We start from the raw sequence: 56,943 nt of genomic DNA, 5'->3' as shown, positions 1-56,943 counted from the left end.
ATGGGCATCGAGCCCTTCCTGATCGCCTCGTGCCTTCGCGGCGTCCTGGCCCAGCGCCTGGTGCGGCGTTTGTGCAGCTGTGCCATGGCGCACCCGCTACAGGCTGCCGAGCGCGAGCTGTGGCCCGAGCTGGCGGCGCTGGACAGCACTTATCACGCCGTGGGTTGCGAGCAGTGCCAGGGCAGCGGTTATATCGGGCGACTGGGGCTGTACGAATTCATCGAGCTGGACGCTGGGCTCATCGGCCTGTTGTACGACGGCGCCAGTGAGCTGGCCATGCAGGACTATCTGGCTGACCGGCGCCAAAGCCTGGTGGCGATGGCCAGCGATTGCCTGGCCCGCGGTGAGACCAGCCTGGCCGAAGTGCTGCGCGTGGTGCAGGGCTAAGGCATGCCGACCTATCGCTACCAGGCCGTTGACCTCGCCGGCAAATCGCACAAGGCCAGCCTGCAGGCTGACAGTGAACGCCACGCCCGCCAGCTGTTGCGCGAGCAGGGCCTGTTCGCCCGACAGTTGCAACGTCATGACGCCGGCAGCCGACAACCCCGACGCCAGCGCCTGAGCCGCGCCCAGCTGTGTGAGCTGACCCGTCAGTTGGCCACCTTGACCGGGGCCGGCATTCCCTTGGTCGATGCCCTTGCCACCCTTGAACGGCAACTGCGTCAGCCTGCCCTGCACAGTGTGCTGGTGGCCTTGCGCGGCTCACTCGCCGAAGGCCTGGGCCTGGCCCGCAGCCTGGCCCGGCAGGGGGCACCGTTCACTGGCTTGTACTGCGCGCTGGTCGAGGCCGGCGAACGTTCCGGGCACCTGGCCCAGGTGCTGACCCGCTTGGCCGACCACCTGGAGCAGGTGCAACGCCAGCAACACAAGGCCCGCACAGCGCTGATCTACCCCGCTGTGCTGATGGGTGTATCGCTGGCCGTGGTGATTGGCCTGATGACGTTCGTCGTGCCCAAACTCACCGAGCAATTCGCCCATGCCGGGCAAAGCCTGCCGCTGATCACCTCGTTGCTGATCGGCCTGAGCCAGGGGCTGGTGCACGCCGGGCCGTGGTTGTTAGGGGTGGCGCTGTTGCTCGGGGGGCTGGCTGGCTGGTTGTTGCGCAAACCGCACTGGTGCCTGCGTCGCGACCAGCTGCTGCTGCGCCTGCCGCGTATTGGCAACCTGCTGCAGGTGCTGGAAAGCGCGCGCCTGGCGCGCAGCCTGGCGATTCTCTGTGGCAGTGGCGTGGCCCTGCTCGAAGCCTTGCAAGTGGCCACCGAAACCATCGGCAACCGGCGTATCCGCCTGGCCATGGAGCAGGTGCGCCAACACGTGCAGGGCGGCACCAGCCTGCACCGTGCGCTGGATGCCAGCCAGCAATTCCCGCCGCTGCTGGTGAACATGGTCGGCAGCGGCGAGGCCAGCGGCACCCTGGCGGACATGCTCGAGCGCGTGGCCGACGACCAGGAGCGCGGCTTTGCCCGCCAGGTCGATACCGCCATGGCGCTGTTCGAACCCCTGATGATCCTGGTGATGGGCGCCGTGGTGCTGTTCATCGTGCTGGCGGTGCTGCTGCCGATCATGCAACTCAACCAGGGCCTGCAATTGTGACGACAAGGAGTATTGCCATGCAGCATCGACGTAACCGCCAACGCGGCTTCACCCTCATGGAGATCATGGTGGTGATCTTCATCATCGGCCTGCTGATTGCCGTGGTGGCGCCCAGCGTGCTGGGCAACCAGGACAAGGCCATGAAGCAGAAGGTGATGGCCGACCTGGCCACTCTGGAGCAGGCGCTGGACATGTACCGGCTGGACAACCTGCGCTTCCCCAGCAGCGAACAGGGCCTGGCCGCGCTGGTGAAAAAGCCGGCTCAGGAGCCAGTGCCTCGGGCCTGGCGCAGTGATGGCTACGTGCGTCGCCTGCCGGAGGACCCGTGGGGCACCCCGTACCAGTACCGCATGCCCGGCGAACATGGCCGGGTCGATGTGTACTCGTTGGGCGCCGATGGCCTGCCGGGCGGCGAAGGCCAGGATGCCGACCTGGGTAACTGGGCGCTGTAACGGTGCGTCATCAGCGCGGCTTCAGCCTGATCGAACTGTTGGTGGTACTGGCCATTGCCGGGCTGATGACCGGGCTGGCGGTGGCCGGCCTTGGCAACGGCCAGGCCAGTGTCGAGCAGGCCTTGCAACGGCTGGCGGTCGAGGTCCGCAGCCAGGCCGCGCTGGCCCGGCATGCTGGGCAACTGCGCGGGCTGCGCTGGAATGGCCAGCGACCGGAGTTCGTCCGCCGCGAGGGCAATGCCTGGGTGGTCGAAGCGGTCCCGCTCGGCGACTGGCCCATGGGCCTGCACCCGGACTGGCCGGCCAGCCCGCAACCGCGCGTACTGTTCACGCCGCATGGCTGGGCGCAGGCGGGTAGCGTGCGCTGGCGCTGGGCCGATGGCAGTCAGCAATGGGCCTGGAGCCGCACCGATGGCATGTGGGTCGTGCCATGAATCAAGCACAGCGTGGTTTCACTCTGCTGGAGGTGACCGTAGCCCTGGCAATCGCTGCTGTGCTGGCGGTGATCACCAGCCAGGTACTGCGCCAGCGGCTGGCAGTGCAGGACAACCTGCAACAGCACCGCCTTGGCCTGTTGTGCGCGCGTGAGCTGCAAGCCCGCTTTGCCGTCGAGCAGTACTGGCCCGCCGAAAACCAGGTAGCCGGCAAGCTCGGCCAAGGTGGCCAACTGTGTCACTGGCAATTGCAACTGCGCCGCACCGGCGTGCGAGACCTGCGCCGTGGCGAACTGCAATTGTTCGCCGACCGCGATCAGCGCCTGCCACTGGGCCAGTACACCGTGTTTCTGGAGCGCCCATGAAACACCGCCAAACCGGCCTGACCCTGATCGAACTGATGGTCGCTCTGGCCCTGACAGCCGTGCTTGGCATCATGCTGGCCGCCCTGGTCAACGGCTGGCTGAAGGTGCGCGAACGCCTGCAGGACACCACTCGGCAAACCTCGGTGCTGGACTTTTGCCTGGCCCTGGAGCGGCGCTTCGACAGCCCGGTGCTGCGCCGTGTCTACGACCAGCGTCTGCCGCTGGCCAGCCGTTGGCTGGACTGGCAGCCCGCCAGCAACCAGTTGCTGTGGGTCGCCAGCACCGGCCTGCCGGCAGCCGAAGGTGGCTCGCGCCTGCAACGCCAGCGTCTGCGGTTCGAGGCCCGCGAGCAACGTCTGTTGCTGGAAAGCTCGGCGGACTTGTACGCCGCCGCCGCCCCGCGCTGGGTACAGCGCGAACGACTCGACCAGGTCAGTGCCATGAACGTTCTGTACTACCAGGGCGGCCGCTGGCTGGCCTGGCCTTCTGACCAACCGGTGCACCCAGGCCGTGGTGTGCGTCTGGAACTGCTGCGTGATGGAGCCCCTTATGTCTGCACCTTCGCCCTCCCATGGGGGCGCTCATGAAACTTGAATGGCGGCGGCGTACGCCGGCCCAGGCGTGGCTGCTGCTGCGCCCGGGTGCTGTCTGGCATTGGGCGCTGGTTCAGGACGGTATTTTGCAAAGCCAGGGGCAGGGCGAGCCACCGGCCAACCCGCAGGCCCATGTTGCGCTGGTCCTGCCTGCCGAGGCGTGCAGCCATTTTCGCGTGCCGGCCCCGCCCGGGCTCAAGCGCGAAGAGTGGCCTTTGCTGCTTGAGGATCGCTTGCTGCAGGCCCCGCATGAGGTGGCCTGTGCTTGCCTGGCCCGTGAACCCGGGTACCTTCGTCTGCTGGTAGTGGCGCGTCAGCAGCTGGATGACTGGCGTGGCCAATGCGCCGAATGGGGCTTGCAGACGGTACGTTGCTGGGCGGAGCTGCAGCTGCTGCCATCACCCGAGCCAGGATGCGCCTGGCAATGGCAACGCACCCCCGGCATGTCGCTCTACAAAGGCTTGGCCGAAGACGGACAGGAGCACTGGCTGGCGTGGCCTGATGCCTTGGGTGGCGTGCCGCAGCCACCGTGGGCAGGGCTGCACAAGACGTCGCTGAGCGGCAATTGGCCAACCGTATTTGCGCCGCTCGACACAATGCCCGGCCTGTTCGACCGCGCCCGCAAGGTGCGCTCGTTGCCGGCGGCGTCCCGCCAGCAGCAGCGGCTGCTGGCAGCTTGCCTGGTGTTGGCCATCGTTTGGGGTGGCCTGTGGTTGAGTCAGCAATGGCGTCAGGCGCAACTCTGGCGTAGCCAGGTCGTTGCCGTGACCGGCGAGCAGGCCAGCCCTCGGCACGCGGCACAGGCCCTCAAGCGCCTGCGCGAGAGCGTACTGCAGCAGCAACTGCGTACACGTCAGCTCGACGACCTGCAGGCTCGCTTGCAGACCTGGCTGCGTGACAACCCCGGCTTGCGCCTGCAAGCGGTGCGCTTCGATGGTCAGCGTTGGCACCTGCGCCTGGAGGGCGAGGGCAGTGCGCCGCCATGGCCTGATATGGCGGCTGCCGCTGGCGCCACAGTGCAGGTTCAAGATGGCCAAGTGATCTTCGACCTGGGAGCAGCCTCATGAACCGGGACTGGCTACAGCGTCATCGCTTCACGTTCGCCTGGGGACTGATCGCCCTGCTGCTGGCCTTCCTGGCCCTGCGCGAAGTCGTTGCGCAATGGCGCGTGCTTGGCCAGTGGCGTGTGCTGGCCGAACAGGCGGCCAGCCTGCAAGCCGGGCCCGGTTTGAACCTGGAGCGGCTACGTCAGTCGGCCCAGGCCCGTGGGGTCGAACTGATCGAAGTCGATACGCAAGGCAAGGCCTGGCAACTGCGTGGGCAGGTGGCCGATGAGCGCATGCTGCAAGGCTGGGTGCAGAGCCTGCGTGCAGAAGGCGCATTGCCGTTGCAATGGGGGCTGGAGCAGCAGGGCAAGGCTTTGCGATTCGACCTGGTGGTGCAGCCATGAGCCGCAGTGCAGCAATGGCCTGGGTGCTACTGGTATTCGTGCTCACGCTGTTTATCGAGCTTCCGGCCAATTGGGTGGTGCGTGCGTTCGGCCTGCCGGTACGCGATGTCGGTGGAAGCCTCTGGCAAGGGCAGGCACAACAATGGGGGCCGGTCGGGCCTTTGCGCTGGACGCTGCAGCCCTGGCGCTTGCAGGCGAATGCGCAAGTGGGGTTCCAGGGCCAGGCCTGGCAGTTGCGCGCAGAAGGCTGGCCTTGGCAGTGGCGGCTGGAGGCATCAGCCAAGGGGGCTTTGGCGACGGTCTCGACGGATTATCGCCTGGCCGGCCAGTGGCAGGGGGGGGTGAGGATGCAGGGGGCAGGGCGCCAATGCCAGGCCAGTGAAGGCCGCGTGATCGTAACCGACCTAGCCCTCAGCGACCCTTGGTCCCTGGGCCTTGGGCACGGCTGGCTGGAAATGGATTGCCGCAGTGGCTGGCACCTGCGCGGGCAGTTGGCGCAGCAAGGGCAACATCAACTGACCGTGGATGCCGACCTGCCAGGACGCCGGGCGCAGGTGGTGTTCCAGCTGCAGCCTGAAGCGCAGTTGACGCCATTGTTGCGTGGGGCTCAATGGCTCGGGCCGCAGGCCCTGGCGGGGCAGCGAGACCTTCGTTGGTAAGTAACAACGTGGCGTGGCGTCCTGTAGATAGGCTGTTGGCGGTCGAGCTTTTCTGAGGTGCTTGGGGCTGAACCGCTTGGTCGTATCAAAAGGGGGCATACCCGCGAAGCAGGCGGCGCGTTGCGTTTCACCGGCTGCGCCGGTGTTCGCGGGTGAACCCGCTCCTACAACGGCCTGTGCCCAACCACCGATTTGTGTCCAACCGCCGATTTGTGCCCAACCACCGATTTGTGTCCGTCCCCGATCAGTGTAGGAGCGGGCTTGCCCGCGAAGACGGCAGATCAGGCAATCACGATCACTCGTCGTCCGCAGTCCCGTTGGCCCGCCAGTAGGCTGCAGCCTTTAGCGCATCTTCCGGCACCCCTTTCTCCAGCAACAACGCCTTGGCCTGGCGAGTCAGGGCTTTTTCCAGCGCCACCCAGGCATACAGCCGGCCTTGCGGCAAGCTCAGGTTACGCACCAGTTCCAACAAGTCTTCCTCTTGGCGACGTACCCAGATCACTTCCACCTGCGCCTTGCTTGGCAGCGGCTGGCGCTCGTGCTCGTCTTCGATCTGGATCACTGCCAGCACCTGGCGGCCCGCCGGCAACTCCTCCAGCCGACGGCCAATGGCCGGGATGGCAGTTTCATCACCGATCAGCAGGTAGCTGTCGAAAATATCCGGCACCACCAGAGAGGCCCGTGGCCCTGCGATGTCCAGGGTGTGCCCGGGCGCGGCTTGCGCGGCCCAGGTAGAGGCAGGGCCGTCGCCGTGCAGCACGAAGTCGATGTCCAGCTCATGTGCCACCAGGTCGATGCGCCGTGGTGTGTACTCGCGCATGGTGGGCCGCGCGCCACCGTCCTTGCCCAGGTTACGGGCCTCGATGGCCTGTCGTTGCTCCGGCGTTTCGGCGAACAGCAGCTTGATATGGTCGTCGCTGCCCATGCTGGTAAAGCCTTGCAGCTCGGCACCCCCCAGGGTGATGCGGCGCATGCGCGGGGTCAGCTCGGTGACCCGCAGCACCTGCAGACGGCGCTGGCGGATCTCGTGGTTTACGCGGTGAATGGTGTCACTCATGGGGCGTCTCCCTGAAAGGTTCAGTGGGCCCGGAGGCGATGGCCTTGGCGGTATGGTTGAGCAGGTCACGGACCCGTTCGATTTCTTCCACTGTCCAGCGGCCGCTGTGCATGTGCAGTGCATGGCGCAGGTTGCCGACTGCTTCATGTATCTCTGGCGGGCGGTCGTGGCCGCGCAGGGCGCGTTTGCTGACTTCGATGCGCATGCGCACGCCATCCAGGGCCACTGCCTGATCCGCCAAGGCGCTGCGGCCGGCATCGGTGATGGCGTAGAGGCGTTTGCTGCCTTGTACCTGGCCGCTGATCAGTTCGGCCTCTTCAAGGAAGTTCAGCGTCGGGTAGATCACCCCTGGGCTTGGGCTGTAGCTGCCGTCGAACAGATTTTCGATCTGGCGGATCAGGTCGTAACCGTGGCCGGGTTGCTCGGCCAGCAAGTCCAGCATCAGCAGCTTGAGGTCACCCGGGGCGAAGACACGCGGGCCGCGCTCGCCACGGGCGGGGCGTCGCTCGAAGGGATCATGAGGGGGATGTTCGCGCATAGGAATAGGGCTCCGTCGTTTGCGATATATCGTAAGATATTACTCAAGATATATCTAAAGACAAGCCCTTCAATGCTGATGATTATCATCTACTGCGTCGATGTGTTCCCGCCCGGTTGCGGTGTGTGCAGGGCAACCTGTGGCGGCTTGCACTCATTCGGGTTGCCCGGCTGCAGGTAAGGCATGAGGATCGGTGCCATGCCCTTGAGCACCTGCACCGGCAGCGCCGAGGTAAATTTGAACGCTTCTGCCGTGCGACCCGGCACGAAGGCGGTCAGCGTGCCGAAATGGTTGTCGCCGAGGAAGAACACGAAGGTGGCGGTGCGGTTCAGCGAGCGCGAGCCGATCAGCCGGCCGCCGGCGCCGAAACTCTCGATTCGGTTGTCGCCGGTACCGGTCTTGCCGCCCATCACCAGTGGCGTGCCGTCCTGCAGCTTGAAGCTGCCGGAAATACGCCGCGCGGTACCTGCATCGACCACTTGCGACATGGCGCCTTTGAGTGCACGCGCCACTTCGACTGGCAGAATTCGCACGCCCCGGTCCGGGTCTGTGATCAACTTGGTCTCGTAGGGTGTGTTGGCTGCGAAATGCAGGGTGTCGATGCGCAGGGTAGGCAGGCGAACACCGTCGTTCTGGATGATCCCGACCAGTTCGGAGAGGGCAGCGGGGCGGTCGCCGGAGCTGCCGATGGCGGTGGCCAATGAGGGCACCAGGTGGTCGAATGGATAGCCCACGCGTTTCCAGCGTTGGTGGATATCAAGGAAGGCTTCGATTTCGACCATGGTGCGGATGCGGCTGTCACGGGCGCCCTGGTGGCGGCTCTTGAACAGCCAGCCGTATACCTCCTGGCGTTCGAAACGACTGGCGTTGATCATCTCGGTCAGTGTCGAGCTTGGGTTCTTCAGCAGGTAGCCAAGCAGCCACAGGTCCAGCGGGTGGACCTTGGCGATGTAACCCTGGTCGGGCAGGTCGTACTTGCCGGGGCCGTAAGCTGCGTACATCTCTGACAGACGGCCATCGGTCAGTTTGCCCAACACGGCCTTGTCGCCCTTGAGGTGGGCACGCACGAACGCGTTGAAGGTTTCCTGGCTTGCCTCGGGGAACAGGTAGCGGTGTACCGCCGCCAACCGCTGTGGGGTCACGCGCATGCTGTCGAGGAAGGTGTCCAGGCGTTGTTGCGAGGTTTTACGCTGGTACTTCTTCCAGAAGCGCATCAGGTAGTTGGTGCCTTCCTTGTCGGCAAAGCGCGCAAGGTACTCCTGGCGGCGCGGGTCGGCATCGTCCTTGAGCAGCGGCACGCGGTTGTACGGCTGCTGGTAAGTCACGTAGCGCACCAGGTCGCGCATCAGGCGGATGAACGGCAGGTTGATCGACTCGCGCAGTGCATCCTTGAGTGTCGGGTTGCGGTTGTTGTCTTCCTTGCGGAAGTTGTTGAACACATGCATCCCGCCACCGGTGAAAAACGCTTCACCGGTGTTGGCCGAGTACTTGCGCTCGAGCGCGGCGTCGAGCATGGCGTCAAGGCTCTGGTTCTTGCTGTTCTGCGCCAGCCATTCCAGCGACCATTGCGTGATGCGGTCGAGTTCGGCCACTTCGACCTTCTTCAGCTCGGCGGCAGGTTTGCCAGCGTACTTGTCGTGCAGCTCGGCGATAATTTCAAGGTAGGTGGTCAGTACCCGCAGCTTGGCGGTTGAGCCCAGCTCCAGCTTGCTGCCTTCGTTGATGTCGAAGGGCTGGTTGGTGCTGTCGGTCTGCACCCGTACCCGCGAGCCATCGGCGGTGCGTTCGAACAAGGTGAAGCTGTAGCTCACCTGGTCGGTGGTCTTGGCAGTGAGCAGCCGCTCGCCGATCAGGCCTATCTGTGCGGCAAACTCCGGGTCGGCAAGGTTTTTCAGGTACTGGCTGACCTGCAGCTGCAGGTCGGCCTGCAAGGTACTGGTGGCTGACAGGTCGAGGCGGTCGAGGTCGTACAGCGGGCGATTGAGCATGGCCGACAGGCGGTTGCGCGCCAGGCTGATGCCCTTGTTGGTGATGATCGGCACGATGGTCGGCTGCGCGACCCAGTCGCGGTACACCGCCTTGCTGGCCAGCGCGGCATCGGCCAGCGGCTGATCGATGACCTTGTTGGCGGCAAGCAGCCGAATGTGCGAATCGGTGAGCTCGGCCAGCTCGACCCGGCCCTTGGACAAGTAATGCGAGGGGCGGCGCTGGGCAATCATCAGCGACAGCACCTGGCGCAGGGCCAGGCCACGTGCGGCCATGCTCTGGGGGTCGGTGGCGGTGGCGTTCAGGGCCTGGTTGACCTGGTCGAAGTCGGCGCCGTACCACACCCGCAGGCCCTCGGCCATGCCATGTACCTCACCATGCCCAGGCACGGCCGACAGCGGTACGCTGTTGAGGTAGTCGCGCACGATGCGCTGGCGTGCCTCGGTGGTGTCGGGGCCGCCCTGGTAGGCACGCACGCTGGCAGAAATCATCTGCCGGATTTTCTCCGCGCCCGACACCGTCAGGCCATCGGGTGAGTGGCGATATTTCTCCAGCTGTGTGGCCAGGGTGCTGCCGCCGGCAGACTGGCCGGGCAGGGCCAGGTACTTGGCGACCTGGCTGTAGGCGGCCTTGGCAAAGCGTGGCCAGTCCACTGCCGGGTTGTTACGTGGGTCCTGGGTATCCAGCAGGTCGCGGTTTTCGATGAACAGCAAGCTGTTGACCATCACGGGAGGGATCGCTGCAAAGTCCGGGTACAGGTGCTGGGGGTAGTTGTACTGGTACAGCGTGTCGCCACGGCAGTCGGTGATCGACAGGCCGGCCTGGATTTTCTCGATATAGGGCGCGAACAGCCCATGATCGACGTAATTCATCAATGCGGGTGAGAACTTCACCTGTTCGCTGATGAGGTAGTCGCGCTTGAGCAGGCGTGGCAGGAATTCACCCAGGGTGCTATAGCCCAGGCGTTTGTCGAACGGCCCGTCACCGGGGTAGATGATGGCATCGCTGGGACCGGGTTGCAGCGAATAGGTCAGTGTACTGGCCAGTTTGCTGAACTCGCGCGATTGCAGTTCAGAGGTACGGAATTCGTCATACGCGGCAACACCGATGGCTACCAGCGCCACCAGCAGGATGAGGATGATCAGCCGCCACCATAGCCGACGCTGACGGGGGGACTTGGGTTGTGGCGTCTCGGCCGGAGGTATCTCGGGTGCTTCCGTTCTGCTTGGTTCCGATTGCCACAGTGCGCCCATAATCTTCTATCCGGCCAAGTATTTTCGTCTTGCTTGTCTGAAGCTTAGACGTTGAGTGGATAGGGTGAAAAATTTGTAAGAAGTAGGAAAAAGTCATGTGGGGCTATGCGGCTTTGGTGTGGGTTCCTTCAACGGACGATGTTGTTATGGTGCCCTGGCGATTTTTGGGGCGTGTAGCGGCCCCAGAGTTCTAGCCAAATTTCTGCATATATACAGTGAAAACACCTACAACGGTCTTCCTATACTGCTCGCCCCCTTCGCCCTGCCGGGCGCTCTAGTCCGGCACATGGGCCGGCCCACAAGGCCAGCCTGGCAAGCCAACGCCACGCCTATCGGCATGGTCGCGGCTGCACGAAGGTCAAATCCAATAACAAAATGAGGTTGTATTGCTATGCCAGTCGGCAACCACTCTGCCCACGGCCAGGCCACTGAAGGCGGCCCGCTCAAGCGTGAACTGGGCGAACGGCACATCCGCCTGATGGCGCTGGGCGCCTGTATCGGTGTCGGTCTTTTCCTCGGTTCGGCCAAGGCGATCGAAATGGCCGGCCCGGCCATCATGTTGTCCTACATCATCGGCGGCCTGGCCATCCTGGTGATCATGCGCGCCCTTGGTGAAATGGCCGTGCACAACCCTGTCGCCGGCTCGTTCAGCCGTTATGCCCAGGATTACCTCGGCCCATTGGCGGGCTTCCTGACCGGCTGGAACTACTGGTTCCTGTGGCTGGTGACCTGTGTCGCCGAAATCACGGCAGTGGCCATCTACATGGGCATCTGGTTCCCCGACGTTCCGCGCTGGATCTGGGCCCTGGCGGCGCTGGGCAGCATGGGCGCGGTCAACCTGGTGGCGGTGAAGGCTTTCGGTGAGTTCGAGTTCTGGTTCGCGCTGATCAAGATCGTCACCATCATCGCCATGGTTCTTGGCGGCATCGGCATCATTGCCTTCGGCTTTGGCAATGACGGTGTGGCAGTGGGGATCTCCAACCTGTGGAGCAACGGCGGTTTCATGCCCAATGGTGTGACCGGCGTGCTGATGTCGCTGCAGATGGTGATGTTCGCCTATCTGGGTGTGGAAATGATCGGCCTCACCGCCGGTGAAGCACGCAACCCGCAAAAGACCATTCCGCAGGCCATCGGCTCGGTGTTCTGGCGCATCCTGCTGTTCTACGTCGGTGCGTTGTTCGTGATCCTGTCGATTTACCCGTGGAACGAAATCGGTAGCCAGGGCAGCCCGTTCGTCATGACCTTCGAGCGCCTCGGCATCAAGACCGCTGCCGGCATCATCAACTTCGTGGTCATCACGGCGGCGCTTTCGTCGTGCAACGGCGGCATCTTCAGCACCGGGCGCATGCTCTATAGCCTGGCACAGAACGGCCAGGCCCCGGCGGCCTTCGCCCGCACCTCGAAGAACGGCGTGCCACGCAATGCGCTGCTGCTGTCGATCGGCGCGTTGCTGCTGGGCGTGCTGGCCAACTACCTGGTGCCAGAAAAAGTCTTCGTCTGGGTGACCTCGATCGCCACCTTCGGTGCGATCTGGACCTGGGTGATGATCTTGCTGGCGCAGTTGAAGTTCCGTGCCGGCCTTACCACTGCCGAGCGCAAGGCACTGAAGTACCGCATGTGGCTGTGGCCGCTGAGCTCGTATCTGGCACTGGCCTTCCTGGTGCTGGTGGTGGGGCTGATGGCGTACTTCGAGGATACGCGTGTGGCCCTGTACATCGGCCCGGCGTTCCTGGTGTTGCTGACAGTGCTGTATTACACGTTCCGCCTGGCGCCGAAAGACGCGCAAGGTGTGACGAGTACAGCCTCCTGACCTGACGTGGGGCCGCTTCGCGGCCCCAGCGTTCTCTCAGGCCGCCACGTCGCTGTGCGGCTCGAAACTGTCCGCCCGGGCCAGTTGCCACATCCGCGAATAGAACTGCCCGTTCACCTCGCCGGTCAGCAGCTCACCTGGCTTCAAGAACACATGCATCTGCGAGAACAGCTTGATTTCGGTGGCCGAAATGCGCCGCACCAGGTGCTTGGCCTCCAGTTGTGCCGGATGCTCCAGGCCTGCCGCCGCCAGCATTTCTGCCAAGGCACGCAACGTGTTGTGATGGAAGTTCAGCACCCGCTGGGCTTTGTCGGGCACCACCAGCGCGCGCTGGCGCAGCGGATCTTGCGTGGCCACGCCGGTCGGGCATTTGTTGGTGTGGCAGCTTTGCGACTGGATGCAGCCGATGGCGAACATGAAGCCGCGTGCCGAGTTGGCCCAGTCGGCGCCAATGGCCAGCACGCTGGCGATGTCGAAGGCGCTGACAATCTTGCCGCTGGCGCCCAGCTTGATCTTGTCGCGCAGGTTCAGGCCGACCAGGGTGTTGTGCACGAACAGCAGGCCTTCACGCAGTGGCACGCCGATATGGTCGGTGAACTCCACGGGCGCTGCGCCGGTGCCCCCTTCCTTGCCATCGACGACGATGAAGTCGGGCAGGATGCCGGTTTCCAGCATGGCCTTGGCGATGCCCATGAATTCCCACGGGTGGCCCAGGCAGAACTTGAACCCCACTGGCTTGCCGCCGGACAGCTCACGCAACTGGGCGATGAACTGCATCATTTCGATCGGTGTCGAGAAGGCGCTGTGGCGCGACGGTGAGATGCAATCCTCGCCCATCAGCACGCCACGGGTTTCGGCAATTTCCTGGGTGACCTTGTGTTTGGGCAATATGCCGCCATGGCCGGGTTTGGCGCCCTGGCTCATCTTGATCTCGATCATGCGCACCTGAGGGCTGCGCGCCTGGGCGGCGAAGCGTTCGGGATCGAAGCGCCCATCTGGCGTGCGGCACCCGAAGTAGCCGCTGCCCAGTTCCCACACCAGGTCACCACCGTGCTCGCGATGGTAGGGGCTGATGCTGCCCTCGCCGGTGTCATGGTGGAAATTGCCCAGCTTGGCGCCCTGGTTGAGCGCACGGATGGCATTGGCGCTGAGCGAGCCGAAACTCATGGCCGAAATGTTGAAGATCGACGCGGAATACGGCTGGCTGCACTGCGGCCCACCGACGATGACACGGAAGCTGGTCGGGTCAGCCAGCGGTGCCGGGCGCATGGAGTGGCCGATGAACTCGAAACCGGATTCATATACGTCGATCAGGGTGCCGAAAGGTTTGTCCGAGGCTTCGTTCTTCGCCCGGGCATACACCAGCGAGCGCTGGGCGCGGGAGAAGGGCAGGGCATCGCTGTCGGACTCCAGCAGGTACTGGCGGATTTCCGGGCGAATGGCCTCGACCAGATAGCGGATGTTGCCGAGAATCGGGTAGTTGCGGCGTACGGCGTGGCGGTGCTGCAGCAGGTCGAACAGGCCGATCAGGCTGAGAATGCCTGTGGTCAGGGTGAACGGCCACAGCCATTCGTGGTGGCTGAAGGGGAGGCTCGCCAGGGTGAACAGCACACAGGCGGCGAAGAAGGCATAGCGACTGAGAAGTGACAGGCTCATACAGGGTCCTTGCGATGGCGCGGTCAGGCTCAGGGCCTGGGGGCAAACCCCGACCATAGCCAAGTTGCCGGGCGCTGCAAAATAAAATCGGGGTAGCGAAAATCATTCTCGAGCGTAGGAGCGGGTTCACCCGCGAAAGGGCCGGTCCTGCTGGCCAATTTCACCCGCCGTTCACCGTTGCCGCCGCTACCGTATTCGCGGGTAAACCCGCTCCTACAGGGGGGCGCGCAGCAGTTTCTGCCGCCAGCTTTCCTGCTCCTGTGCGGACGCCTCGACCAGATACGCGTAACGCCCGGCCATCCGCACCGCCACCGGTATCCCGTCGCGATACAGAAGCCGGTTGCCAATCACTGCCGGCACTTTCGCCCCAGGCAGCAACGAGCCGATCAGGTTCAGCGGGTCACCGGCGCTCACCACCTGCAGCGTTCCGTCCGGTTCACGTCGTCTCACTTGCCGCAGCAATACTACCGCCTCAGGCAAGGCGAACTGTTCACCGGCCAGCCCGGCAATGAAGCGCCCGCCCCGGACCTCGCCACGCGCTTCCAATCGGTGATAGCAGCGCAGCAGCTCACGCCAGGGCGGCAGTACATCACTCTCGCGCGCCAACAGCCGCCAGCAGATCACGCCATAGCGGCGCAGCAGCGTGCGGGCAATGTGCTCCAGGCGCTGGTCGTGATCCGGGGGCGCATCGCTGCGGCGCAGCAGGGCCCAACGTCCGGCATGCGCCATGCTGCTGGAAAGCGGCGGGTGACCTCGGCGGCTGTTACGTGAGCTGCGCTTGGTTGCGGGCGTGATCAGGCTGCGCAAGCCAGTGAAACTGTCCGCCCCGGCCAGGCCCGAGCCCACCAGCTCCTGCAGTGCAGTTTCCAGTTCACTGGGCAGCAGGTGTGCCTCATGTGCCAGTTCATCGAAGAACAGCGCACCCTGGGTTTTCAGCGCTTCGTGCACACGTTGCGCACGTAGGCCAAGGGCGTCGACAGCAGGTGCGGGCGCCAGGCTGCGCCACGTGTTCAACTGGTCCCGCGGCAGCAACACCAGTGGGGTACTGGTCAACGTGCTGCTCGCCACTGTTGCCGCCAGCCGGCTCCAGGCAAACTGGCCGCTTCGGCAGGCTTCGTCGAGCCAGTGCGGACTGTAGTCTTTGATACGCGCCGGCAGCAGTTCCGCCTCCCAGGCCGCTGCGGCGCTGGGGAACCCTTGTAACTGGCCCAGCACTTCGGCCACCGCCTGCGGACCACGCAGGCGCTCGTCTGGCGCCAGGTGCTGCCAATCGAACAGAAAGCGCATGAAGTCTTGCAGGCTGACCGGTTCGATCTCGCGGCGCAGGCGTTTGACCGTGTAGCGGTGGATGCGCGCCAGCAAGTGGCGTTCGCACCATTGCAGGTCAGTTGCACCTGGGCTGAAATGCCCGCGCAGCACATAGCCTTCGGCTTCCAGGCGGGCCAGAGCCTGCTCGATATCGGTTACCGGTTTGCCCAATGGCGCAGCGATCTGCGCCAGGGTCTGTGGGCCATGGCCGCTCAGGCGGGCGCGCAGCAGTTCGCTCAGAGCGTTGTCGGGCTCGATGGGCTGGTCGAAGCCAGCGAGCCGTTCGAGCGGTGGCTCCCTGTGCGCTGCGGGGTACAGTGCCAGCAGCAGGTTCAGGCGTTCGCGGGCCAACCAGAGCTTGTCATCGGGCAGGCGCAAGGCACGCCCGGCCTTGGCCAGCTGCCTTAGCAGCAAATCCCAGCAGGGGTTGGCATCTACCTCGACCTGACCGATGGCACCCAGGCTCATCAATGCTTCGTGCATTTCGTCGGGATTGGCCGGCTGTGGCCAGGCCTCGGCCGCGACGGCAGCAATGGCATCAGCGTCCAGCGCGCCCAGGTCGTCGCTACTGTGCACGTCGTTCCAGCGCCGGTTGAGTACCGCCTGGGTACGTCGTTCTTCCAGTGGCGCATCGTCCAGAAAGGCATAAGGCCGGGCGTTGAGAATCGCTGATGCCAGCGGCGAGGGGGCGGGCAAATCCCGGCACAGCAAGCGCACTGCACCGCTTTCCATGCGCCGCAGCAGGGCCAGCCAGCCTTCGCTGTCCATCGCCTCGTGCAGGCAGTCGTCGAGGGTTTGCTCGACCAGCGGATGGTCGGGAATCTGCCGCTCGCCGACGATGTTCTCCAGGCAGGCGATCTGGTCGGGGAACACGGCGGCAACCAGGTCCTCACTCTTCATGCGCTGGATTTGTGGCGCCACCTTGCGTCCGCCCACAAAGCGCGGCAGTGCCATGGCCACGCCTGCATTCCAGCGCCAGCGCACGCCAAACAGCGGTGCATCGAGCAGGGCCTGGATGAGAATCGGCTCGGCGCTGCGGCTGTTCAGGTAACGCCACACTTCGTCCAGCTCGAAACTGTGACTGGTCGACAGTGACAGCACGATGGCGTCCTCGCTGGCGGCAGCCTGCAATTCGAAGTTGAAGGTGCGGCAGAACCGCTTGCGCAGGGCCAGGCCCCAGGCGCGGTTGATGCGGCTACCGTAGGGTGAATGAATGATCAGTTGTGTCCCGCCGGACTCATCGAAAAAACGTTCCATCACCAGCGTATCCTGCGAGGGCAGGGCGCCAAGCACTTCACGGGTGCGGGCCAGGTAGTCGAGCAACTGGCCCGCACAAGCTTCCTCCAGTTCGAAGGTCGCCTGCAACCAGGCCAGTACCTCCACCGTGTCGCCGCCTGCCTGCGCCAGTTGCTGGTCGATTCGCGCCTGCAGCCGGGCCACGGCGGCAGACAGCTCGTCACTGCGCCCCGGCGCTTCACCCAGCCAGAACGGAATGGTCGGTGGCAGGCCATGAGCATCCTCTACCCGCACCCGGCCCGGCTCGACGCGCAGAATGCGATAGGAGGCGTTGCCCAGCTGGAAAATATCGCCAGCAATGCTTTCCACGGCAAAGTCTTCATTGACGCTGCCGATGTTCAGCGCCTGCGGTTCCAGCAACACGGCGTAGTCGGCGTTGTCGGGGATGGTGCCGCCGCTGGTCAGCGCGGTCAGCTGGCTGCCACGTCGGCCACGCAGCGTGCCGCTCACTGCGTCACGGTGCAAGTAGGCACTGCGCACACCCTGGCGGCCGTTGTAGCCCTCGGCGAGCATGCGCAGCAGGGCCTGGTAATGGTGCTGGTCAAGCTCGGCGTAAGGTGTGGCCTGGCGCAGGCAATCCAGCAGATCCTGTTCGTGCCAGGCCTGGTTGCTGGCTTCTGCGACGATCTGCTGGGCCAGCACATCCAGCGGTGCCCGGGGGATGTGCAGTGCGTCCAGTTCGCCCTGTCGAACGCAGTCAAGCAAGGCAACGCATTCGATCAGGTCATCGCGTGAGGTGGGGAACAGGCGCCCCTTCGGCACACCATCGACCTGGTGTCCAGCGCGGCCAACCCGTTGCAGGAAGCCGGCAATCGAGCCCGGCGAGGCGATCTGGCAGACCAGGTCGATATCGCCGATATCAATGCCAAGCTCCAGCGATGCGGTCGCGACCAGCACCTGGAGCTGGCCGCTCTTGAGCCGCTGCTCCGCATCCAGGCGCAGCGCTTTGGACAGGCTGCCATGGTGTGCGGCAACCGCCTCCTTGCCCAGCCGGTCGCTGAGGTGGCGGGTGATACGTTCGGCCAGGCGCCGGGTGTTGACGAATACCAGCGTGGTGCGGTGTTCACGGGCAAGGGTGGCCAAGCGGTCATACACCAGGCCCCAGACATCAGTGGCCATCACCGCCCCCAGCGGTACCGGCGGCACTTCGATGGCCAGGTCACGCTTGCGGGCATGGCCGATATCGACAATGGCGCAGGGGCGCCCGCTACCCACCAGAAACTGTGCCACCCGTTCGACCGGACGTTGTGTAGCGGACAGGCCGATCCGCCGCAGCGGCTTTTTGCACAAGGCTTGCAGGCGTTCCAAGGTCAGGGCCAGATGGGCGCCACGCTTGTTACCGGCCAAGGCATGGATTTCGTCGACGATTACCGTGTGCACATGGGCCAGGCCTTCACGGCCAGAAGCCGAGCCCATCAGCACGTAAAGCGATTCGGGGGTTGTCACCAGAATGTGCGGGGCCAGCTTGCGCATGGCGGCGCGTTCCTTCTGCGGTGTATCGCCGGTGCGTACCGCCGTGGTGATGCGCGGGGCGCTCAGGCCTTGCTCTGCAATGGCTTGGCTGATGCCTTCGAGCGGGGCCTGCAGGTTCAGACGAATGTCATTGGACAGGGCCTTCAGAGGTGAAACGTAGATCACCAGGGTCTGTGCGGGCAGTTCGCCCTCGTGCTTCATGCCTTCACGCAGCAGCTCATCAAGCACGGCCAGAAAAGCGCTCAGGGTCTTGCCTGAGCCCGTTGGCGCGGCCAGCAGCATGGATTGCCCGGCGTGGATCAACGGCCAGGCCTGAGCCTGGGCATCGGTGACCGTGGCGAAGTGGCGGCGGAACCAGGTGCTGACGGCAGGGTGGAACAGCTCGAGCACCGGGTGGTGTTTGGCGGGCAGGTTCATGTGTTGTTTATGGAGGGTGTGCAACAGGTTGGCAAGGGGCCGCTCGTCTGCCAGGCCGGTACAGGAATAACCGGCCTTGTCAGGCCAATGACCTCATGGGATCCTCGCGGGTCATTTTATTCAGCGAGCCCACCCCATGCCCAACATCATCCGCATCGCCGCCGCCCTGCTGATCGACCCTCAGGGCCGCACGCTGCTGGTGCGCAAGCGTGGCACCGAGGCTTTCATGCAGCCGGGCGGCAAGATCGATGCCGGTGAAACGCCGGTGCAGGCGCTGGTGCGCGAGTTGCAGGAGGAACTGGGCCTGCGCATCGACCCGGCTCAAGCCATGCACCTGGGCCAGTTCAGTGCCCCCGCCGCCAACGAGCCAGGCTTCGAAGTGCAAGCCGAGCTGTTCCGTGTCGACAGCGCCGCTGCCGTGGTGCCGGCCGCAGAGATCGAGGAGGTGGTCTGGCTGGCTGCAGATCAGGCGCCCGTCATGCAACTGGCCCCCCTGACCCGCGACTTGATCCTGCCGCTGTATCGCCAGGCGCTCAACGCACCGCGCTGACACCGTCGAGGGTGGCGAACGAGGTGTCCTTGGCCGTCAGCAAAAAGTCGCGCATATATGGGGCATCGAGCATGTCGGTGCGTACGGCGGCATAAAGCGTGGCAAACAGGCCTTTTTCGCCCAGGCGTTTGCCCTTCACATAGCCGCGCGAGCTGTACTCGTGCAGCGCCCAATGCGGCATGCCGCATACGCCACGACCGCTGGCCACCAGCTGCATCATCATCACCGTCAGCTCCGAGGTGCGCACGGCAGCTGGCTCTATATCGGCCGGCTCCAGGAAGCGCGTGAAGATATCCAGGCGATCGCGCTCCACCGGGTAGGTGATAAGCGTCTGGTCGAGCAAGTCCTGCGGCACGATGTAAGGCTTGCTGGCCAGCGGGTGCTGGTTGGCCACTGCCAGCATCGCCTCGTAGGTGAACAGCGGCACATAAGTGATGCCTGCCAGGTCCACCGGGTCGGAGGTCACCACCAGGTCAAGGTCGCCGCGGGCCAGGGCCGGCAGCGGGGCGAAGGCAAAGCCGGAGGCCAGGTCCAGTTCCACTTCCGGCCAGGCATCGCGGAACTGGTCGATGGTCGGCATCAGCCACTGGAAGCAGCTGTGGCATTCGATAGCCATGTGCAGGCGCCCGGCAGTGCCGCCGGCCAGGCGTGCGATGTCACGTTCGGCACCGCGTAGCAACGGCAGGGTGGCATCGGCCAGTTGCAGCAGACGCAGCCCGGCGCTGGTGAAGCGGATCGGCTTGGTCTTGCGCACGAAAATCGGGAGGCCCAGGCGCTCCTCCAGCTCCTTGAACTGGTGCGACAATGCCGACTGGGTCAGGTGCAGGCGTTCGGCGGCCTCCACCAGGCTGTCGGCTTCGCGCAGGGCATGAAGGGTTTTCAGGTGACGGATCTCCAGCACAGATGACTCCGGGGTGTGGAATTGAAAAAACAGGGAATGAATTGAGTTTCTCTCATGATGCGGCATCTGTCGACTGGGCGATCGTCGCACCGCCTGGCGGGAGTCATGAAACTGTCACCGAACTGTGGCAGCGCGCCCGAACAGAATTCATCAGACTCGCGCTCTACTGGGGATCTGCATTCTGGTGTTTCTTTCATGCGGGCTTTTTGGTTTTTTCTTTTCTTTCTGTTCAGCGCACCGGCGAGTTTCGCCGAACAGCGCTGTGACGCCCATGTGCCGGTGCAGCGTGCCGAACTCGGTGCCGTCAGCCTGGTGTACCAGAGCGTCGGTGCGCCACGCGACCCGGCCTTGCTGCTGGTCATGGGCTTGGGCGGGCAGCTGATTCATTGGCCAGACGACGTGGTCGAGGCATTGTGCCGCCAAGGTTTTCGGGTGATCCGCTATGACAACCGCGATGTCGGCCTGTCACGCTGGAACCAGGTACCACCGCACGCCAATCTGACGCTCGAACTGTTGCGTTACAAGCTGGGCCTGCCCGTGTCGGCGCCCTACACGCTGACTGATATGGCCGATGACGGCTTGCACCTGATGGACGCGTTGGGCGTGCGCCAGTTTCATGTATTGGGGGTGAGCATGGGCGGCATGATTGCCCAGCACCTGGCGGCGATGGCGCCCGAGCGTGTGCGCAGCCTGACGCTGGTCATGTCCAGTTCAGGGGCGGCGGGGCTGCCGGCGCCGGACCCGGCGCTGGTGCAGTTGCTGGCCCGGCGCAGCGCACCGAACCGTGAAGTGGCAATCGAGCAGCAGGCCGACCTGCTGGCGGCCTTGGGCAGCCCTGAGGTACGGGACGACCGCGAGGTGTTGCTGCACCAGGCGGCGCAGGCCTACGACCGAGCGTTCAACCCTGACGGGGCCAAGCGCCAGATCATGGCGATACTGGCCGAGCCGAGCCGCGTCGAGTTGCTCAACCAGTTGCGAGTGCCGACCTTGGTGGTACACGGCACGGCTGATCCGTTATTGCCGGTGATGCATGGCGTGCACCTGGCGGCGCATATCCGGGGCAGCCAGTTGCGCTTGATCCCGGGGCTGGCGCACCGTTTCCAGGAGCCGTTCAAGGCGCCGTTACTGGGGGCGGTGTTGCCTTATTTGCAGGCTCACAGGCAAGAGGTCACGCACATCGCAGGGCTCTGAATCCGCGCTGGCTTCTTCGCGGGCTTGCCCGCTCCCACAGGTGCTGCACCGATCTCAGACATTGTGGAGACCCTGGGAGCGGGCGAGCCCGCGAAGCAGCCAGTGCCGATTTCGCTCAGTGCATCCGCACCCACAAAGTCACCAGCACGGTCGCGGCGATCAGCCAGGCCACCGTGGCCAGCGCCATCGAAGCCTCGAGGCGCAAGCGGTCGACCAGTACATACAGGGTTGCCAGGTACACGAAATACGGAATGATCGACCACATGCCAAACAGGATGGTGGTCTTCAGGTCGGCAATGCTGCGCCCCTTGCCGACGATGTAGTGGGCAATCAGGGCGAAGGTGGGGAACAGCGGCACCAGCCCTGCGATGTAGTAGTTGCGCGTTTTCGACAGCACCGCCAGCAACAGCACCACGCCTGCGCCCAGGGCCGCTTTGAATACCAGGTCCACGTTGTTTTCCAGTTTGGGTTCAGTCAGGCGAGGCCGTATTTTTTCACTTTGTCGAACAGCGTGGTCTTGGCCATGCCCAGCTCCTGGCTGGCCTGGCTCAGGTTGCCACCCGTGCGTTGCAGGGCATCAGTGAGCAGGTTGCGTTCGAATGCTTCCACCGCCTCGGCAAAAAGCAGGCCTTGGTTGGCACCACCGCTGGGGCCTTTCTTGAACGCTGGCAGGCCGAGGGCATAGCGTTCGGCCACGTTGCGCAACTCGCGCACGTTGCCTGGCCAGTCGTGGGCCATCAGGCGCGACAGGGTCTGGCTGTCCAGTGTCGGTGTTTCCCGATCAAAGCGCAGGGCCGACTGCTGCAGGAAATGTTCGAACAACTGCAGGATGTCTTCACGGCGCTCACGCAGCGGCGGCAGCTCCAGGGTGACCACGTTCAGCCGGTAATACAGGTCGCTGCGGAACTGGCCGCTCTGGCCCAAGGCATCAAGGTCCGCCTTTGTCGCGGCGATCACCCGGCAATCCACCGGGATGCTCTGGTTCGAGCCCAATCGCTCCAGGGTGCGCTCCTGCAGCACGCGCAGCAGCTTGATCTGCAGGTTGATCGGCATGCTCTCTACTTCATCGAGGAACAGCGTGCCGCCATTGGCGTGCTCGATCTTGCCGATGCGGCGTTTGCCGGCACCGGTGAAGGCGTTGGCCTCGTGGCCGAATATCTCGCTTTCAAACAGGTTTTCCGGCAGGCCTCCACAGTTCAGCGCCACGAACGGGTGGCTCTGGCGGCGGCTGAAGTCGTGCAGGCAGCGTGCGACCAGCTCTTTGCCGGTGCCGGTCTCGCCTTCGATCAGCACGTTGGCTGAGGTGTCGGCGACGTTGGCGATCAGTTCGCGCAAGTGCTCCATGGCCGGTGAGCGGCCAATGATGCGTCCCTCCAGGCTGCTCTGTTCGGCCAGCTGGCGGCGCAGGGCCACCACTTCGCGTGACAGCCCGCGCTGTTCCAGCGCGCGGCGTACCACGTCGACCAGGCGCTCGGGGGAGAACGGTTTTTCCATGAAGTCGTAGGCGCCGTTACGCATGGCGCCAACGGCCATGTCGATATCGCCATGGCCAGTGATCAGCACCACCGGCAGGCTGCGGTCACGGGCCTTGAGGCGATTGAGCAGCTCCAGGCCATCAATACCCGGCAAGCGGATATCGCTGACGACAATGCCGGCGAAATCGTCGCCGATGCGTTCCAACGCCTGTTCGGCGCTGCCTACGCCCTCGCAGGCGATATCCTCCAGGGCCAGCGCCTGCTGGCAGCCGAGCAGCACATGCGGGTCGTCTTCGACGATCAGGACGGTAAGAGGCGCTTGGTTCATGGATGCTCTGCCGATTCGCTAGGGGGTGAAACCAGAGGCAGGGCCAGGACAAAGGCCGTGCCGCCGGTGACGGGATGCTCGACGTTTAGGCTTCCCTTGGCGGCGGCGGCAAGGCTCGCCGACAGGGTCAGGCCCAGGCCCAGGCCATGCTCGCCCGGTTTGGTGGTAAAGAAAGGTTCGAACAGGTGCTTGCGCGCTTCGGGGTCGATACCGTGGCCGTTGTCGCGCACCTGCAAACGGTACTTGTCACCCTGCAACTCGCCTTCCAGCCATAGCTCAGGCTGCGGTTGCGCGGCCATGGCGTCAAGGGCATTCCCGATCAGGTTGACCAGAATCTGCTCCAGGCGGGTCTGGTCGATAGCCAGTTGCTGGTCCTCGAACTGGTGGTGCAATTGCAAATGACAGGCACTGATGCGGTTGGCCAGCACCTGCAGGGTGGCCTCTACTGCCTTGGCCAGTGAAGCCTGGCCGCTGTCATCGCCGCGCCGGGCGAACGAGCGCAGGCTGGCGGTGATGCGGCCCATGCGGTCGATCAGGTCATTCATGGTGCGCAGGTTGGTGCTGGCGGTTTCCAGCGCCCCGCGCTCGAGGAAGCGCACTGTATTGCCAGAAAGGGTGCGCAGCGCAGCCAGTGGCTGGTTCAGCTCGTGGGCAATGCTGGTGGACATCTGCCCGATGGCGGCCAGCTTACCTGCCTGCACCAGCTCATCCTGGGCGTGGCGCAAGGTCTGCTCGGCATGCCGGCGCTCGCGAATCTGGCCCTTGAGGCGTTCGTTGCTGGCGCGCAGGTCGGCGGTGCGTTCGGCAATCCGCCGCTCCAGCTGGCTGTTGGCCTCTTCAAGGGCTTCGCGCGCCGCCAGGCGTGTGGCGATCACTTTGCGCCGCTCGTTCCAGGCAATGCCGAGGATCGCCAGCAAGGCAAAGGCCACGCCCACCAGAATGCCCTGCACCATGGATTCGCGACGCAGGTCCTGCAGTGGGGTCAGCAGGGTGAAATGCCAGGGCGTGTCGACCAGGCGTCTGGTTTGCGCCAGGTAGGCCACTTCGTGCGGTTTGCCATGAGCGGTTTCGGTGTTGGCCGGGAAGGTCAGTTTTTCCACACCATCGGCCAGGGTTTCCCGGGCCAGGGGCTGCAATTCGTTCAGCGGCCACCAGTAGTACTGCAGGCTTCGCGCCAGGCGCTCCTTGATTTGCGGGGTCAGCGGGCGCACCGACTTGAGGCGCCGGGCCGGGTCGCTGGAGAGAATGATGATGCCATTCTCGTCACTGACGAACGCCTCCAGGCGGGCACGCTGCCAGCGCTCCTCGAGGGTGTCCAGGCGTACCTTGATCACCGCAACGCCTATGATCTTGCCGTGCTCCTCAAGCCCATGGGCCAGGTAATAGCCGGCCTCGCCCGTGGTACTGCCGATGCCGTAGAACCGCCCTGGCTCGCCGCGCACGGCAGTCTGGAAGTAGGCGCGGAACGACAGGTCTTCACCAAGGAACGAGTCGGCATCGCGCCAGTTGCTGGTGGCCTGTACCCGGCCATTGGTGTCGAGGACGAAGATGGCCCGACTGCGACTGCGACGGTTCAGGCCTTCAAGGTATTCGTTGACCGTCTGGCGTGAGGCACCGTCCGGGTCGTTGAGCAGGTGCGAGACGCTGTCTTCCAGCTCCAGCAGGCTCGGCAAGTAGGTGTACTTGCTGATTTCGCTTTCGACCGTGCGTGCGTGCAGCTCCAGCTGGCGTTCGCCGTTTTCGCTGAGGGTGCGGATACCATTGCTCTCGCTGATCAGGTAGCCAGCCATTCCCAGGCCGACCATCAGCAGGATGATCAGTGGTGGTAACAGCAATTGACGGATCAGGCGGGAATTCACGGCAGGCTTGGCAGGGCGAAGTAGCGAGGGATCGCATTTCATCACAGTGGCCTTGTTACGACCAGCTTCCGCTGCCTGGTGGGTCCCTGGCAGCGGAAGCTGTGGCCGGGTCAGTGCTGCAGGATCTTGCTGAGGAAGTGCTGGGTGCGCTGGTCGCGGGCGCTCTGGTCACCGAAGAACTCTTCCTTGGTGCAGTCTTCGATGATGCTGCCCTTGTCCATGAAGATGACCCGGTTGGCGACTTTGCGGGCAAAGCCCATCTCGTGGGTTACGCACATCATGGTCATGCCTTCGTGGGCCAGTTGCACCATCACGTCCAGTACCTCGCTGACCATTTCCGGGTCCAGTGCGGAGGTAGGTTCGTCGAACAGCATGACGATCGGGTCCATCGCCAGGGCGCGGGCGATTGCCACGCGCTGCTGCTGGCCACCGGAGAGCTGGCCGGGGTGTTTCTTGGCATGGGCACTGAGGCCTACACGGTCGAGCAGCGCCAGGCCCTTCTTGGTGGCTTCCGCCTCGCTGCGGCCCAGTACCTTGCGCTGGGCAATGGTCAGGTTCTCGGTGATGGTCAGGTGCGGGAACAGCTCGAAGTGCTGGAACACCATGCCCACGCGCGAGCGCAGCTTGGGCAGGTTGGTCTTCGGGTCGGCAATCGAAGTGCCATCGACCACGATGTCGCCCTTCTGGAACGGCTCCAGCGCGTTGACGCACTTGATCAGGGTGGACTTGCCCGAGCCCGACGGGCCACAGACCACCACCACCTCACCTTTCTTGACCTCGGTGCTGCAGTCGGTCAGTACCTGGAAGTCGCCGTACCACTTGTTGACGTTCTTGATGGAAATCATACGGTGATCCTTTTTTGCAGGCGCTTGACCAGCCACGAAGCGGAGAAGCTGATGAGGAAGTAGACGACGCCGGCGAAGATCAGGAACTCATGGGAGCGCCCGATGATGTCGCCGTTGGAGCGTGCCGAGTTGAGGAAGTCGACCAGGCCCACGGTGTATACCAGCGAGGTGTCCTGGAACAGGATGATGCTCTGCTGCAGCAGCAGCGGGGTCATCTTGCGGAAGGCCTGGGGCAGGATGATCAGGCGCATGGTCTGCGCGTAGTTCATGCCCAGCGCTTGTGCGGCGCCCATCTGGCCCTTGGAGATCGACTGCACACCGGCGCGGACGATTTCGCAGAAATACGCGGCCTCGAACATCATGAAGGCGACCACGCAGGAGGTGAAGGCACCCACCGGGGTATCTTCGCCGGTGATCCAGCGCAGCACGAACGGTACCGCCAGGTAGAACCAGGTGATCACCAGCAGCAGCGGGATCGAGCGGAAGTAGTTGACGTAGGCGCCGGCCAGGTTCGACAGCAGTTTGCTCGACGACAGGCGCATCAGTGCCAGGATGGTGCCCAGCACGATACCGCCGATGACTCCCATGACCATCAGTTTGAGGGTCATGACCATGCCCTCCCAGAGGGCAGGCAGGGCGGGGATGATTTCGCTGAAATCCATTTCCATTTACTTGCCCCCCACGGAAATCAGGCCAGGCACGGCGACTTTCTTCTCGACCATGCGCATGAGCAGCATCAGGCCCATGTTCAGGGTGAAGTAGATCAGCGTGGCCAAAGTGAACGCCTCGAACAGGTTGGCGGAAAACTCTGCGGTCTGTTTGGTCTGCGCCAGCAGCTCCATCAGGCCGATCAGCGACGCCACCGAGGAGTTCTTGAATACGTTGAGGAACTCGGAGGTGAGCGGCGGAATGATGATCCGGTAGGCTTGCGGCAGCAGCACATTGTTGTAGATCTGCGGGAGGCTGAAGCCCATGGCGCGGGCGGCAGCTTCCTGGCCTTTGGGCAGCGCCTGGATACCGGTACGCACTTGCTCACAGACGCGCGCGGCGGTGAACAGGCCCAGGCAGATGACCACGCTGATCAGCGCCGAAGTGGTCGGGTTGAGGTCCTGCTTGAACCATTCCTGCAAGCCTTCTGGCAGCAGGTCCGGTACCAGGAAGTACCAGATGAACAGTTGCACCAGCAGTGGCACGTTGCGGAACAGTTCCACGTAGGCGGTGGCGATACCCGATACCAGGCGGTTCGGTACAGTACGCATGACACCGAGGAGCGACCCCAGCAGCAGCGCGATGATCCAGGCGGTGATGGCGATGGCGATGGTCCAGCCCAGGCCGGTGATGTACCAGTCCAGATAGGTTTCGCTGCCCACGCCGGTGGACTTGAAGAACACGCCCCAGTCCCAGTTGTAATTCATCGGGATTTCCCCTCAGACGGTTGTTTCACGGGCACCTTCGAGCATCCGGGGGCGCAAGGCGCCCTCGGATGAAAGGTTAGACACTAATGAGTGGCCTGCAGAATTGATTCGTGCTCGTGAGCACCAGGCCACTATTTACTGAGGATCAGGACTTCTTCTCGTCCGCAGCCTTGTCGGTCGGCTCGGCGATCAGTTTTTTCAGCTCGTCGCTCATCTGGAAGTTGAGGTTCAGACCTTTAGGCGGGATAGGCTGCATGAACCACTTGTCATAGCTCTTGTTGACTTCGCCCGACTTGAAGTAGGCAACGATGGCGTCGTCGACCGCTTTCTTGAACGCAGCGTCATCCTTGCGCACCATGCAGCCGTAGATTTCGTACGACTGAGGGGTACCGGTGATGACCCAGTCCGCTGGCTTGCGCGCCTTGGCCATTTCACCGGCGAGCAGGGCGTCGTCCATCATGAAGGCCACGGCGCGGCCGCTTTCGAGCATGTTGAAGGCTTCACCGTGGTCCTTGGCGGAAATCACGTTCATCTTCATCTGCTTGTCGGCGTTCATCGCCTTGAGGATGCGCTCGGAGGTGGTACCGGCGGTGGTCACCACGTTCTTGCCGGCCAGGTCCGGGAAGTCTTTGTATGCCGGCTGACCATCCTTGACCTTGGTCAACAGGCGGGTACCGACTTCGAAGATGCCGACCGAGAAGCCAACCTGTTGCTGGCGCTCGACGTTGTTGGTGGTGGAGCCGCACTCCAGGTCGACGGTGCCGTTCTGCACCAGCGGAATACGGGTTTGCGAGGTGACCAGGTTGTAGCGGACCTTGATGTCCGTGCCCAGTTGCTTTTTCAGCGCGTCGACGACGGCCAGCTGGATGTCATGCGAGTAACCGACGGGCTCGGGTTTGCCGGCCAGGTAGGAAAATGGAATGGAGGAGTCGCGGTGCCCCAGCGTGATGGTGCCCGATTCCTTGATCTTCTTCAGGGTGCCGGTGAGCTCCTCGGCCATGGCCGGCGAAGCGATGACTGCAGCCGCGATGGCTGCGCCCAGCAATTGACGAACGATACGCATCAAATTTTCCTCGACGTGTTTGTTTTTTTTATGGAGCCGTTGGCGGACTCTTCGTTCAACGAATACAGCAAGAAGCGGGTGCATTCGGCTACCAAGTGTAGAGCATGACTCGTGCCAAGCCCTGCTGTCGACCTTAAACCACTGGTATTGCTCGTGCTTGACAGTCTCGATCTCTCTTCGGGGTTCGCCAGGCCGAATAAACAGCGATTGCTCGTTCGGTTATCCGAACGCATGGGCAGCCACCTATCCCGGTATCGCTTGCGGTAACTATGCAGTGCGCGGCAAGGGCTCAGACGTAGTGAGCTTTGCTCTTTGCCTGGAGAGTTCCACAGATGTCACTGCACCGGCTCCCGAACGATTCCATCGATAGCCTGATCGCCCAGAATTTGCCTGGATGGCTAGTCGACCACGCCCAACCGGAAAGGCTCGATGCGTTACGTAATGCCCTGAGTCGTCAGGCGCACTGCAATGCGCGGCTTGGCCCGATCCTCCAGGCCATCCCTTCTTTGCAGGCCTACGCAGCAGCGTTGCTCAAAACGAAACTGCGCAAGAGCGGCTTCAGCAACCCGGACGTGACGGGCTGGAGGGTACGGGTCTCGCAGCGGCTGTTGCTGCCCAGCGCTTCGCCTGTGCTGCTGCGGCCCACCTATGTTCGCCGCTCCAGGCGGTCATTGCTGGAGGCGGCGCTGCATAACTATCATCGTAGGGAGACACGCCCCGGGCTCACGCTCAAAGGTGAACTGGTCGATGGCAACGGTAACCGCCTGCCGATGAGCTTCCACGCGTTTGCCTCCGCATGTCGCGAGGTCGACGCAGGGGGCAAGTACCAGGCGTTGCTCACCCACCATCTACAGCCTGAAGATGGCCCGGAGGATGAGCCGGGCCAGGCCGTTTCCCGCTTGCACGGGCTGTTCGAGGCGAGTTTCAAGGCCCATTTCGAGGTGGCGATGCGGGTCGCTGCGTTGAAACAGGACATTGACGAGCGCACGTATTTTTTTCTGTTGCCACTTATTGCCGAAAAGCCGGTGGTGCCTGCGCTGGTGGGCACTGTGGTGCCCCGGCAGTTGTACCTGCTGGGCCGCCCGGTTCAGGGCGTGCTGACGCTGGAAGTGCGTTCCTCCGCTGATGGCGCAGTGGAGTCGGTGGTGATCTGGATACCCGATGACCCTCATCAGCCCGTCTCCCGTCATGCCAGCTGGGATGCACTCGACAACTACCTTGGAAAGCGCTTCCGTGCGCCGGCCTATCGGCGCTTTTTCGCACGCTTCATTACCGAGCGTGAGCGCATCAATTTCTATCGCGTATTGAATGAGCGGGTCGCACAGGCATCGACAGCCGGGGTGGAACTCGACGCCCGTTCTGCACCGATCACTGACGCACCGTTCGTACACCTGCGTCGGCAATGCCTCGCCAAGATCAGGGATGACGCCAGGGTGCTCGCCGTGCCCACCGGTGTCGAAGATGACGAAGACCGTGAAGCGCGCATGCAGGGCTACAAAGAGCTGGGTTTGAATGTGCTGAACGTGGCGGGGGCGTTCGTGCCTGTGCTTGGCGAAGTGCTGCTGGTGGCAAACGCGGTTCAGATTGCTGACGAAGTTTATGAAGGGTATGAAGATTGGCGCATGGGGGACCGCGAAGGGGCGTTGAACCACCTGTTCAACGTTGCTGAAAACGTCGTGGTCGGCGGGATGATCGCAGCCGGCAGCCAAGTGGCCGTGCGTGCCCTTGAGCGTCTGGCCTTCGTGGATGACCTGGCACCGGTGTGCACCTCCGCCGGCAAGGTCAAGCTCATGGCCACGGATCTATCCGGTTACGATGCCCAACCATTGCGTGGTGCTGGCGCACAGGAATGGTTATGGCACCTCGATGAGGGCCGTTATCGGGTGATGGAGGATCCGCAGGATGGTCGCTCCAGGATCCTGCACCCTGGTCGTCCCAGTGCCTATCGCCCTGTGATCGAGCAGAATGGCGCCGGTGGCTGGCGCCATGAACTCGAAGCTCCACAGTACTGGGAAGGGCGGGCCAATCTGGTACGCCGTTTGAGTACGCCCCTGGCAGAGCTACCGGAACCGACATGTGACTACCTGCTCCAGGTGACAGGGCTGAGTGAAGCGCAGATTCGCCGTTTGCACGTCGAGCACATGGGCGCACCTGCACGGTTGCTCGATGCCCTGGAGCTTTATCAGGCACATGAATTACACCCGGACTTCAGCGCGCCGCGACTGGCGCAGTACGTTGCTGCACGGCAAGTGCAGCCCAATGGTATCGAGCGGATATTGCAGCGCGCTTTCCCGGGCCTGTCGGCTCGCTGTACTCGTGAGCTGCTTCAGCAATGCAGCGGTGCGCAGCTCGATACACTCAGCACCGCGCAGCGGATCCCTTTGGCAGTGGCCGAGCGCGCACGATGGTCACTGCGCGAAAGCCGTCTGGACAGAGCCTGTGCCGGTTTGCGCCTGCCGCGTTGCGTCAATCCGGACACCGAACGCCTGGCTTTGGGCTTGCTCGAGCGTCAGCTGAAATGGCCGGACACCCTGCGCATCGAACTGCGCGAAGGTAGCCCGAGTGGCCGGTATCTGGCCGGTATCGGCGCCGAGTCTGCGCAGGATGTACGGTGTATCGTGCGCCGCGGCGACGGCTACCGCTACGCCGGTCAAGGCACATCCGGCCCCTACCTGGCGGCACTGTTGGCGGCGCTGGACGAGACGCAGACAGCCGATCTCGGCGATGCCGCTGTCAGTCCTGGCGCCCTGGGCTCGTTGCTGGTCGAGGCCGCTGCCGGTGATCGCACCCAAGCGGCTGAGCTCTGTGGCATGCCGCGTCTGGGCGTTGGCCTGCGACCCCCGACCCGTTTCGGGGATGGGCGTATCGGGTATGCCTTGAGTGGGCGAGGCGAGAGCAGTCGGCGTGCAATAGGGCGTGGTATTCACCAAGTGTTTCCGACGATGACAGACGGGGAGCTACAAGCCTATCTGCTTGACCTCATGGAGCGGCGAGTAGGGTTGTGGGAGCACTACAGCCAGCTGACGGGGCAGTTGGCGCGCCTGCGTCAGAGCCTGCGCCAGTGGCGCAGGGATGCCAGTAACCCACTGGACGCCCTACGCCGCCGTCGGGTCGCTACTGCCGTACGGCGAAGCTGGCGGCGCAAGATAACCGACGAGGCCGGGGACTACGCGCTGATCATCAGCGGAGAGCGTATCGGGAGTCTGCCCGAATTACCGGAGGGGGTGAGCTTTGATCATGTGCGACGGCTGATCCTCAGTGACCTGGGCCTTGGTGAAATCAATGGGGACTTTCTTCGCCGTTTTCCCAACCTGATTGAACTCGACCTGTCCGGCAATCGCCTGACTGCGATCCCTCACGGCATTGAACATATGCCCCGCCTGCGGCAGCTAAACCTGCGCCGCAACAGCGTGATAATGGATGAGGCCGGTGAATTGCGTCTTGCCGGGATGAGCGCGCTGCGGTACCTGGACCTCAGCCACAACCCGCTGGGAAGGGCGCCGGTACTGACGCGCCTGGGCAATTTGCGTGAAGTCAACTTGCGCTCTGCTGGCCTTGAGGCGTTGCCTGAGCGGATTTCATTTCGTGCCCACATAGACTTGCGAAACAACAACATTCGCACGCTGCGCCGAGAGTTGCAGCAGCTGCGCCTGCAGGTGCACCAGTTGTCCTTGCACGATAATCCACTTGGCGAAGCTGACGCATTGCTGCTCGATGAGGCTCGAGGTGTAACCCCGGGGCAGTGGGGGTCAGCGTCCGCACGCCATCGCGCCATTGACAGTGACCTTTTCAATACCTGGGCCAACAGTACAGCTGACGCTGAACGTGATCGCCAGCAGGCCATATGGACAGCCCTGCTTGAGGAACCGCAATCCGATGGAATGTTCCGCTTTCTGGCAGACTTCGTTCACGGCGAGGACTTTGAGCAGCACCCTGGGCATTATCGCAGCCGAATCTGGCGAATTCTGGAAACGTGTGAGCAGCACGAGCAGTTGCGTCACCAGTTGTTTCTCGAGGCGTCTGGTCCACGCAGTTGTGAAGACCGCCTGCTGCTGTTGCTGGAGCAGATGGAGCTTGGGGTTCTGGTGTTGCGCGCCGTCGAAGACGCGCATGGCAGTCGGATGGAAGCTCGCTTGCTAAGCCTGGCGCGTGGTTTGTTTCGCCTGGACGAGGTCGACCGTCACGCGACGTTGCACGTGCAACGCATGCATGCCGAGCACGCCCCTCATGTCGATGAAATCGAGACACGGCTTTTTTACCGACAGCGGCTTGCGCGTCCGTTGGGCTTGCCGATCGAGCTCGACGAAATGCACTACCCAGGTTTTGCCAACGTAACCACCAGCGATGTGTTGCGGGTCCAGGACGCGGTTTTGCAAACTGAGACGACGGATGCCCTGATAGCCTCTTTGGCACAGCGGCCTTTCTGGGAGCAATACGCGCGCGAGTTTCATGCGCAGCGATTTGAAGACCTGGTACAGCCACTGCACCAGCGTATGGAGGCCCTGCAGGCTCAGGTAGATGAGCAAGTGATCAGCGAAAACGAGTTTCTGCAACGCTGTGAAGCACTGAAGGCTGATTTTGACCGCAGTGAGCGGGCATTGCTGGCGCGGTTGGCGCGGGAAGCCTATGAGCGCTGGGCGAATACGCCCCCTTGACGAATCAAGAGGGCTTCACCGTCGGTATCAGGCTGCGCGGCTATTCGCGCGCACCTTGCGGGCTTGCTGCAGATACGCCTCCAGGGCCATCTGCTCCTGTGCGGTCAGCGACAGGCCCAGCTTGGTGCGACGCCAGATAATGTCAGCGGTTTGCTCAGCCCATTCCTCCTCCAGCAGGTAGTCCACCTCACGGGTGAACAGCCCGGCCCCGATAGCCTGCCCGAGGTCTTCGGGGCCGTGAACGCCATCGAGCAGTCGCCACACACGGCTGCCATAGGTGAGCACCCAGCGTTTGGCCAGGTCGACAGGCAACCAGCCGCAACGTGCCAGTACGGCATCGATCAGCGCCTGTACCGTTGTCATGCCCTCTGCGCCCGGCAGTGGCGCACTGGCGGTCCAGGGACCGCGCATCTGGGTGAAGAAGGGCTTGAGTTCAGCCATGGCCGATTCGGCCAGCTTGCGGTAAGTGGTGAGCTTGCCGCCGAACACCGACAGCAGCGGTGCCTGGCCAGCCTCTGCCGAAAGGGCGAGTGTGTAGTCCCGCGTCACCGCCGAAGGGTTGTCCGACTCGTCGTTGCACAGCGGCCGAACGCCGGAGTAGGTATGCAGGATGTCGGCTTGGCTCAGTTGGTGGTTGAAGTGCTCGTTGACGACCTTCAACAGGTAATGTGTTTCCTGCTCGGTAATGGCGGCCGCGGCCGGGTCGCCGCTGTATTCCCGGTCAGTGGTGCCGATCAGGGTAAAGCGGTCCAGGTACGGGATGCAGAAGACGATGCGCTGGTCTTCATTCTGCAGAATGTAGGCATGTTCGCCTTCATACAGGCGCGGCACGATAATGTGGCTGCCCTGGATCAGGCGGATGCCGTAAGGCGCATCGAGCTTGAGGTCGTCCTTGATGAAGCTGGCCACCCACGGGCCGGCGGCGTTGACCAGCGCGCGGGCATGGATCGTCTGGAGGCTGCCATCGGCGTGCTGTAGCTCTACCTGCCACAAGCCCTCTACACGTTCGGCGCGCAAGCAGCGGGTGCGGGTGCGGATATGGGCGCCAAGCTCACGGGCCGCCATGGCGTTGAGTACTACCAGGCGGGCGTCATCGACAGCGCAGTCGGCGTATTCGAAGCCGCGGGTGATTGCCGGCTTCAGCGGGTAGCCCGGGCCAAAGCGCAGGCTGCGCGAGGCGCCCAGGCGCTTGCGCTTGCCCAGGTGGTCGTAGAGGAACAGGCCGGCGCGGATCATCCATGCAGGGCGCAGGTGCGGGCGGTGCGGAAGCACGAAGCGCATAGGTTTGACGATGTGCGGCGCCTTGGCCAGCAGCACTTCGCGTTCAGCCAGGGCCTCGCGTACAAGACGAAATTCGTAGTGCTCCAGGTAGCGCAGGCCACCGTGAATCAGTTTGCTGCTGGCTGACGACGTGTGTTGGGCCAGGTCGTCTTTTTCGCAAAGGAAGACCTTCAAGCCGCGACCAGCGGCGTCGGCAGCGATGCCCACGCCATTGATGCCACCGCCGATTACGGCAAGGTCATAGCAGTTGGCTGTTGGGGGCTGGGACGAAACTGGCTGGGACACGGGCAAGGCCTCCTGGGGCTGTTCACATCGAATATGAACATTGATGTTCGTTTGCGAAAATATTAGCGCAACAGAAAGCCGGTCGCCAGTCAGTCTCTATAGAAAAAACTGATCAAATGACAATGAAGTGAACATTTACGAAAATTCAGGGGGTACGGCTTGGGTGAGGGGCGCTTGCTCACGCAGACACCAAAAATCTGGCGGCATGCACCCACCAGCCCTCACACCACCTCAAGCCTGATCTTGTTCTGATTCAACAATTGGGTAAGGGCCGGGGTTGGTGTCCGGTCGGTCACCAGGCAGTCGACCAGGTCGATCGAGCCCAGGCGCACCATGGCATTGCGCCCGAACTTGCTGGAGTCGGCGGCGAGGATCACTTGCCGGGCATTGGCAATGATGGCTTGCGATACCCGCACTTCCTGATAGTCGAAATCGAGCAGGCTGCCGTCCTCGTCGATACCGCTGATGCCCACCAGGGCGAAGTCGACCTTGAACTGGTTGATGAAATCGACACTGGCCTGGCCGACTACACCACCATCTCGGCGCACCGTGCCACCCGCTACCAGCACTTCGAAATCGTCCTTGGCGGCCAGGATCGCCGCCACGTGCAAGTTATTGGTGATGACTTTCAGGTGGCTGTGGTTGAGCAGCGCCCGTGCGATCGATTCGGTGGTGGTGCCGATGTTGATGAACAGCGACGCATGGTCGGGAATCTGCCGGGCTACGGCGTCGGCAATGCGCTGCTTTTCGTCACGCATCTGGTCGGCACGCATGGCGTAGGCGGTGTTCTCGATGCTCGAGTCGTAAGCCGCGCCGCCGTGGTAACGGCGCAGCAGGTTGAGCTCGGCAAGCTGGTTGATGTCGCGTCGGATGGTCTGGGGAGTGACAACGAACAGCTGCGCCATTTCCTCGATACTGACATAGCCGCGTTCGCGTACCAGTTCGAGGATTTGTTGTTGGCGGGGGGGCAGATTCATGGGCGGTCCTTTGGGGCTGCCGGACAAATTCTGCAATGATGCCGTAGGAAGGGGATGACGGCCAGTAGACGATTGGGGCCGCATGGCGGCCCCAACAGCGATCATGCCTCGTGATCTTCCCAGTCACGGGTACGCTCGACCGCCTTCTTCCAGCCGGCATACAGCTTTTCTTTCTGCGTTTCGTCCAGTTGCGGGCTGAACTCACGCTCGATGATCGCCTTGTCGCGCAGCTCGTCCAGGCCACTCCAGAAGCCACAGGCCAGGCCTGCCAGATAGGCGGCGCCCAGCGCCGTGGTTTCGCGCATCTGCGGCCGCTCCACGCAGGTGCCGAGGATGTCGGCCTGGAACTGCATGAGGAAGTTGTTGGCCACGGCACCGCCGTCCACGCGCAGCTCGGACAAGCGCTGGCCACAGTCCTGCTGCATGGCGTCGAGGACATCGCGGGTCTGGTAGGCGATGGACTCCAGTGCGGCGCGGATGATGTGGTCCACCTTCACGCCACGTGTCAGGCCGAACAACGCACCGCGGGCATACGGGTCCCAGTACGGGGCACCCAGGCCGGTAAAGGCTGGCACCAGGTACACGCCATTGCTGTCCTTGACCTTGCTGGCGAAATACTCGGTATCCAGGGCGTCGTTGACGATCTTCAGTTCGTCACGCAGCCATTGCACGGTAGAGCCACCATTGAATACCGCGCCTTCCAGTGCATAGGCCACCTCACCACGCGGGCCGCAGGCAATGGTCGTGAGCAGGCCGTGGGACGACTTCACTGCCTGGTCGCCCGTGTTCATCAACAGGAAGCAGCCAGTGCCGTAGGTATTCTTGGCTTGGCCCGGCTCCACGCACATCTGGCCGAACAGTGCCGATTGCTGGTCGCCGGCGATACCGGCGATGGCTATGCCGCTCTTGGTGTGGCCGTACACTTCCGAGGATGGGCGCACCTCAGGCAGCATCTGCCGCGGAATGCCCAGGATTTCCAGCAGCTTGTCGTCCCACTGCAGGCTGTGGATGTTGAACATCAGCGTGCGCGAGGCGTTGGTGTAGTCGGTGACGTGAACCTTGCCACCCGTAAACTTCCAGATCAGCCAGGTGTCGATGGTGCCGAACAGCAGTTCGCCACGCTCGGCGCGTTCACGGGCGCCGTCGACATTGTCGAGGATCCATTTCAGCTTGGTGCCGGAGAAATACGGGTCGGTGACCAGGCCGGTGGTTTCACGAATGTAGTCTTCATGGCCGTCACGCTTGAGCTGAGCACAGATCTCGGTGCTGCGGCGGCACTGCCAGACAATGGCGTTGTACACCGGGCGCCCGGTTTCCTTGTCCCATACCACCGTGGTTTCGCGCTGGTTGGTAATGCCCAGCGCGGCGACCTGGGCGTGGCTGATACCCGCCTGGGCCAGGGCCTCGACCATGGTCGCGCTTTGTGTGGCGAAAATCTCCATCGGGTCATGCTCGACCCAGCCCGCCTGCGGGTAATGCTGTGCGAACTCGCGCTGGGAGGTACCTACAACATTGGCGTCACGGTCGAAAATGATCGCCCGCGAACTGGTGGTACCCTGGTCCAGGGCGATGATGTAGTTCTTATCCTGGGTGTCTGTCATGGTCGTAGGCCTTGCAAGAATAGGGGGTCAGGGCTGTGCGTGATGGTGGCATCAATTGGCTTGAGTATCGCCCTGGCGAATGTCATTTGTCTCAGGGGTCGCGGCGGGCGCCGTTGGCAGGTTGCGTGCAATCAGGCCGCGATAGCTCGCTGCACCCAAGCAGGCGCCAAGGATCGGTGCAAATACCGGAACCAGGAAATAGGGAATATCCCGCCCGCCAGTGAAGGCGATTTCGCCCCAACCGGCCAGGAAGGTCATGAGTTTTGGCCCGAAATCGCGGGCCGGGTTCATCGCAAAACCCGTCAATGGGCCCATGGCGCTGCCAATCACTGCAATCAGCAGGCCGATCAGCAGCGGGGCCATGGCGCCGCGCGGCAGGCCGTTGTTGTCGTCGGTCAGGGCCATGATCACGGCCATCAGAATGGCAGTGATCACCACTTCGACCAGAAACGCCTGGCTGGTGGACAGCGACGGGTGTGGATAGGTGGAGAACACCGAGGCCAGCTCCAGGCTGCCTTCGCTACCGCGCAGCATGGCGTGGGCTTGTTCGAAATCGAAGAACAGGTTGCTGTACAGCGTGTAGACCAGTGCCGCGCCACAGAATGCGCCGCATACCTGGGCCAGCATGTAGAAGGGCAGCTTGCGCTTGTCGAACCCTGCGAACAGTGTGAGGGCGATACTCACGGCTGGGTTCAGGTGCGCACCGGAAATACCGGCGGTGAGGTAGATGGCCATGCTGACGCCCACGCCCCAGATGATACTGATTTCCCAAAGCCCGAAGCTGGCGCCGGCAACCTTGAGCGCGGCGACGCAGCCGGTGCCGAAGAAGATAAGCAGGGCGGTGCCGAGAAACTCGGCCAGGCATTGGCTGGACAGTGTGGGTTGGTGCAGAGCAGTCGTCATGTATGACCTCGTTTTTTTTGTTGTGAGGCGCGTGGCGCTCGACAGCAAAACCCGGTGTCTATCCCCATTGACCCCGGGTGATGTAGGAAATGCACCTTAAAAGGGCATCGTTTATTCAGAAACGAAAAAATATAGACAAGAAACGCTGATGTCAAAGGTCGAAAGTGAACGGTCAGTCACGATAAGGTCGCTAGAATCAGCTGCTGATCCCTGTACTAGACGCGCGCGATTGCGGTGCGGTGGCTGGGATGTGGGAATTGTCCTAAAGTAGCCGCCGAGTCGTCCCTGACTGGAGCCCTTGCATGACCCCCGCCCTAGACCTGTTGAAGAAGCACCGTGCCGAGCATCGTGTGCACAGTTATGAACATGACCCGAAGTCGGCGTCGTACGGCCTGGAGGCGGCAGAAAAGCTCGGGCTCGACCCGCAACAGGTGTTCAAGACGTTGCTGGCAAGCAGCGAGAAAGGGGAATTGCTGGTAGCGGTTGTGCCTGTGGTGGGTACCTTGGACCTCAAGGCCCTGGCCCATGCTGCCGGGGTGAAGAAGTGCGAGATGGCCGACCCGGCGGCGGCGCAGCGGGCGACCGGTTACCTGGTGGGCGGCATCAGCCCGCTGGGGCAGAAGAAGCGCCTGCGGACCTTCATTGATGACTCGGCGCAGAATTTTGCAACTATCCATGTCAGCGCCGGCAGGCGTGGCCTGGAAGTGGAGTTGGCAGCGGCGGTGCTGGCGGAGTATACGCAGGGCACGTTTGCCGGGATTGGTCGAGGCTGAGAGCAGGGGGCCGCCAAGCGGCCCTCTGGTTCTGAAGTCAAGTCGCCGAACTGTATCGACGCACGCCATTCTCCTGGCGTGGCAACTGTGCCGCAACGCTACCCGGTACCGGGAATAGCACGAGGTGATCGGCCTTCACTGCAATCTCCACATTCTCACCGATCTCGTGGTCGTTATGGCTAGGGAAGATCGCTTCGAGCTGGCTACCGGTGGGCAACTGCAGGCGGTAGAGCGTGGATGCCCCAAGGAAACTCTTGCCCACGATGTTCGCCATGAGCGCGCTGCCAGGTGCATGCACGATATCATCCGGGCGCAGCAGTACATCCACCGAGCTGCCCGGCGCCATGATGTAGGCGCGGTTACCGCGCAGCTCACCCACTTCGGTATTGACCGCCTCGTGGCTGCTCATTTGCCCACGGATGAAGTACCCCTGGCCGATGAAACTCGCCACGAATGGCGTCTGCGGTTCGTGGTAAAGGTTATAGGGCGTATCCCACTGTTCCAGGCGGCCTTCCTTGAAGACGCCAACCTGGTCGCTGACGGCAAAGGCTTCTTCCTGGTCATGGGTGACCAGAATGGCGCTGGTACCGCGGCTTTTGAGAATATCGCGAACCTCATGGCTCAGGCGCCGGCGCAGCTCCACGTCGAGGTTGGAGAATGGCTCGTCAAGCAGCAGCAGTTGCGGCTCGGGCGCCAGCGCCCGGGCCAGGGCAACACGTTGCTGCTGGCCGCCGGACAGCTCATGCGGGTAACGCCCGCCCAGCCCGCCGAGTTTGACCAGCTCCAGCATCTCTTCGATGACGGCGGCCTGGCGTGGGTGTTTGGCGATACCAAAGGCAATGTTCTGCGCCACCGTCAGGTGCGGGAACAGCGCGTAGTCCTGAAATACCATGCCGATGCGGCGCTTTTCCGGGGCCAGGGTGAACCCAGCCCGGGAAATGACCTCGCCAGCCAGGTGGATTTCACCTTCGTGCACCGGCTCGAAACCGGCGATGGCGCGCAGGGTGGTGGTCTTGCCACAACCGGATGAACCTAGCAGGCAACCGATGTCGCCTGCGTTCAGGTGCAGGTTGAGGTTCTGGACGATGCGCTGGTCGCCATAGCCGCAGGCGAGGTTGCGCAGGTTGAGCAGTAGGGGTTGACTCATGCGTGGTGGTAAGCCGGTTCTACAAGGAATTCGAGAAGCGCCTTCTGTGCATGCAGGCGGTTTTCAGCCTCGTCCCAGGCGACCGAGCGTGGGTCGTCGAGCAGGTCCTGGCTGATTTCCTCGCCACGGTGGGCGGGCAGGCAGTGCATGAAGAGGACATCGGGTGCAGCCAGGTCGAGCAGTTCGCGGGTGACCTGGTAAGGCGCGAAATGCGCCAGGCGCCGTGCAGTTTCCTCCTCCTGACCCATGGAAGTCCAGACATCGGTGACCACCAGGTGTGCATCACGCACAGCTTCCCTGGCATCCCGGATGATCTGCACGCGGTCACCGCCCAGTGCCATGAAGCGTTGATCCGGCTCATAGCCTTCGGGGCAGGCGATGCGCAGCTGGAAATCGAACTGCCTGGCGGCTTCGATATAGGAGTTGCACATGTTGAAGCCATCGCCGATCCAGGTCACGGTCTTGCCCTGAATCGAGCCGCGGTGTTCAACGAAGGTCTGCATGTCGGCCAGCAGTTGGCACGGGTGCGATTCGTCGGACAGGCCGTTGATCACGGGTACACGCGACTTGGCGGCGAACTCGGTCAGGGTGCTGTGGGCGTGGGTACGGATCATCACCGCATCAACCATGCTCGACAGCACGATGGCGCTGTCACCAATCGGCTCGCCGCGGCCCAGCTGGGTGTCGCGGGGCGAGAGGAAGATGGCCTGGCCGCCGAGCTGGATCATGCCGGCCTCGAACGACACACGGGTACGGGTCGAGGACTTTTCGAAGATCATGCCCAGTACACGGTTCTTCAGCGGTTCGAACAGCACGCCTCGCTTACGCAGGTCCTTCAGCTCGATGCCGCGGCGGATCACCCCGAGCAATTCGTCGGTGGTGAAGTCCAGCAGGGAGAGAAAGTGCCTAGCGCTCATGAGTGACTACCTTATCTGCAACGGTATGCAGGTCGACCGTATGGTTTTTTTGACAACGGGGGTGACCTGCGGCGTAAGCCGCACGGGGCGGACGAAATAGGGAAAGGCGCAATACTATAAGTAAATGTCGCCTGAAGCCAAGGGGGGAAAAGCGGGGTGATCGCAAAGGGTATTGCAAAGGGTGTCTTTACCCGTTGGCCCGTGCTGTTCTTTATTTGCTACAGACGGTTGTACACGGCTTGCTGGCAATTTGGCAAATGGCTGTCGTAAATCGTGCGCCTGATGTCGGTGGATTCACGCGGCGAAGCGCACTGGCCGCGGGGCGGGGGCGGGCGCATAGTCACTGTTCGACAACAACAAGGCAGAGGCGGCCATGACCAAGACCCTGCATCACCGTGCCTGTCACCTGTGCGAAGCGATCTGCGGGCTCAACATCGAAGTCAGCCATGAGGAGGACGGGCGGGCGCTGATCAGCTCGATCAAGGGCGACCCCCTGGACCCGTTCAGCCGTGGCCATGTCTGCCCCAAGGCCGTGGCGTTGCAGGACATCCAGAACGACCCGGACCGCCTGCGCCAGCCCCACAAGCGAGTCGGCGAGCATTGGCAGGCCATTGGCTGGGATGAGGCTTTCGCACTGGCTGCCGAAAAGCTGTGGGCGGTCCAGCAAGCCCATGGGCGCAATGCCGTGGCGGTCTACCAAGGCAACCCGAGTGTGCACAATTACGGCTTGATGACCCACAGCAACTACTTTCTGGGCCTGCTCAAGACCCGTAACCGTTTCTCTGCCACGTCCGTAGATCAGTTGCCCCAACACCTGGTCAGCCACTTGATGTATGGGCATGGGCTGCTGCTGCCGATTCCGGACATCGATCACACGGGGTTCATGCTGATTCTTGGCGGCAACCCGCTGGCCTCCAATGGCAGCATCATGACCGTCCCGGACGTGGAGAAGCGCCTTAAGGCCCTGCGGGCGCGTGGTGGGCGCCTGGTGGTGGTTGACCCGCGGCGTAGCGAAACGGCGGCAATGGCTGACCGCCATTTGTTCATACGCCCTGGTGGTGATGCAGCCCTGTTGTGCGGCTTGCTCAACACATTGTTCGAAGAAGGCCTGGCGCGGGGCTCGCACTTGCCGGTCAGCGGCCTGGAGCAGGTGCGCGAGGCCATTGCGCCGTTCAGTGCCGAGGCCATGAGCGCCCAATGTGGTATTGCTGCCGCGGACATTCGCCAGCTGGCACGCGACTTCGCTGCAGCCGGGCAGGCCGTGTGCTACGGCCGCATGGGTGTCTCGACCCAGGCATTCGGTACCCTTTGCCACTGGCTGGTGCAGCTTGTGAACCTGGTGACCGGCAACCTCGACCGTACAGGCGGCGCGTTGTGCACGGAGCCTGCCGTCGACCTGGTGGCAACCACCTCGGGCGGCCACTTCAACGCCTGGCAGAGCCGTGTGTCGGGTTTGCCCGAGTACGGCGGCGAGCTGCCGGTGGCTGCCCTGGCCGAGGAAATGCAAACACCGGGCGAAGGGCAGGTGCGTGCCCTGGTGACAGTTGCCGGCAACCCCGTGTTGTCCACGCCGAACGGCCGCCAGCTGGATGCGGCGCTGGAGGGGTTGGAGTTCATGCTCAGTATCGACCTCTACATCAACGAAACCACCCGCCATGCCGACCTGATCCTGCCCTCTACCTCCGCGCTGGAAAACGACCATTACGACAGCACCTTCAACCTGCTGGCAGTGCGCAATGTCACGCGCTTCAACAGGGCGATCCTGGCCAAGCCGGAGGGAGCACTGCATGACTGGGAGATCTTCGTCGGCCTGGCCCAGGCGTTTGCCAAGCGTGCCGAGTTGGCGTTGAAGCCGACCTGGTCGCCTGCGCAGATGATTGATCAAGCCCTGCGCAAAGGGCGTTACGGTGAAGCAACGCCTTGGCGCCTCTCCCTGGCAACCCTGGACGATCACCCGCACGGGCTTGACCTGGGGCCGTTACGCAGCAACCTCGCTGGTCGTCTGGCGACTGCCAGCAAGGCAGTCGAAGCTGCCCCCCAGGTTTTGCTGGACGACCTGCACCGCCTGGCGCAAATGACGCCCCCGGTGCCGGGCGAGCTGCTGCTGATCGGGCGGCGCCATGTGCGCAGCAACAACTCGTGGATGCACAACTTCCATCGTCTGGTGAAAGGCAAGCCACGGCATCAGTTGTTGATGCACCCGCAAGACTTGCAGCAGCGGCAACTGCAGGATGGCCAGCGCGTGCGCATACGTTCGCGTACCGGCTCCCTGGAGGTCGAGGTGCAGGCCTGCGAGGACATGATGCCCGGTGTGGTCAGCTTGCCCCATGGTTATGGTCATGGTCGTCAGGGCGTGCACATGCAGATCGCCCAGGCGCAACCCGGCGTGAGTGCCAATGACCTGACCGATGAGCGCTTTCGGGACCAGGTTTCCGGAAACGCTGCGCTCAATGGCGTACCCGTGCAGGTCGAGGCCGCTTGAGGAACGGCAAGGCCGAGCACAGCGCTCGGCTTTCCGATACAATGCGACACCGTGCCGACGACTGTGTCGGATAGTTCAGCCGAGGTGCTACATGGATATCATCGAAACGATCAAAGAGCAGATTGCCAACAACACCATTCTGCTTTACATGAAAGGCTCGCCGAATGCCCCGCAATGCGGCTTCTCTGCGCGTGCATCGCAGGCCGTGATGGGTTGTGGCGAAAAGTTCGCCTACGTCGACATCCTGCAGAACCCGGAAATTCGCGCCAACCTGCCAAAATACGCCAACTGGCCGACCTTCCCGCAATTGTGGGTAGCCGGTGAGCTGGTTGGCGGCAGCGACATCATGCTGGAAATGTTCGAGAACGGTGAGCTGCAAACCCTGATCAAGGAAGCGGCTGCCAAGGCCAAGGCTTCTGAAGCCTGATCTTCCGGCAAGCATGAAAAAACCCGCTGATCGCGGGTTTTTTCATGGGGCGAATATTTATTCTTCGCCCATCTGCGACTGCAGGTAGTTCTCGATACCGATCTTGTCGATCAGACCCAGTTGGGTTTCCAGCCAGTCGATGTGTTCTTCCTCGGACTCGAGGATATCTTCGAGCACGTCACGGGAGCCGAAGTCGCCAGCGGTTTCACAATGGGCGATGGCTGCCTTCAGGTCGACCAGGCCTTGCTGTTCGATCTTCAGATCGCACTCAAGCATTTCCTTGGTGTGCTCGCCGATCAACAGTTTGCCCAGGTCCTGAACGTTAGGAATACCTTCGAGGAACAAAATACGCTTGATCAGTTTGTCAGCGTGCTTCATTTCATCGATGGATTCTTTGTACTCGTGCTTGCCGAGTTTGTTCAGCCCCCAATCTTCGTACATGCGTGCGTGCAGGAAGTACTGGTTGATCGCGACCAGCTCGTTTCCGAGGATCTTGTTGAGATGCTGGATGACGCTTACGTCGCCTTTCATGTCGGGTTCCTGCCCTGTAGAAGTGTGTCAATCCACTGAAGTTTGAGCCCGATACTTAGGTGTGTCAAACCTAAGTTCTTGAATACTAAGTGAAAATTAATAGGAATAAGAATGTTTGTGAACCGCGTTGCACCGCTAACTTATTGAATTTCAGGCATAAAAAAACCGGACACCAGGTCCGGGGCCATGCTTTTTCGCCTGGATTCATGCGGTTTCATACTCCTTTACGGTCTAGTGTTTTCGGGGCTTCGGCGGCTTTATGGGGCTACGCTGAAATTATCCGGGTTACACCTGCTGCGTAACCCGAGCGTAACCCGTGGAGGTCCACGATGAGCAGCAACGTGAATTTCACTCAAGTAGCGCTAAATGGCCTGCCGCTACCCGCGCCTGGGGAGCGTGCCGTTTATCATGATTTTGGTGGGTCGCAGTCGGTTTCCGGGTTGGAGGTGCGCGTCACCAGCACCGGCGTCAAGACCTTCAGCGTTTTCAAACGGGTCGCGGGTGGAAAGCCTGAGCGCGTCACAATCGGCAAGTTCCCCGAGGTATCAATTGACCAGGCGAGAAAGAAGGCCAAGGCAATCATCGCTGATTTGGCCGCCGGGGTAAGTCCCAGCGAAACCAAGCGCGAAGCTCGGGTGCAGGGTATGACCCTGGCCGAAGCCATGACCCGCTATATAGAAGAACAGACCCGCGAGGATAACGGCATGCACCTCAAGGCGCGCACCAGGTCCGACTACCTGGGCATGATCCAGCCGTCGCGGCAAACCGCGAAGGGCAAGGCGACCAAGGGCGGGCTGCTGCGCAAGCTGGCCAACAAGCCGATTCGCGCCATCGCCGCCTATGAGATAAAGGCCGTGAACGATGAAAACAAGGCGCAGCGCGGCGAACGCCAGGCGACCTATGCAATGCAGGTGTTGCGGGCCGTGCTGAACTTCTATGGCGTCAAGGTCAAGAACGGCCCGTTCGATAAGGAAACACCCAAGGCCAACCGCATCACGACCCCGAAGACGCAGGCCAGCGAGGATGCACCGGTGGAGGCGCTGCTGGAGAACCTTGGGGCGTTCTGGAGGGCGTTGGGCGCCGTGCAGACGCCCACGGGCGACTACCTGCGGTTCCTGCTGTTGACCGGCTGCCGCCCTGGCGAGCCGCTGCGCGTGCCGGTCGCTGACTGCAACATGGCAGCCGGGAAGGTACTACTGCGCGATACCAAGACCCGCACCGATCACGTGCTGTTGCTGTCACGGCAGGGGCTGGAAATCGTGCAACGGCAAGTTGAGGGCAGAGCACCGACCGAGCGCTTGTTTCCGATCACCAACGTCGAAGCGCACCAGCTGGCCCACGAACTGTCGGCCACTACCGCTTTAACCTTCACACCTAAAAACCTGCGCGCCACGTTCACGTCGATTGCCAGCGAGCTGGTAAGTGTCAACGTCTATAAACGAATAATGAATCGTGGGAAGAAAAACGATACAGACGATAAACACTATATAAAAATTCTCGAAGCGCAGATGCGCGAGGGCTGGCAAAAGGTCGCCGATCATATCGAGGCCACTGCCGCCGATAATGTTATCCCGATATCAGTTGAATTAAGCTAAATCAAAAAGGCCCTCTGTGAAGGGCCTTTTTATTATCCCGACAAATGGTAAAAGCCGGTTAACGGAAAGCGGGGCTTAGAGTTTTCAAGGGGTTGTAGAGGGCCTTGTATCACGCTTGTATTTTAACGCTACAGAACTTGAAGGTCCGTCCATTTGATATCCAGTAGTGCCGGATATAGTCTGATTTTGTAGTCAGTCATTCGCTGTCGCGAGGTTTCCGATGAACGAGAAATTCAATACCGAACAGGCCGCCGAATACCTGGGTCTTAAACCCGGAACGCTGAATATCTGGCGTTGCACGAAAGTTTCACCGGCGCCCGCGTACATTAAAATGGGGACAAAGGTTTATTACCTTAAGAAAGACCTGGATGCGTACATTGAAAGTCAAACTGTGCGGGCTTGAGAAGCCGTGCGACTGGCTGACGAATAAAGAAAAACCGACCTTGGGGTGGGGCAAGGTCGGTTCAAGTGAGAGCAACTTTTAGGAAGTACACCGGGAACGCAGGGGTTCAATCAGCAGCACCGAGTGGTAGTTTCAATATAAACCCCCTTGGTGTTACTTGGCAACATCAGGGGATAGTTACACATGACCATTGACGATGTGTTCGACCATATCAGTCCGCTCAAGCGCTGGGTTCCATTTAAACTGGTCTTCAATCCAAAGCGCGGTAAGCATGACAAGGTGCCAGACAACGGGCGCCATGGCTTATCCACCGCTGACCCAATGGACTGGCGCCCACTGCTGGAAGCGATCAAGACCGCCAAGGAAGGGTTCGGCCTGTCCGGTGTAGGCCTTGTCATGACTGGCGGTATCGAGGTCGATGGGTTCACGTTGGTTGGCTTTGACTTCGATGGCATAGATGAAGACAAATTTGAACTGCCCTTCGAGACGTACACCGAGTGGTCGCCCTCCGGCAAGGGTGCGCGTGCTTTCGCTTGGGCACCGTCGAGCTGGTGTAAGCAGTTTCAGGATTCAGCCGACACGCATCCGCCATTCTGCGAGCACGCCGAAATTTATATCGGCACAGCACCGCGCTTCCTGACCGTCACCTTCAATGTTATCCAGCAGCTTGAGTTCAAGGAGCTGGATGACGATGACTTAAAAGCCATCGTCTCGTGGGGCATGAAACTCCATATCGAAAAGGTCGAGGCGCCCATTGCACCGGACACGGCGGGTAAGCCCGTAGACTTCGCCCGCGTCCGGCTTACTGATGACCAGAAGCAATTGGTTGACGGCACATTCAAGGGCGACAAGTCCAAGACCATGCAGGGTCTTATCATCCGTCTTATGGATAGCGGCCTGTCTAATGAAGACATCTTTGCTACGTTGGTGCGGACGCCTAACTTGTGGGCTTATCTGCTGTCCCACCGCAGTGAGGATGAAACCAAGGCGCTCAAGTTCGCGCATGACGAAATAACCAAGGCCTACGCCCTGTCCATGAGGGGCAAGCGCGAAGCTTTGACCGCCTATAACGAAAACTGGAAGCCGACCACGAACGCGGTGTCAAAAGATTCCGAAACAGTAGTCTATCCGGCCCCTTTCCCCGGCGTCATGTCCGAGGCGGTTACAGCGGCCTTGGAAGTAGCGCACAAGCCGCAACCCCAACTGGCCATGCTGTCGGTGCTGATCGCCTCGGCAGCGCTGTGTGGCAGCTTCTACGCCCTTGCCAGCGGCTGCCGGTTAAATCTATACGGCATCGGCGTATTGCCGACCGCCGGAGGCAAGAATCAGCCACAGCAGCAGACTAAAAAATTCGCCGCGTTGGGCAACGTAAAAATTATCAGCGCGCCCGCATCCGGTGAAGCGTTGGAAGATGATCTGCTCAGTCACATCGGAACTTATTGTGTCGTCGATGAAATCGGCCACCTGCTGGCATTAACGAACGCAAGGGACGCAAAACCATGGCACGTTTCATTAATGCGCAAAATACTTGATCTATATGCAGCCGGAGCAGATGACAATTACTACCAGCGCGGCAAAGCAGGCAAGCCGGGGCGTGCCATTCCTAATCCGGCACTAAATATTATTGGCTTCACCACGCCGGGGGTGCTGGCACAGGCCCTTACCCTGGCCGATATCGAAAACGGTCTGTACGGACGCTTGCTCTGGGTGGTCAGTGATGACATCCCGAAAAACCGCCGTATCAGAAAGCCATTCGTGATGCCTAAATCGTTTAGCAGTGCTGCCACACGGATAAAAGTCAATCTGGCGAGTAGCAATTTAGCGAACGGTGCGCCAGTTTTAGTCGATATCCACCCCAACGCCGACGCACTGCTTGACACCCTCAACGATGAGTTCGATCTGATCGGTCGTGGTGTCGGTGCGCCGCACGAAAGGGCACTCTGCGCCCGCTCATTGGAGAACGTTGAGCATATTTCGGGCGTGCTTGCCGTGCTCAATGACCCGGATAAGCCGGTGATTACCACGGCGCATGTGGAGTGGGCGGCGCAGTTCGTGCGGGCATCCAATAAGGCTGTACTCGGCTACGTCGAGAGCGAGCTACACAGCGGGGGCGAACAGAAGAATGCGGCGCTCCTGCTAAAGATGATCGGTGACGGGGAAACCAAACCGAGAAGCACCAGCGAAGTTGCTGCCTGCAAGGCCGGATGGACGCCACGCTCAGCGTTGTTGCGTCGGTCGAAAATGGGAGCAGATCGGGAATTTGAACCGGCCATTCGGCTTCTGGTGAAGCGCGGTGAAGTCGTGGAATGGGAGTTTGGCGCATCGAAACTCCAGGTGCTGAGGCTCAAGGGCGATGACGAATAGGGGGCTTACACCGGCGGGGTCGTTCCGCCCGTTCCGGTCCCGTTCCGGGAACGCTGGAAGGCCCGTGGTAGAGGGGATAGATAGGTATAAATACACACATTCCCCCTCTCTACACACAGCTCTTTTTTTATGGGGTTTTTATGGGTTTTTTAATTATTTTTAACCTATTTTGGGGTCATCTGTGTGTGTATTCGTGAGAAGGGCGGAACGGTGAAAAAATCCTCAAGCAGCCCTTGCCCTGTGTGGCTTTCAGCGTTCCCGGAACGAGGGGGCGTTCCGGTGGGAACGACCACTTTTGGAGGTGAAATCGTGAAACCAAAAATGATGGTGCATGGCAGCTACGCCCGGACCGTTTCCAATCCTACCGAAGTCGAGCGTTTGTTGGCCGCTGGGTGGCTGCTGGCGCAGCCGAAACCGAAGACGGCAATGGCAGCCCGGATGCGTACGCTGCGCGCTCGCCGAAGGGCTGAGGGTTGGACTGTTTTCACGCTTTGGGCGAGCGGCGAAGACGCTGATGCTATCAGGGCCGCCCAGCGCCCCGGCGAGACCCTGGTGGAGATGATAATTCGTTTAGCGCGCAAACAAAGTTTGCTCTAACGAATTTGTATGGTGGGCATACAGGATTAGAAAACGGCCAGCATCATTAGTGGAAGGCTGTAACCCGCAAACTATGAGGCCTGGGAGAATGAAAGATCACCTGATGCTTGAGTTCTATAAATCTCAAACCAGCTTCGACGATGATGTTTTTGCGAACTGGTGCGCCTGGTGCGTCGATCATGCTGAGCCGCATGGTTCCTACAGCGAGTTCGTGGGGCGCCTGTCCCGTTGCCACATCGCGCAGTTGCGGGTGAGAAATTCCAGGTCCGGCCACCTACCGGCCCTGCAAATCGGCCAGCCAAAAATACTCAAAACGGATCAATGATCCGCTGTTTTTACCCGTGAAAGCACCATGCTAGAGCGGATACACCGTTTTGGGGTTACAACTGGGGCACAGCACAGGTGCAAATACTGGATGTTTATACAAATTTCGGGAAAGCCCTGGAAGCGCCAGAAGCGTCCAGAATTGCGCTGGTGAAGCGACAAGGCGACCCGGTAGGGTATGGGTAGGAAAGGCCAGAAACGCGCTAGGATCGAACAGGGCGACCTGCTGGCAGCCTGATTGGAGGATTTCCGATGCAAAGCACCACAGCACCATCCACCGCCTACGACGATGCCCAGCTGGCCCGCCGCCTGCCGCCTGACCTGCTGCGCACTGTGCTGGCCTACGAGGACGAGTTGCAGCGGCTCCAGGCTCAGCAACCTACTCCAGACACGGCGAAGATCGAAGCCAAGAAGAAGCGTGCTAACCACGCCGGGGCCTACAAGGTCATGCGTCTGGAAGCCGCCGTTCTAGACTTGGTGCACGACCATCGCCCGCAACTGGAGAAATGGACCGGCAGCCGCCGTAGTCGTGCCGAGTGGGCGAAGAAACAGATACAGGCCAAAGATGGATATGTACCCGGTTGGCGCTACATTGATAATTTTCTAAAAACACTGTCACTCTAATTACGGAACAGCAGTGTATTAACCAAGCCTCCATTAACAACCGTCCCGCGAAGTGCTGCAATAGCTCCAACACATACCAGTTGGAGTACCCGCAAGTGTCCAGATCCGATGTTGCGACCGAACGCCGCCAGCCCATAATCACCCTCGCACCGAAAGATGTGCGGGTGCGCGAATCTGCCGGTAATGAGTTTCGTATCATTGTCCCCGCCGGTGTGCCGGTAGAACGCCTGAGCGAAAGCTCTTTTTACGCCGTGGTAGCCCATCAGTTCAACTCGTTCGACGAATTGATCCTCATTGACGCGGCTCGCACGTACTGGGCTCGATACCTCGTACTTCAGGCAGGTCGCGGGTATTGCGAACTGCACCAACTTTCATTCGTCAAACTGCCTGCGATGTTGTGTGCCGTCGGTGAGAGGCTACCGTCCAACCATCGCTTGGTGTACACCGGCCCCGAGACTCTCTGGAGTGCTGTTCGCAATAGTGATGGGGTCGTAATTATCCAGAACGCCAGGACGCAGGAGGATTGTCTTGAACAACTTCTGCAACACGCGAGCTTGCGACCATGAACACCGAAAATATCAATCGGCACGTTCAAGCTGTGGCTATTCAGTTCATATCCTATCGCGGCCCCATAAATTCTATGTCCAACTACGTCGCGGCCTCGATGGGTGATACCGCGCCCGAGATTGATCAACTGGCCCACTACCTGCGCAAACCAGAAACCCACGAAGAGCTGTTAAGGTGGGATGTCGGCATCTGGCGCAATACGGCCGGTGACTGGTCATTAGTCTCTTTAGCTGCACCATCCTCAATCGAGCAGATGCGTTATCGCCTGGAACATTTCCCAACATCTAACACGCAATGCCGATGGTGTTTGCAGGACGCCAAGCGCTTGACGCACATCGAGCTTATCCCTGAAAAAGATATCCACGGCAATCCGGTGGATAACTCGTGGCTGCATAAAAATTGCATGCGCCCGTGGCTGACCATGCGTAATCAGGTCGCGCGTGCGCAAACAGCACCTTCGAAGGAGAGCCTCCTGTGAAACTTCCATTGCCAACGTATAAACACACCCTAAACTCCTATCTGCTTGTTGAGGCCGTCGTCATGTTCGTAAATAAAATTGACGAAGCTATTAAAAGTTTGATCGCCGAAGAAAACATGCGCTTCCATGGTAAGAACCACATGATTCAGATGATCATGCACCGGGCTGGACTTTTTATGTGCGAAGAGAGTTACAAAGATGTCGAGCGCTATTTAGGGGATGAAGGCGCCGACGCCCTCTTACGTGATTTTGGTGTAGATCATGAGTAACGATATCGACCTCTACGCCCCCGGTGATATTCAGCCCTACGACCCCGGCCAGCCTGTGCTGGCGCCCCTTTCACCGGCGCCTGATACTTGGGGCCGCGATGATATTTTAACGCCACAGGAAATCGCCAATTACCAAGGTCAAAGTGGCCCCACTCTATTCGGTGCTGCGCTCCCACCTGGAACTACGTCACAGCAAATAAACGCTATCCTCGGTGAGTTGGGGGGCGTCTACATGGCAGACTTCGCCAAGCTGGGCTATCCATCACATTTAGTTCAAGCGGCCATTGCGTTTATCACAGCCAACGCCACCAAGGCGCCGACCAAAGTACGGCGGAATCACAGTTTTAAACTGCCATCGACCGAAACTGGTGACTGGCTCGCCGAGTCCTTTGCTAATCATCTACAGACCCTTAGCGGCACGCTGCAAGAACGCCAGCGGTTCTTAGACGCCAGTCTCCAGTGGCTGGCCCTGGCAAACAAGAAGCTCGGCGCAACGCAAACCCAGGTTGGAAGGCAGGCACACGGAAGTGAACCCCGCTCTACTGAAGCGATGCTAGCTCAGTTGTCAGATGCTGATTACAACAAAGTGATCAAGATCAATGAGCAGGCATTGGCTAATGCCATGCAGACTCTCCAGCAGCGGTGGGGTGAGTTCACCTATTTACAGAACATCGCTATTGCGCAACGCTATCTCGATTCCCTGCCCGCAAAAGATCAGGCTTATTTTGACCAGTTCACGAATGTGAACGGTGTGGACTGGGTTCACTTAAGGAATACCGCGGATTTTATAATTTCTATGTTTGATGCCGCTACCGGAGCGCACAATATTCCGAAATCAGGCGGGGCTGTGCAAGCCGAAATAAACCAGATCGAAAGCTTAATGCGCACACCAGCTACCAGGCGCGCCTATATGAATGATCCACAACTGCAAGGTCGTCTGCGTACGCTTTACGAGATACGTGATCAGGAGAAATAAAATGGCATATTCATCTACCAACCCAGCCCGTGTCGCCGCTGCGTTCGGACTCACGGATGCCAAACAAGTTTTCCTGTACGAATCCACTCACGCGCATGCTGCCATCGAGTCGACAGCGGGATTTTTCATCGGCTGTGGCTTCGGTTCACCATCAGCATCCTGTGTCGGCATGAAGGTTGGCGATCTGTTGGTGAACGTCAACCATAGTACCGCAGGCAGCTCTGCTATCACCTGGCACCGGGTTACATCGCTGACTACTTCCACAGGTTTTAACAGTCCGATCACTCCCATCTTGTCGGTCGCGAGTAGCTGAGGTAAGTCATGAACAGCAAACTTTCTTTGATCGCCAGGCAAGTGGAAAGGCGAGAACAGCAGCAGGCCCCGGCACCTGTGGAAACTTCGGGCATTGGCGGTGCCATCGAAGCCGTGATCGAGCGGATGGTGGAAGAGCGTGTCGCGGCTGCCCTTGCAGAACAGCGGCGCCAGCTTGAGTTCAACAAGCCCAAACCCGTCACTGACTACAGAGACCTGCCGCCGATACCACGGACGCGGGCGCCCAAGTCCATGGAATGTCAGCTCTACCGTGACGAACTGCGCCGGGTCAATAGAATCTCAATTGGTACCATGGAATTCGTCGTCCAGCGAAACGAAGTCGGGCAAGTTGTTCGGATGGTGCCAGCAGACATCGCGCCGCTGCCGCCTGCTGCGCCACCGGCAGATATCAACCGAGGGGCATGAGCATGGCTACCGTGACCTTCAGCAGCACCGATTCCGTCTCAGAGGCCCTAGCCGTCAAGCTGGCGCTATCGCTGTGGCTAGCCAGTCAGCCACGTCCCGAGTCTGCACCACCGGCCAGTGGGCATTGTAAGTACGATGAAGCAGGCAACCTGCGCACGCTGACCGTGACCTTGGGGGAGTGAGCATGGCCACGCGCGGACGCCCGCCAGGATCGCCAAAGATCGGCGGCCGGGTGAAAGGAAAGTCAATCGACAAAGGTGAGCGCCAGTTGGTCACGAGCCAGATGGCGGGCGACATCATGGTGGTGTATGAGCAGCTTGGCGGCGCCGAGTGGCTGCTCAAGTTCGCCAAGGCCAACCCCAAGGAATTCATCCAGCAAGGCCTGAGCCGCCTGTTTCCAGCTCCACAGCGTGGGGACGACCCTGATGTGCAGGTCAACGTACAGACCAACGTCGTGACAGATTTTGAAGCGGCCCAACGGATCGCCTTCGTATTAGCGAAAGCCGCCTATGAGCAGGAACAGCTGCCACCCGCAATCGAAGCGGTACGCGTGACGAGTGCACGCGCAACGCCTGAACCCGCCCCACCGGTGGCACAGCCGGAAATGTCGCCCCAGGAGGCTTGTCGCTGGGGGGCGCTAGACCGGCCGAACCCGTCTCCAGAGTCAGAAGGCCTGGACCCCGCACGCAAACGCTGGGTCGAGGAACTGCCCCTCACCCCCGAGGAAAGGGCCGACAATGCTCTTACCCGAGAGACCCGCGAATGCAGCCTCGAAACGTACCGTGGCAGCAGCGCCGAGCAGTGCGACGCCCCCCGTCGACCGTCATCGTGCCAGCCATCCCCCGGCGAGCGGTGCCGAGCATTGAGCCGTCGCGGGCGTGACTTGCTGTAGCCTCTAGTCAAACGACCAACGGTAGTGCCTCTGTGCAGGTGAGCACCTATAGTACCCCCATAAAAAGGAGGCTGACATGAAAGTCCCACTGTCAGAAAATGCGAAGCTTATGCTGGCGGATCCTAAAGCCGTTCGGGAGTTTATGACTGCCATTATTGCCCAGGATGACGCGCCCTTAGATAAGCCTATTGAAATCCCACCAATCACAGTGCGCGCCAGTGAAAAACAGAACTTTAAAATAAAGCTTGAGAAGGTGGATTAGAGGCGCCTAAATCCACCTTCTCAAGCAAATAAAGAAGACTGGAAATGGAAATCGCACTGCCGGCGATTATAATATTCCTCCTAGTCTCACCAGGATTTATTTTTCGCGCACAGTTCAAAAGAGCGGAGCGTGAGACTTTCGACTACTCACCATTTGGAAGAGTTGTAGGGCAAGCTTTCCTTTGGACCGTGGTTCTGCATATTCTGTGGCTAATAATAACGTGGTGGTTGCTTCATTCCACGATCGACATAAAAATACTAATGAGGCTACTCTCGTCAACGCATCAAGAATCTTCATTTGACGCCGTGTCTAAAGACGTTATTAGAATTGCATCGTACTTTTTAAGTTTGTATCTTTTCTGCTGGGCTGTCCCTCCACTTCTTCGCAAAAGTATCATTAAGTACCGCCTAGATCGAAAAGATTATTGGTTTAGCTGGCTTCGCATGGATGCCCCTTGGTATTACTTGCTACAAGGTGCTGACCTAAAGAAAAAGCCGGACGTCATAGCGATCTCAGCCATAGTAAATGTCGGTGACAAACCAATTCTATATTATGGGGTGCTGGTCGATTACATAGTAGATAGACATAACGGAGAGCTGAACAGGCTAATTTTAAGTGGCGCATTTCGGTGGGAGCTAGATAAATTTGACAAGGCCAATACGACTCAAGACAAAATGATGATAAGCGAGCCTATAGATGGTAACTATCTTGTAATTAGTTACGACGAAACAATAACGCTAAACATAAAATATCTGCAAGAAACCACAGATACTGACCTGACGCCCGATCCAGGCAACGCCGACGCCCAGCCTGATTAGTGATCACACCCAATCCAGCCACAACGGGCCTCCAGGGCAGGCGCCTAGGCCTGCCCCCGCTGTGACGCCTGGACCGCCACGGCAGTGATCAGCTCAGCGGCCCATCACTCAGCCTGAATACGTGCCCATTCGTTGGCATATTGCTCGGCCTCGTTAACGCAGTCTTGGCACAGCGCGGCGTCGTAGTACGCCTCATTGCTCAAGGCTTCAACCAATGCTCTCCCTTCAAGTGTGACTGCACACTCGTTGTGGTATCCGCCCGGATTCTCCACGCCGTCGCACGGGCGAGACAGGAAAGGCTGCACCACCTTTTGTTGGAGGGCAGACAGCTGATCGTAACCCTTGTCGACCGCCAGCTGGGCTATACCTCGGACCTTTTGGTCCTCGTCATCCAAGCTGCCATTTTTGAGGAGAATTTCTAACACTTTCTGCTCAACGCTCATGTGAATCTCCATGAAAATTTGAAGCACCTGCCGCAGCAGTAGAAGCCAAACGATACCACCGCGTCGCACCGGATCGGAAGGCGACGCAGGGGCTATTTTGTGCCAGGACAACATTACCCAAAAACAAAGCTTTGCTAACCTTTACGTCTGAGGGCAAGCGGGTTTGCAATACCGAGCAAGATGTATTGGAGTGCCCAAATAGGCACCATGAGAATTGCCGATATCAACCATACGTCGTGGTGGAAACCCCCCCGGTCAAACATATTGAAAATATGTGTTGCGATGGCTGCCAGCCAAAAAACGATCAGTGTCCTTCGGACTATCTCTTTCATCCTGTCCTCCGCGTCGGATTGGCTGGCGTCCCCAATGAGCGCAGCAGGTCGAGACGCTACCGTTTCGCCAGTATTCTGTCCACCGACCCGACAGGTGGCGGATGTGACCCCGACGTAACCCCGGCCAGAAACGACAAAGGCCTACATCGCTGTAGGCCTTTGTTTTGTATCAAATTCTTGACTGTTTCGGGCATAAAAAAACCGGACACCAGGTCCGGTTCTTGAAATTCTGGGTTCAGGCAGCGGTAAATTCGACGGGGTAGGGCAGGGCTGCCTGGCTGACCTGAAGCTCGGTCAGGGTCTCGCGGACCACCTGCTTGGCCACGCAGGCGCATTTCCCACACTGGCTGGCGACATTGGTGGCGGCTCGCACTTCCTTGTAACTGCAGCATCCTTCATAGATCGCATCGCGGATCTGTCCGTCGGTAACGCCGACACAAAGACACACATACATAAGGGCTGACCATCGCTGGTTGGGTCGATGGGTTGGAGCTTAATGGTAATGAGAATGCTTGTCAAAGATCTTTCTGAGAGGGCTGTGCTTGAGCGACCGGTGGTCGCTTTGTCGACGGAGTCGGCCTGTCACGAGAAGCCGTGTATGATGGTCGGCCTTTGTTGGATGTCGGGCAAGCTCGTCTGGCCCGGCAAACGGTTTTTCACCCTCATCAGGAGATTACAATGAGCGTACTCGTTGGTAAGAAAGCCCCCGATTTCACCGTTCCGGCCGTGCTGGGCAATGGCGAGATCGTCGATAGCTTCAACCTGGCCTCGGCCATCAAGGGCAAGTACGGCCTGGTGTTCTTCTACCCGCTGGACTTCACCTTCGTCTGCCCGTCCGAGCTGATCGCCCTGGACAACCGCATCCCTGACTTCCAGGCGCGCAACGTGGAAGTGATCGGCGTGTCGATCGACTCGCACTTCACCCACAACGCCTGGCGTAACACCCCGGTCAACAACGGCGGCATCGGTCAGGTGAAGTACACCCTGGCTGCCGACATGACCCACGAAATCTGCAAAGCCTACGACGTCGAGTCCGAAGGCGGCGTGGCCTTCCGTGGTGCCTTCCTGATCGATACCAACGGTGTTGTCCGTTCGCAGATCGTCAACGACCTGCCACTGGGTCGTAACATGGACGAGCTGCTGCGTCTGGTTGACGCTCTGCAGTTCCACGAAGAGCACGGCGAAGTGTGCCCTGCCAACTGGAAAAAAGGCGACAAGGGCATGAACGCTTCGCCTGAAGGCGTTGCTGCCTACCTGAGCGAGAACGCTGGCAAGCTGTAATTGCTGCGTGCATGAAAAAACCGGCCTTCGTGGC

General features: G+C 61.1%; 55 protein-coding genes (1 of these 55 only partly in view). 33 read left to right on the top strand and 22 right to left on the bottom strand.

The window, feature by feature from the left end:
- The 9 genes in view from N5D53_RS11190 to N5D53_RS11150 are tightly spaced (at most 17 nt apart) and all read left to right on the top strand, a layout consistent with a single transcriptional unit that may run on beyond the window.
- A protein-coding gene (locus tag N5D53_RS11190) for an ATPase, T2SS/T4P/T4SS family (RefSeq protein ID WP_104960887.1) crosses the window boundary here: on the top strand, positions 1–387 show its final stretch. It extends 1,062 nt beyond the left edge of the window; 387 of the gene's 1,449 nt are visible here — the last part of the coding sequence; its start codon lies beyond the left edge, outside the window; its stop codon occupies positions 385–387.
- Between the two features lie 3 nt (positions 388–390).
- Positions 391–1,593: a type II secretion system inner membrane protein GspF gene (gene gspF, locus N5D53_RS11185; RefSeq protein ID WP_010952223.1), complete on the top strand. Its 1,203-nt coding sequence runs from the start codon at positions 391–393 to the stop codon at positions 1,591–1,593.
- 17 nt (positions 1,594–1,610) lie between these two features.
- Positions 1,611–2,045, top strand: coding sequence for a type II secretion system major pseudopilin GspG (gene gspG, locus N5D53_RS11180; RefSeq protein ID WP_004575677.1), 435 nt, complete (start codon positions 1,611–1,613; stop codon positions 2,043–2,045).
- A gap of 2 nt (positions 2,046–2,047) precedes the next feature.
- Entirely contained in the window at positions 2,048–2,479 is a 432-nt protein-coding gene (gene gspH / locus N5D53_RS11175; protein ID WP_064493212.1) for a type II secretion system minor pseudopilin GspH, read from the top strand.
- On the top strand, positions 2,476–2,844 hold the full coding sequence (locus N5D53_RS11170) for a type II secretion system protein GspI (RefSeq protein ID WP_121161084.1): 369 nt from the start codon (positions 2,476–2,478) through the stop codon (positions 2,842–2,844). The genes gspH and N5D53_RS11170 overlap by 4 nt, the downstream gene beginning before the upstream one ends.
- A complete protein-coding gene (locus tag N5D53_RS11165) occupies positions 2,841–3,431 on the top strand; it encodes a prepilin-type N-terminal cleavage/methylation domain-containing protein (RefSeq protein ID WP_104960889.1) in 591 nt (196 codons plus the stop codon). The genes N5D53_RS11170 and N5D53_RS11165 overlap by 4 nt, the downstream gene beginning before the upstream one ends.
- Positions 3,428–4,504 (top strand): type II secretion system protein GspL, encoded by a 1,077-nt coding sequence (gene gspL / locus N5D53_RS11160; protein WP_223843558.1) that lies wholly within the window; start codon positions 3,428–3,430, stop codon positions 4,502–4,504. The genes N5D53_RS11165 and gspL overlap by 4 nt, the downstream gene beginning before the upstream one ends.
- Positions 4,501–4,887, top strand: coding sequence for a type II secretion system protein GspM (gene gspM, locus N5D53_RS11155; protein WP_104960891.1), 387 nt, complete (start codon positions 4,501–4,503; stop codon positions 4,885–4,887). The genes gspL and gspM overlap by 4 nt, the downstream gene beginning before the upstream one ends.
- Positions 4,884–5,546 (top strand): general secretion pathway protein GspN, encoded by a 663-nt coding sequence (locus tag N5D53_RS11150; protein WP_104960892.1) that lies wholly within the window; start codon positions 4,884–4,886, stop codon positions 5,544–5,546. Before gspM ends, N5D53_RS11150 begins: the two co-directional genes overlap by 4 nt.
- A gap of 295 nt (positions 5,547–5,841) precedes the next feature.
- Here N5D53_RS11150 and N5D53_RS11145 read toward each other — a convergent pair whose 3' ends face one another.
- From N5D53_RS11145 to N5D53_RS11135, 3 genes are all read right to left on the bottom strand, one after another.
- Positions 5,842–6,603, bottom strand: a complete 762-nt coding sequence (locus tag N5D53_RS11145) for a siderophore-interacting protein (RefSeq protein ID WP_121161086.1) — start codon at positions 6,601–6,603, stop codon at positions 5,842–5,844.
- Entirely contained in the window at positions 6,596–7,141 is a 546-nt protein-coding gene (locus tag N5D53_RS11140) for a PadR family transcriptional regulator (RefSeq protein WP_003254989.1), read from the bottom strand. Before N5D53_RS11140 ends, N5D53_RS11145 begins: the two co-directional genes overlap by 8 nt.
- 89 nt (positions 7,142–7,230) lie before the next feature.
- Positions 7,231–10,380 (bottom strand): transglycosylase domain-containing protein, encoded by a 3,150-nt coding sequence (locus tag N5D53_RS11135; protein WP_190869656.1) that lies wholly within the window; start codon positions 10,378–10,380, stop codon positions 7,231–7,233.
- 391 nt (positions 10,381–10,771) lie between these two features.
- Here N5D53_RS11135 and N5D53_RS11130 point away from each other — a divergent pair, with 391 nt between their 5' ends.
- Positions 10,772–12,190 (top strand): amino acid permease, encoded by a 1,419-nt coding sequence (locus N5D53_RS11130; RefSeq protein WP_003254987.1) that lies wholly within the window; start codon positions 10,772–10,774, stop codon positions 12,188–12,190.
- A 36-nt stretch (positions 12,191–12,226) separates the two neighbouring features.
- Here the strand turns inward: N5D53_RS11130 and N5D53_RS11125 are convergent, their stop codons facing one another.
- Both N5D53_RS11125 and N5D53_RS11120 read right to left on the bottom strand, forming a co-directional pair.
- Positions 12,227–13,846 (bottom strand): FMN-binding glutamate synthase family protein, encoded by a 1,620-nt coding sequence (locus N5D53_RS11125; RefSeq protein WP_104960894.1) that lies wholly within the window; start codon positions 13,844–13,846, stop codon positions 12,227–12,229.
- A 213-nt stretch (positions 13,847–14,059) separates the two neighbouring features.
- Entirely contained in the window at positions 14,060–18,340 is a 4,281-nt protein-coding gene (locus N5D53_RS11120) for a DEAD/DEAH box helicase (RefSeq protein WP_190869655.1), read from the bottom strand.
- A 136-nt stretch (positions 18,341–18,476) separates the two neighbouring features.
- Here N5D53_RS11120 and N5D53_RS11115 point away from each other — a divergent pair, with 136 nt between their 5' ends.
- Complete coding sequence (locus N5D53_RS11115) at positions 18,477–18,890, top strand: NUDIX domain-containing protein (protein WP_190869654.1); 414 nt, start codon at positions 18,477–18,479, stop codon at positions 18,888–18,890.
- Here N5D53_RS11115 and metR read toward each other — a convergent pair.
- Positions 18,874–19,791, bottom strand: a complete 918-nt coding sequence (metR, locus tag N5D53_RS11110; protein ID WP_021781953.1) for a transcriptional regulator MetR — start codon at positions 19,789–19,791, stop codon at positions 18,874–18,876. The genes N5D53_RS11115 and metR overlap by 17 nt on opposite strands.
- A 195-nt stretch (positions 19,792–19,986) precedes the next feature.
- Between metR and N5D53_RS11105 the strand changes: the two genes are divergently transcribed.
- A complete protein-coding gene (locus N5D53_RS11105; RefSeq protein ID WP_064492334.1) occupies positions 19,987–20,982 on the top strand; it encodes an alpha/beta hydrolase in 996 nt (331 codons plus the stop codon).
- Between the two features lie 115 nt (positions 20,983–21,097).
- Here the strand turns inward: N5D53_RS11105 and N5D53_RS11100 are convergent, their stop codons facing one another.
- The 7 genes from N5D53_RS11100 to N5D53_RS11070 form a co-directional block, all read right to left on the bottom strand.
- A complete protein-coding gene (locus tag N5D53_RS11100; RefSeq protein ID WP_016498198.1) occupies positions 21,098–21,433 on the bottom strand; it encodes a GlpM family protein in 336 nt (111 codons plus the stop codon).
- A 23-nt stretch (positions 21,434–21,456) separates the two neighbouring features.
- Entirely contained in the window at positions 21,457–22,785 is a 1,329-nt protein-coding gene (locus N5D53_RS11095; protein ID WP_010952238.1) for a sigma-54 dependent transcriptional regulator, read from the bottom strand.
- On the bottom strand, positions 22,782–24,686 hold the full coding sequence (locus tag N5D53_RS11090) for an ATP-binding protein (protein ID WP_020190712.1): 1,905 nt from the start codon (positions 24,684–24,686) through the stop codon (positions 22,782–22,784). Before N5D53_RS11090 ends, N5D53_RS11095 begins: the two co-directional genes overlap by 4 nt.
- Before the next feature lie 68 nt (positions 24,687–24,754).
- Positions 24,755–25,489 carry an amino acid ABC transporter ATP-binding protein gene (locus N5D53_RS11085; RefSeq protein ID WP_012273899.1) on the bottom strand — a complete coding sequence of 245 codons (735 nt, stop codon included), beginning with the start codon at positions 25,487–25,489 and terminating at the stop codon, positions 24,755–24,757.
- A complete protein-coding gene (locus N5D53_RS11080) occupies positions 25,486–26,157 on the bottom strand; it encodes an ABC transporter permease subunit (protein ID WP_012051387.1) in 672 nt (223 codons plus the stop codon). The genes N5D53_RS11085 and N5D53_RS11080 overlap by 4 nt, the downstream gene beginning before the upstream one ends.
- Positions 26,158–26,904, bottom strand: coding sequence for an amino acid ABC transporter permease (locus tag N5D53_RS11075; protein ID WP_010952242.1), 747 nt, complete (start codon positions 26,902–26,904; stop codon positions 26,158–26,160).
- A gap of 145 nt (positions 26,905–27,049) precedes the next feature.
- Complete coding sequence (locus tag N5D53_RS11070; protein WP_064492331.1) at positions 27,050–27,967, bottom strand: glutamate/aspartate ABC transporter substrate-binding protein; 918 nt, start codon at positions 27,965–27,967, stop codon at positions 27,050–27,052.
- Between the two features lie 332 nt (positions 27,968–28,299).
- Between N5D53_RS11070 and N5D53_RS11065 the strand changes: the two genes are divergently transcribed.
- Positions 28,300–32,622 carry an NEL-type E3 ubiquitin ligase domain-containing protein gene (locus tag N5D53_RS11065; protein WP_266025012.1) on the top strand — a complete coding sequence of 1,441 codons (4,323 nt, stop codon included), beginning with the start codon at positions 28,300–28,302 and terminating at the stop codon, positions 32,620–32,622.
- Positions 32,623–32,649: 27 nt separating this feature from the next.
- Here the strand turns inward: N5D53_RS11065 and glpD are convergent, their stop codons facing one another.
- From glpD to N5D53_RS11045, 4 genes are all read right to left on the bottom strand, one after another.
- The gene (gene glpD, locus N5D53_RS11060) at positions 32,650–34,188 is read right to left on the bottom strand and encodes a glycerol-3-phosphate dehydrogenase (RefSeq protein WP_266025011.1); all 1,539 of its coding nucleotides are present in this window, start codon (positions 34,186–34,188) and stop codon (positions 32,650–32,652) included.
- A 221-nt stretch (positions 34,189–34,409) separates the two neighbouring features.
- Positions 34,410–35,165, bottom strand: coding sequence for a DNA-binding transcriptional repressor GlpR (gene glpR, locus N5D53_RS11055; RefSeq protein ID WP_010952246.1), 756 nt, complete (start codon positions 35,163–35,165; stop codon positions 34,410–34,412).
- Positions 35,166–35,266: 101 nt separating this feature from the next.
- Positions 35,267–36,766, bottom strand: coding sequence for a glycerol kinase GlpK (gene glpK / locus N5D53_RS11050; RefSeq protein ID WP_060495345.1), 1,500 nt, complete (start codon positions 36,764–36,766; stop codon positions 35,267–35,269).
- A 51-nt stretch (positions 36,767–36,817) separates the two neighbouring features.
- Positions 36,818–37,669, bottom strand: coding sequence for an MIP/aquaporin family protein (locus N5D53_RS11045; RefSeq protein ID WP_104960899.1), 852 nt, complete (start codon positions 37,667–37,669; stop codon positions 36,818–36,820).
- Positions 37,670–37,971: 302 nt separating this feature from the next.
- Here N5D53_RS11045 and ybaK point away from each other — a divergent pair, with 302 nt between their 5' ends.
- Positions 37,972–38,442 (top strand): Cys-tRNA(Pro) deacylase, encoded by a 471-nt coding sequence (ybaK, locus tag N5D53_RS11040; protein WP_003254957.1) that lies wholly within the window; start codon positions 37,972–37,974, stop codon positions 38,440–38,442.
- 37 nt (positions 38,443–38,479) lie between these two features.
- On the opposite strand, the gene N5D53_RS11035 is transcribed toward ybaK, so the two are convergent.
- Together N5D53_RS11035 and argF are read right to left on the bottom strand one after the other, a co-directional pair.
- Positions 38,480–39,589, bottom strand: coding sequence for an ABC transporter ATP-binding protein (locus tag N5D53_RS11035; RefSeq protein ID WP_010952248.1), 1,110 nt, complete (start codon positions 39,587–39,589; stop codon positions 38,480–38,482).
- Positions 39,586–40,506 carry an ornithine carbamoyltransferase gene (gene argF, locus N5D53_RS11030; protein ID WP_014589911.1) on the bottom strand — a complete coding sequence of 307 codons (921 nt, stop codon included), beginning with the start codon at positions 40,504–40,506 and terminating at the stop codon, positions 39,586–39,588. The genes N5D53_RS11035 and argF overlap by 4 nt, the downstream gene beginning before the upstream one ends.
- 373 nt (positions 40,507–40,879) lie before the next feature.
- Here argF and N5D53_RS11025 point away from each other — a divergent pair, with 373 nt between their 5' ends.
- Complete coding sequence (locus N5D53_RS11025; RefSeq protein WP_104960900.1) at positions 40,880–42,988, top strand: molybdopterin-dependent oxidoreductase; 2,109 nt, start codon at positions 40,880–40,882, stop codon at positions 42,986–42,988.
- Between the two features lie 91 nt (positions 42,989–43,079).
- Positions 43,080–43,415, top strand: coding sequence for a Grx4 family monothiol glutaredoxin (grxD, locus tag N5D53_RS11020; protein WP_021781969.1), 336 nt, complete (start codon positions 43,080–43,082; stop codon positions 43,413–43,415).
- 57 nt (positions 43,416–43,472) lie between these two features.
- Here grxD and bfr read toward each other — a convergent pair whose 3' ends face one another.
- Positions 43,473–43,946 (bottom strand): bacterioferritin, encoded by a 474-nt coding sequence (gene bfr, locus N5D53_RS11015; RefSeq protein ID WP_003254948.1) that lies wholly within the window; start codon positions 43,944–43,946, stop codon positions 43,473–43,475.
- 329 nt (positions 43,947–44,275) lie between these two features.
- Between bfr and N5D53_RS11010 the strand changes: the two genes are divergently transcribed.
- The 16 genes from N5D53_RS11010 to N5D53_RS10935 all read left to right on the top strand — a co-directional run bounded on the left by N5D53_RS11010 (position 44,276) and on the right by N5D53_RS10935 (position 54,853).
- Positions 44,276–45,541 carry an integrase family protein gene (locus N5D53_RS11010; RefSeq protein WP_279840306.1) on the top strand — a complete coding sequence of 422 codons (1,266 nt, stop codon included), beginning with the start codon at positions 44,276–44,278 and terminating at the stop codon, positions 45,539–45,541.
- A gap of 220 nt (positions 45,542–45,761) precedes the next feature.
- Complete coding sequence (locus tag N5D53_RS11005; protein WP_279840305.1) at positions 45,762–45,944, top strand: helix-turn-helix domain-containing protein; 183 nt, start codon at positions 45,762–45,764, stop codon at positions 45,942–45,944.
- A 183-nt stretch (positions 45,945–46,127) separates the two neighbouring features.
- Positions 46,128–48,308 (top strand): DUF3987 domain-containing protein, encoded by a 2,181-nt coding sequence (locus tag N5D53_RS11000; protein ID WP_279840304.1) that lies wholly within the window; start codon positions 46,128–46,130, stop codon positions 48,306–48,308.
- Between the two features lie 309 nt (positions 48,309–48,617).
- Positions 48,618–48,905: a hypothetical protein gene (locus N5D53_RS10995; RefSeq protein WP_279840303.1), complete on the top strand. Its 288-nt coding sequence runs from the start codon at positions 48,618–48,620 to the stop codon at positions 48,903–48,905.
- Positions 48,906–48,993: 88 nt separating this feature from the next.
- Positions 48,994–49,230, top strand: a complete 237-nt coding sequence (locus tag N5D53_RS10990) for a hypothetical protein (RefSeq protein ID WP_279840302.1) — start codon at positions 48,994–48,996, stop codon at positions 49,228–49,230.
- Between the two features lie 251 nt (positions 49,231–49,481).
- Positions 49,482–49,853, top strand: coding sequence for a hypothetical protein (locus tag N5D53_RS10985; RefSeq protein ID WP_279840301.1), 372 nt, complete (start codon positions 49,482–49,484; stop codon positions 49,851–49,853).
- A 95-nt stretch (positions 49,854–49,948) separates the two neighbouring features.
- Entirely contained in the window at positions 49,949–50,419 is a 471-nt protein-coding gene (locus N5D53_RS10980; protein WP_279840299.1) for a hypothetical protein, read from the top strand.
- Positions 50,416–50,898 (top strand): hypothetical protein, encoded by a 483-nt coding sequence (locus tag N5D53_RS10975; protein WP_279840297.1) that lies wholly within the window; start codon positions 50,416–50,418, stop codon positions 50,896–50,898. Before N5D53_RS10980 ends, N5D53_RS10975 begins: the two co-directional genes overlap by 4 nt.
- The gene (locus N5D53_RS10970; protein WP_279840295.1) at positions 50,895–51,167 is read left to right on the top strand and encodes a hypothetical protein; all 273 of its coding nucleotides are present in this window, start codon (positions 50,895–50,897) and stop codon (positions 51,165–51,167) included. Before N5D53_RS10975 ends, N5D53_RS10970 begins: the two co-directional genes overlap by 4 nt.
- On the top strand, positions 51,160–52,143 hold the full coding sequence (locus N5D53_RS10965) for a hypothetical protein (protein ID WP_279840293.1): 984 nt from the start codon (positions 51,160–51,162) through the stop codon (positions 52,141–52,143). Before N5D53_RS10970 ends, N5D53_RS10965 begins: the two co-directional genes overlap by 8 nt.
- A gap of 1 nt (position 52,144) precedes the next feature.
- The gene (locus N5D53_RS10960) at positions 52,145–52,456 is read left to right on the top strand and encodes a hypothetical protein (RefSeq protein ID WP_279840292.1); all 312 of its coding nucleotides are present in this window, start codon (positions 52,145–52,147) and stop codon (positions 52,454–52,456) included.
- Positions 52,457–52,464: 8 nt separating this feature from the next.
- Positions 52,465–52,881 (top strand): hypothetical protein, encoded by a 417-nt coding sequence (locus N5D53_RS10955; RefSeq protein WP_279840290.1) that lies wholly within the window; start codon positions 52,465–52,467, stop codon positions 52,879–52,881.
- A gap of 2 nt (positions 52,882–52,883) precedes the next feature.
- The gene (locus N5D53_RS10950) at positions 52,884–53,063 is read left to right on the top strand and encodes a hypothetical protein (RefSeq protein ID WP_279840288.1); all 180 of its coding nucleotides are present in this window, start codon (positions 52,884–52,886) and stop codon (positions 53,061–53,063) included.
- 50 nt (positions 53,064–53,113) lie between these two features.
- Positions 53,114–53,773, top strand: a complete 660-nt coding sequence (locus N5D53_RS10945; RefSeq protein WP_279840287.1) for a hypothetical protein — start codon at positions 53,114–53,116, stop codon at positions 53,771–53,773.
- A gap of 76 nt (positions 53,774–53,849) precedes the next feature.
- Positions 53,850–54,035: a hypothetical protein gene (locus N5D53_RS10940; RefSeq protein ID WP_279840285.1), complete on the top strand. Its 186-nt coding sequence runs from the start codon at positions 53,850–53,852 to the stop codon at positions 54,033–54,035.
- Between the two features lie 44 nt (positions 54,036–54,079).
- Positions 54,080–54,853 (top strand): hypothetical protein, encoded by a 774-nt coding sequence (locus N5D53_RS10935; protein ID WP_279840284.1) that lies wholly within the window; start codon positions 54,080–54,082, stop codon positions 54,851–54,853.
- Positions 54,854–54,957: 104 nt separating this feature from the next.
- Here N5D53_RS10935 and N5D53_RS10930 read toward each other — a convergent pair whose 3' ends face one another.
- A complete protein-coding gene (locus N5D53_RS10930) occupies positions 54,958–55,296 on the bottom strand; it encodes a hypothetical protein (RefSeq protein WP_279840282.1) in 339 nt (112 codons plus the stop codon).
- A gap of 567 nt (positions 55,297–55,863) precedes the next feature.
- On the bottom strand, positions 55,864–56,082 hold the full coding sequence (locus tag N5D53_RS10925) for a bacterioferritin-associated ferredoxin (RefSeq protein ID WP_003254947.1): 219 nt from the start codon (positions 56,080–56,082) through the stop codon (positions 55,864–55,866).
- A 224-nt stretch (positions 56,083–56,306) separates the two neighbouring features.
- Between N5D53_RS10925 and N5D53_RS10920 the strand changes: the two genes are divergently transcribed.
- The gene (locus tag N5D53_RS10920) at positions 56,307–56,909 is read left to right on the top strand and encodes a peroxiredoxin (RefSeq protein ID WP_003254945.1); all 603 of its coding nucleotides are present in this window, start codon (positions 56,307–56,309) and stop codon (positions 56,907–56,909) included.
- Positions 56,910–56,943 lie beyond the last annotated feature (34 nt).

Origin of the sequence: Pseudomonas sp. GD03862, assembly GCF_029840855.1 — a bacterium.
In the GTDB taxonomy this organism is placed as follows: Bacteria; Pseudomonadota; Gammaproteobacteria; order Pseudomonadales; family Pseudomonadaceae; genus Aquipseudomonas; species Aquipseudomonas alloputida.
The sequence above is the reverse complement of the archived record's forward strand: the minus strand, read 5'-3'. Positions and strand labels throughout refer to the sequence as shown.

Coding starts and splice junctions, on each gene's coding strand:
- N5D53_RS11165 (WP_104960889.1), top strand. CDS start 2,841: ATGAAACACCGCCAAACCGGCCTGACCCTGATCGAACTGATGGTCGCT.
- N5D53_RS10975 (WP_279840297.1), top strand. CDS start 50,416: ATGAACACCGAAAATATCAATCGGCACGTTCAAGCTGTGGCTATTCAG.
- N5D53_RS10955 (WP_279840290.1), top strand. CDS start 52,465: ATGAACAGCAAACTTTCTTTGATCGCCAGGCAAGTGGAAAGGCGAGAA.
- N5D53_RS11090 (WP_020190712.1), bottom strand. CDS start 24,686: ATGAAATGCGATCCCTCGCTACTTCGCCCTGCCAAGCCTGCCGTGAAT.
- N5D53_RS10985 (WP_279840301.1), top strand. CDS start 49,482: ATGCAAAGCACCACAGCACCATCCACCGCCTACGACGATGCCCAGCTG.
- N5D53_RS11025 (WP_104960900.1), top strand. CDS start 40,880: ATGACCAAGACCCTGCATCACCGTGCCTGTCACCTGTGCGAAGCGATC.
- argF (WP_014589911.1), bottom strand. CDS start 40,506: ATGAGCGCTAGGCACTTTCTCTCCCTGCTGGACTTCACCACCGACGAA.
- grxD (WP_021781969.1), top strand. CDS start 43,080: ATGGATATCATCGAAACGATCAAAGAGCAGATTGCCAACAACACCATT.
- N5D53_RS11115 (WP_190869654.1), top strand. CDS start 18,477: ATGCCCAACATCATCCGCATCGCCGCCGCCCTGCTGATCGACCCTCAG.
- N5D53_RS11000 (WP_279840304.1), top strand. CDS start 46,128: ATGACCATTGACGATGTGTTCGACCATATCAGTCCGCTCAAGCGCTGG.
- gspL (WP_223843558.1), top strand. CDS start 3,428: ATGAAACTTGAATGGCGGCGGCGTACGCCGGCCCAGGCGTGGCTGCTG.
- glpR (WP_010952246.1), bottom strand. CDS start 35,165: ATGAATCTGCCCCCCCGCCAACAACAAATCCTCGAACTGGTACGCGAA.
- N5D53_RS10965 (WP_279840293.1), top strand. CDS start 51,160: ATGAGTAACGATATCGACCTCTACGCCCCCGGTGATATTCAGCCCTAC.
- N5D53_RS11010 (WP_279840306.1), top strand. CDS start 44,276: ATGAGCAGCAACGTGAATTTCACTCAAGTAGCGCTAAATGGCCTGCCG.
- N5D53_RS11130 (WP_003254987.1), top strand. CDS start 10,772: ATGCCAGTCGGCAACCACTCTGCCCACGGCCAGGCCACTGAAGGCGGC.
- N5D53_RS11120 (WP_190869655.1), bottom strand. CDS start 18,340: ATGAACCTGCCCGCCAAACACCACCCGGTGCTCGAGCTGTTCCACCCT.
- N5D53_RS11080 (WP_012051387.1), bottom strand. CDS start 26,157: ATGGAAATGGATTTCAGCGAAATCATCCCCGCCCTGCCTGCCCTCTGG.
- N5D53_RS10990 (WP_279840302.1), top strand. CDS start 48,994: ATGAAAGATCACCTGATGCTTGAGTTCTATAAATCTCAAACCAGCTTC.
- N5D53_RS10925 (WP_003254947.1), bottom strand. CDS start 56,082: ATGTATGTGTGTCTTTGTGTCGGCGTTACCGACGGACAGATCCGCGAT.
- N5D53_RS11085 (WP_012273899.1), bottom strand. CDS start 25,489: ATGATTTCCATCAAGAACGTCAACAAGTGGTACGGCGACTTCCAGGTA.
- N5D53_RS10920 (WP_003254945.1), top strand. CDS start 56,307: ATGAGCGTACTCGTTGGTAAGAAAGCCCCCGATTTCACCGTTCCGGCC.
- N5D53_RS11105 (WP_064492334.1), top strand. CDS start 19,987: ATGCGGGCTTTTTGGTTTTTTCTTTTCTTTCTGTTCAGCGCACCGGCG.
- N5D53_RS10960 (WP_279840292.1), top strand. CDS start 52,145: ATGGCATATTCATCTACCAACCCAGCCCGTGTCGCCGCTGCGTTCGGA.
- N5D53_RS11075 (WP_010952242.1), bottom strand. CDS start 26,904: ATGAATTACAACTGGGACTGGGGCGTGTTCTTCAAGTCCACCGGCGTG.
- gspM (WP_104960891.1), top strand. CDS start 4,501: ATGAACCGGGACTGGCTACAGCGTCATCGCTTCACGTTCGCCTGGGGA.
- N5D53_RS11095 (WP_010952238.1), bottom strand. CDS start 22,785: ATGAACCAAGCGCCTCTTACCGTCCTGATCGTCGAAGACGACCCGCAT.
- N5D53_RS10940 (WP_279840285.1), top strand. CDS start 53,850: ATGAAAGTCCCACTGTCAGAAAATGCGAAGCTTATGCTGGCGGATCCT.
- ybaK (WP_003254957.1), top strand. CDS start 37,972: ATGACCCCCGCCCTAGACCTGTTGAAGAAGCACCGTGCCGAGCATCGT.
- N5D53_RS10930 (WP_279840282.1), bottom strand. CDS start 55,296: ATGAGCGTTGAGCAGAAAGTGTTAGAAATTCTCCTCAAAAATGGCAGC.
- N5D53_RS11045 (WP_104960899.1), bottom strand. CDS start 37,669: ATGACGACTGCTCTGCACCAACCCACACTGTCCAGCCAATGCCTGGCC.
- N5D53_RS11035 (WP_010952248.1), bottom strand. CDS start 39,589: ATGAGTCAACCCCTACTGCTCAACCTGCGCAACCTCGCCTGCGGCTAT.
- N5D53_RS11170 (WP_121161084.1), top strand. CDS start 2,476: ATGAATCAAGCACAGCGTGGTTTCACTCTGCTGGAGGTGACCGTAGCC.
- N5D53_RS11005 (WP_279840305.1), top strand. CDS start 45,762: ATGAACGAGAAATTCAATACCGAACAGGCCGCCGAATACCTGGGTCTT.
- glpK (WP_060495345.1), bottom strand. CDS start 36,766: ATGACAGACACCCAGGATAAGAACTACATCATCGCCCTGGACCAGGGT.
- N5D53_RS11065 (WP_266025012.1), top strand. CDS start 28,300: ATGTCACTGCACCGGCTCCCGAACGATTCCATCGATAGCCTGATCGCC.
- N5D53_RS11135 (WP_190869656.1), bottom strand. CDS start 10,380: ATGGGCGCACTGTGGCAATCGGAACCAAGCAGAACGGAAGCACCCGAG.
- N5D53_RS10935 (WP_279840284.1), top strand. CDS start 54,080: ATGGAAATCGCACTGCCGGCGATTATAATATTCCTCCTAGTCTCACCA.
- gspG (WP_004575677.1), top strand. CDS start 1,611: ATGCAGCATCGACGTAACCGCCAACGCGGCTTCACCCTCATGGAGATC.
- N5D53_RS11070 (WP_064492331.1), bottom strand. CDS start 27,967: ATGCGTATCGTTCGTCAATTGCTGGGCGCAGCCATCGCGGCTGCAGTC.
- bfr (WP_003254948.1), bottom strand. CDS start 43,946: ATGAAAGGCGACGTAAGCGTCATCCAGCATCTCAACAAGATCCTCGGA.
- N5D53_RS11145 (WP_121161086.1), bottom strand. CDS start 6,603: ATGAGTGACACCATTCACCGCGTAAACCACGAGATCCGCCAGCGCCGT.
- N5D53_RS11140 (WP_003254989.1), bottom strand. CDS start 7,141: ATGCGCGAACATCCCCCTCATGATCCCTTCGAGCGACGCCCCGCCCGT.
- N5D53_RS10950 (WP_279840288.1), top strand. CDS start 52,884: ATGGCTACCGTGACCTTCAGCAGCACCGATTCCGTCTCAGAGGCCCTA.
- N5D53_RS11125 (WP_104960894.1), bottom strand. CDS start 13,846: ATGAGCCTGTCACTTCTCAGTCGCTATGCCTTCTTCGCCGCCTGTGTG.
- N5D53_RS11150 (WP_104960892.1), top strand. CDS start 4,884: ATGAGCCGCAGTGCAGCAATGGCCTGGGTGCTACTGGTATTCGTGCTC.
- gspF (WP_010952223.1), top strand. CDS start 391: ATGCCGACCTATCGCTACCAGGCCGTTGACCTCGCCGGCAAATCGCAC.